Annotated in this window: 57 protein-coding genes and 1 tRNA gene (2 of these 58 cut by a window edge); 19 read left to right on the top strand and 39 right to left on the bottom strand. The window is 69.3% G+C overall.

Translation table 11 applies throughout. From position 1 onward, the window contains the following. Nucleotides 1–761 carry the 5' portion of an ABC transporter substrate-binding protein gene (locus tag QM721_RS13325; protein ID WP_415122781.1) on the bottom strand. 229 nt of this gene lie to the left of the window's left edge, so 761 of the gene's 990 nt are visible here — the first part of the coding sequence; the start codon lies at nucleotides 759–761; its stop codon lies beyond the left edge, outside the window. Nucleotides 762–961: 200 nt separating this feature from the next. Here QM721_RS13325 and QM721_RS13320 point away from each other — a divergent pair, with 200 nt between their 5' ends. Then, a complete protein-coding gene (locus tag QM721_RS13320; RefSeq protein ID WP_415122779.1) occupies nucleotides 962–1,228 on the top strand; it encodes a hypothetical protein in 267 nt (88 codons plus the stop codon). Next, entirely contained in the window at nucleotides 1,222–1,404 is a 183-nt protein-coding gene (locus QM721_RS13315; RefSeq protein ID WP_415122777.1) for a hypothetical protein, read from the top strand. The genes QM721_RS13320 and QM721_RS13315 overlap by 7 nt, the downstream gene beginning before the upstream one ends. A 206-nt stretch (nucleotides 1,405–1,610) precedes the next feature. Here QM721_RS13315 and QM721_RS13310 read toward each other — a convergent pair whose 3' ends face one another. From QM721_RS13310 to QM721_RS13285, 6 genes are all read right to left on the bottom strand, one after another. After that, nucleotides 1,611–3,149 (bottom strand): ABC transporter ATP-binding protein, encoded by a 1,539-nt coding sequence (locus QM721_RS13310; RefSeq protein WP_415122775.1) that lies wholly within the window; start codon nucleotides 3,147–3,149, stop codon nucleotides 1,611–1,613. Then, complete coding sequence (locus tag QM721_RS13305; protein WP_415122773.1) at nucleotides 3,146–3,907, bottom strand: energy-coupling factor transporter transmembrane component T; 762 nt, start codon at nucleotides 3,905–3,907, stop codon at nucleotides 3,146–3,148. The genes QM721_RS13310 and QM721_RS13305 overlap by 4 nt, the downstream gene beginning before the upstream one ends. Nucleotides 3,908–4,154: 247 nt before the next feature. Next, a complete protein-coding gene (locus QM721_RS13300) occupies nucleotides 4,155–4,778 on the bottom strand; it encodes an MptD family putative ECF transporter S component (protein ID WP_415122771.1) in 624 nt (207 codons plus the stop codon). Continuing rightward, entirely contained in the window at nucleotides 4,775–5,521 is a 747-nt protein-coding gene (locus tag QM721_RS13295) for an MptD family putative ECF transporter S component (RefSeq protein ID WP_415122769.1), read from the bottom strand. The genes QM721_RS13300 and QM721_RS13295 overlap by 4 nt, the downstream gene beginning before the upstream one ends. A gap of 28 nt (nucleotides 5,522–5,549) precedes the next feature. After that, complete coding sequence (locus tag QM721_RS13290) at nucleotides 5,550–7,283, bottom strand: ABC transporter ATP-binding protein (RefSeq protein WP_415122767.1); 1,734 nt, start codon at nucleotides 7,281–7,283, stop codon at nucleotides 5,550–5,552. Next, nucleotides 7,280–9,040, bottom strand: coding sequence for an ABC transporter ATP-binding protein (locus QM721_RS13285; protein WP_415122765.1), 1,761 nt, complete (start codon nucleotides 9,038–9,040; stop codon nucleotides 7,280–7,282). The genes QM721_RS13290 and QM721_RS13285 overlap by 4 nt, the downstream gene beginning before the upstream one ends. Nucleotides 9,041–9,330: 290 nt before the next feature. On the opposite strand from QM721_RS13285, the gene QM721_RS13280 reads away from it, so the two are divergent. The 3 genes from QM721_RS13280 to QM721_RS13270 all read left to right on the top strand — a co-directional run bounded on the left by QM721_RS13280 (nucleotide 9,331) and on the right by QM721_RS13270 (nucleotide 12,992). Beyond that, the gene (locus QM721_RS13280; RefSeq protein WP_415122763.1) at nucleotides 9,331–10,035 is read left to right on the top strand and encodes a TetR/AcrR family transcriptional regulator; all 705 of its coding nucleotides are present in this window, start codon (nucleotides 9,331–9,333) and stop codon (nucleotides 10,033–10,035) included. Beyond that, on the top strand, nucleotides 10,032–11,189 hold the full coding sequence (locus QM721_RS13275; protein WP_415122761.1) for an MFS transporter: 1,158 nt from the start codon (nucleotides 10,032–10,034) through the stop codon (nucleotides 11,187–11,189). Before QM721_RS13280 ends, QM721_RS13275 begins: the two co-directional genes overlap by 4 nt. Nucleotides 11,190–11,378: 189 nt before the next feature. After that, complete coding sequence (locus tag QM721_RS13270; RefSeq protein ID WP_415122759.1) at nucleotides 11,379–12,992, top strand: class I SAM-dependent methyltransferase; 1,614 nt, start codon at nucleotides 11,379–11,381, stop codon at nucleotides 12,990–12,992. A gap of 64 nt (nucleotides 12,993–13,056) precedes the next feature. Here QM721_RS13270 and QM721_RS13265 read toward each other — a convergent pair whose 3' ends face one another. Both QM721_RS13265 and QM721_RS13260 read right to left on the bottom strand, forming a co-directional pair. Continuing rightward, nucleotides 13,057–14,862: an ABC transporter ATP-binding protein gene (locus QM721_RS13265; RefSeq protein WP_415122757.1), complete on the bottom strand. Its 1,806-nt coding sequence runs from the start codon at nucleotides 14,860–14,862 to the stop codon at nucleotides 13,057–13,059. Then, entirely contained in the window at nucleotides 14,859–16,640 is a 1,782-nt protein-coding gene (locus QM721_RS13260; RefSeq protein WP_415122755.1) for an ABC transporter ATP-binding protein/permease, read from the bottom strand. Before QM721_RS13260 ends, QM721_RS13265 begins: the two co-directional genes overlap by 4 nt. Nucleotides 16,641–16,802: 162 nt before the next feature. Here QM721_RS13260 and QM721_RS13255 point away from each other — a divergent pair, with 162 nt between their 5' ends. The 5 genes from QM721_RS13255 (at nucleotide 16,803) to QM721_RS13235 (ending at nucleotide 21,863) form a co-directional block, all read left to right on the top strand. Further along, the gene (locus QM721_RS13255; RefSeq protein WP_415122753.1) at nucleotides 16,803–17,666 is read left to right on the top strand and encodes an ABC transporter substrate-binding protein; all 864 of its coding nucleotides are present in this window, start codon (nucleotides 16,803–16,805) and stop codon (nucleotides 17,664–17,666) included. Continuing rightward, on the top strand, nucleotides 17,663–18,664 hold the full coding sequence (locus QM721_RS13250) for a FecCD family ABC transporter permease (RefSeq protein WP_415122751.1): 1,002 nt from the start codon (nucleotides 17,663–17,665) through the stop codon (nucleotides 18,662–18,664). The genes QM721_RS13255 and QM721_RS13250 overlap by 4 nt, the downstream gene beginning before the upstream one ends. After that, nucleotides 18,661–19,722, top strand: a complete 1,062-nt coding sequence (locus QM721_RS13245) for a FecCD family ABC transporter permease (protein ID WP_415122749.1) — start codon at nucleotides 18,661–18,663, stop codon at nucleotides 19,720–19,722. The genes QM721_RS13250 and QM721_RS13245 overlap by 4 nt, the downstream gene beginning before the upstream one ends. After that, nucleotides 19,719–20,522 carry an ABC transporter ATP-binding protein gene (locus QM721_RS13240; protein ID WP_415122747.1) on the top strand — a complete coding sequence of 268 codons (804 nt, stop codon included), beginning with the start codon at nucleotides 19,719–19,721 and terminating at the stop codon, nucleotides 20,520–20,522. Before QM721_RS13245 ends, QM721_RS13240 begins: the two co-directional genes overlap by 4 nt. A 102-nt stretch (nucleotides 20,523–20,624) precedes the next feature. Beyond that, nucleotides 20,625–21,863, top strand: coding sequence for an MATE family efflux transporter (locus tag QM721_RS13235; protein ID WP_415122745.1), 1,239 nt, complete (start codon nucleotides 20,625–20,627; stop codon nucleotides 21,861–21,863). Between the two features lie 195 nt (nucleotides 21,864–22,058). On the opposite strand, the gene QM721_RS13230 is transcribed toward QM721_RS13235, so the two are convergent. From QM721_RS13230 to QM721_RS13220, 3 genes are all read right to left on the bottom strand, one after another. Then, nucleotides 22,059–22,355 carry a hypothetical protein gene (locus QM721_RS13230; protein ID WP_415122743.1) on the bottom strand — a complete coding sequence of 99 codons (297 nt, stop codon included), beginning with the start codon at nucleotides 22,353–22,355 and terminating at the stop codon, nucleotides 22,059–22,061. A 20-nt stretch (nucleotides 22,356–22,375) separates the two neighbouring features. Then, on the bottom strand, nucleotides 22,376–22,687 hold the full coding sequence (locus QM721_RS13225; protein ID WP_415122741.1) for an ArsR/SmtB family transcription factor: 312 nt from the start codon (nucleotides 22,685–22,687) through the stop codon (nucleotides 22,376–22,378). 151 nt (nucleotides 22,688–22,838) lie between these two features. Beyond that, a tRNA-Leu gene (locus QM721_RS13220) sits at nucleotides 22,839–22,920 on the bottom strand. Between the two features lie 213 nt (nucleotides 22,921–23,133). Here QM721_RS13220 and mgrA point away from each other — a divergent pair. Beyond that, nucleotides 23,134–24,174: an L-glyceraldehyde 3-phosphate reductase gene (gene mgrA, locus QM721_RS13215; RefSeq protein ID WP_415122739.1), complete on the top strand. Its 1,041-nt coding sequence runs from the start codon at nucleotides 23,134–23,136 to the stop codon at nucleotides 24,172–24,174. 352 nt (nucleotides 24,175–24,526) lie between these two features. Here mgrA and QM721_RS13210 read toward each other — a convergent pair whose 3' ends face one another. The 9 genes from QM721_RS13210 to QM721_RS13170 all read right to left on the bottom strand — a co-directional run bounded on the left by QM721_RS13210 (nucleotide 24,527) and on the right by QM721_RS13170 (nucleotide 31,403). Beyond that, on the bottom strand, nucleotides 24,527–24,658 hold the full coding sequence (locus QM721_RS13210) for a hypothetical protein (protein ID WP_415122737.1): 132 nt from the start codon (nucleotides 24,656–24,658) through the stop codon (nucleotides 24,527–24,529). Nucleotides 24,659–25,001: 343 nt separating this feature from the next. Further along, nucleotides 25,002–26,468: a DNA polymerase IV gene (locus QM721_RS13205; RefSeq protein ID WP_415122735.1), complete on the bottom strand. Its 1,467-nt coding sequence runs from the start codon at nucleotides 26,466–26,468 to the stop codon at nucleotides 25,002–25,004. Continuing rightward, complete coding sequence (locus QM721_RS13200) at nucleotides 26,468–26,992, bottom strand: dihydrofolate reductase (protein WP_415122733.1); 525 nt, start codon at nucleotides 26,990–26,992, stop codon at nucleotides 26,468–26,470. The genes QM721_RS13205 and QM721_RS13200 overlap by 1 nt, the downstream gene beginning before the upstream one ends. Further along, entirely contained in the window at nucleotides 26,989–27,687 is a 699-nt protein-coding gene (locus tag QM721_RS13195; protein ID WP_415122731.1) for a lipase family alpha/beta hydrolase, read from the bottom strand. Before QM721_RS13195 ends, QM721_RS13200 begins: the two co-directional genes overlap by 4 nt. Continuing rightward, nucleotides 27,684–28,454 carry an alpha/beta fold hydrolase gene (locus tag QM721_RS13190; RefSeq protein WP_415122729.1) on the bottom strand — a complete coding sequence of 257 codons (771 nt, stop codon included), beginning with the start codon at nucleotides 28,452–28,454 and terminating at the stop codon, nucleotides 27,684–27,686. The genes QM721_RS13195 and QM721_RS13190 overlap by 4 nt, the downstream gene beginning before the upstream one ends. 211 nt (nucleotides 28,455–28,665) lie before the next feature. Further along, nucleotides 28,666–29,460, bottom strand: coding sequence for a thymidylate synthase (locus QM721_RS13185; protein ID WP_415122727.1), 795 nt, complete (start codon nucleotides 29,458–29,460; stop codon nucleotides 28,666–28,668). 2 nt (nucleotides 29,461–29,462) lie between these two features. Beyond that, entirely contained in the window at nucleotides 29,463–30,059 is a 597-nt protein-coding gene (gene rdgB, locus QM721_RS13180; RefSeq protein WP_415122725.1) for an RdgB/HAM1 family non-canonical purine NTP pyrophosphatase, read from the bottom strand. Between the two features lie 46 nt (nucleotides 30,060–30,105). Next, a complete protein-coding gene (gene rph, locus QM721_RS13175; protein ID WP_415122723.1) occupies nucleotides 30,106–30,831 on the bottom strand; it encodes a ribonuclease PH in 726 nt (241 codons plus the stop codon). 32 nt (nucleotides 30,832–30,863) lie between these two features. Next, nucleotides 30,864–31,403 (bottom strand): OsmC family protein, encoded by a 540-nt coding sequence (locus QM721_RS13170; protein ID WP_415122721.1) that lies wholly within the window; start codon nucleotides 31,401–31,403, stop codon nucleotides 30,864–30,866. A 180-nt stretch (nucleotides 31,404–31,583) separates the two neighbouring features. On the opposite strand from QM721_RS13170, the gene murI reads away from it, so the two are divergent. Together murI and QM721_RS13160 are read left to right on the top strand one after the other, a co-directional pair. Further along, entirely contained in the window at nucleotides 31,584–32,381 is a 798-nt protein-coding gene (murI, locus tag QM721_RS13165; protein WP_415122719.1) for a glutamate racemase, read from the top strand. Between the two features lie 17 nt (nucleotides 32,382–32,398). Then, nucleotides 32,399–33,241: a PhzF family phenazine biosynthesis protein gene (locus QM721_RS13160; protein ID WP_415122717.1), complete on the top strand. Its 843-nt coding sequence runs from the start codon at nucleotides 32,399–32,401 to the stop codon at nucleotides 33,239–33,241. Here the strand turns inward: QM721_RS13160 and QM721_RS13155 are convergent. From QM721_RS13155 to clpS, 6 genes are all read right to left on the bottom strand, one after another. Further along, nucleotides 33,219–33,434 (bottom strand): hypothetical protein, encoded by a 216-nt coding sequence (locus QM721_RS13155; RefSeq protein WP_415122715.1) that lies wholly within the window; start codon nucleotides 33,432–33,434, stop codon nucleotides 33,219–33,221. The genes QM721_RS13160 and QM721_RS13155 overlap by 23 nt on opposite strands. After that, entirely contained in the window at nucleotides 33,431–35,377 is a 1,947-nt protein-coding gene (gene feoB / locus QM721_RS13150) for a ferrous iron transport protein B (protein ID WP_415122713.1), read from the bottom strand. Before feoB ends, QM721_RS13155 begins: the two co-directional genes overlap by 4 nt. Beyond that, nucleotides 35,377–35,601 carry a FeoA domain-containing protein gene (locus QM721_RS13145; RefSeq protein WP_415122711.1) on the bottom strand — a complete coding sequence of 75 codons (225 nt, stop codon included), beginning with the start codon at nucleotides 35,599–35,601 and terminating at the stop codon, nucleotides 35,377–35,379. Before QM721_RS13145 ends, feoB begins: the two co-directional genes overlap by 1 nt. A 164-nt stretch (nucleotides 35,602–35,765) precedes the next feature. Further along, a complete protein-coding gene (locus QM721_RS13140; protein WP_415123440.1) occupies nucleotides 35,766–36,032 on the bottom strand; it encodes a DUF2017 family protein in 267 nt (88 codons plus the stop codon). Continuing rightward, complete coding sequence (locus tag QM721_RS13135; protein WP_415122709.1) at nucleotides 35,977–36,324, bottom strand: DUF2017 family protein; 348 nt, start codon at nucleotides 36,322–36,324, stop codon at nucleotides 35,977–35,979. The genes QM721_RS13140 and QM721_RS13135 overlap by 56 nt, the downstream gene beginning before the upstream one ends. Continuing rightward, on the bottom strand, nucleotides 36,321–36,635 hold the full coding sequence (gene clpS / locus QM721_RS13130; protein ID WP_415122707.1) for an ATP-dependent Clp protease adapter ClpS: 315 nt from the start codon (nucleotides 36,633–36,635) through the stop codon (nucleotides 36,321–36,323). Before clpS ends, QM721_RS13135 begins: the two co-directional genes overlap by 4 nt. Before the next feature lie 37 nt (nucleotides 36,636–36,672). On the opposite strand from clpS, the gene QM721_RS13125 reads away from it, so the two are divergent. Both QM721_RS13125 and QM721_RS13120 read left to right on the top strand, forming a co-directional pair. After that, on the top strand, nucleotides 36,673–38,019 hold the full coding sequence (locus QM721_RS13125; RefSeq protein WP_415123438.1) for a nicotinate phosphoribosyltransferase: 1,347 nt from the start codon (nucleotides 36,673–36,675) through the stop codon (nucleotides 38,017–38,019). Then, nucleotides 38,016–38,570, top strand: a complete 555-nt coding sequence (locus QM721_RS13120; RefSeq protein WP_415122705.1) for an isochorismatase family protein — start codon at nucleotides 38,016–38,018, stop codon at nucleotides 38,568–38,570. The genes QM721_RS13125 and QM721_RS13120 overlap by 4 nt, the downstream gene beginning before the upstream one ends. 197 nt (nucleotides 38,571–38,767) lie before the next feature. Here the strand turns inward: QM721_RS13120 and QM721_RS13115 are convergent, their stop codons facing one another. The 6 genes from QM721_RS13115 to QM721_RS13090 form a co-directional block, all read right to left on the bottom strand. Next, complete coding sequence (locus tag QM721_RS13115; protein ID WP_415122703.1) at nucleotides 38,768–39,211, bottom strand: iron chaperone; 444 nt, start codon at nucleotides 39,209–39,211, stop codon at nucleotides 38,768–38,770. 343 nt (nucleotides 39,212–39,554) lie between these two features. Continuing rightward, nucleotides 39,555–40,742: an enterochelin esterase domain-containing protein gene (locus QM721_RS13110; protein WP_415122701.1), complete on the bottom strand. Its 1,188-nt coding sequence runs from the start codon at nucleotides 40,740–40,742 to the stop codon at nucleotides 39,555–39,557. A 144-nt stretch (nucleotides 40,743–40,886) separates the two neighbouring features. Further along, nucleotides 40,887–41,807, bottom strand: coding sequence for a sucrase ferredoxin (locus QM721_RS13105; RefSeq protein ID WP_415122699.1), 921 nt, complete (start codon nucleotides 41,805–41,807; stop codon nucleotides 40,887–40,889). Beyond that, a complete protein-coding gene (locus QM721_RS13100; RefSeq protein ID WP_415122697.1) occupies nucleotides 41,804–42,538 on the bottom strand; it encodes an SDR family NAD(P)-dependent oxidoreductase in 735 nt (244 codons plus the stop codon). Before QM721_RS13100 ends, QM721_RS13105 begins: the two co-directional genes overlap by 4 nt. Nucleotides 42,539–42,551: 13 nt before the next feature. Further along, nucleotides 42,552–43,943 carry a glutamate--tRNA ligase gene (gene gltX, locus QM721_RS13095; RefSeq protein WP_415123436.1) on the bottom strand — a complete coding sequence of 464 codons (1,392 nt, stop codon included), beginning with the start codon at nucleotides 43,941–43,943 and terminating at the stop codon, nucleotides 42,552–42,554. Between the two features lie 276 nt (nucleotides 43,944–44,219). Then, nucleotides 44,220–44,609, bottom strand: a complete 390-nt coding sequence (locus tag QM721_RS13090) for a hypothetical protein (protein ID WP_415122695.1) — start codon at nucleotides 44,607–44,609, stop codon at nucleotides 44,220–44,222. A gap of 170 nt (nucleotides 44,610–44,779) precedes the next feature. Here QM721_RS13090 and QM721_RS13085 point away from each other — a divergent pair, with 170 nt between their 5' ends. Continuing rightward, nucleotides 44,780–45,433 (top strand): response regulator, encoded by a 654-nt coding sequence (locus QM721_RS13085; protein WP_415122693.1) that lies wholly within the window; start codon nucleotides 44,780–44,782, stop codon nucleotides 45,431–45,433. Further along, on the top strand, nucleotides 45,430–47,172 hold the full coding sequence (locus QM721_RS13080; protein ID WP_415122691.1) for a sensor histidine kinase: 1,743 nt from the start codon (nucleotides 45,430–45,432) through the stop codon (nucleotides 47,170–47,172). Before QM721_RS13085 ends, QM721_RS13080 begins: the two co-directional genes overlap by 4 nt. 13 nt (nucleotides 47,173–47,185) lie before the next feature. Here the strand turns inward: QM721_RS13080 and QM721_RS13075 are convergent, their stop codons facing one another. Together QM721_RS13075 and QM721_RS13070 are read right to left on the bottom strand one after the other, a co-directional pair. Then, nucleotides 47,186–47,707 carry a hypothetical protein gene (locus QM721_RS13075; RefSeq protein ID WP_415122689.1) on the bottom strand — a complete coding sequence of 174 codons (522 nt, stop codon included), beginning with the start codon at nucleotides 47,705–47,707 and terminating at the stop codon, nucleotides 47,186–47,188. Between the two features lie 314 nt (nucleotides 47,708–48,021). Next, nucleotides 48,022–48,297 carry a hypothetical protein gene (locus QM721_RS13070; protein ID WP_415122687.1) on the bottom strand — a complete coding sequence of 92 codons (276 nt, stop codon included), beginning with the start codon at nucleotides 48,295–48,297 and terminating at the stop codon, nucleotides 48,022–48,024. A gap of 200 nt (nucleotides 48,298–48,497) precedes the next feature. Here QM721_RS13070 and QM721_RS13065 point away from each other — a divergent pair, with 200 nt between their 5' ends. Continuing rightward, on the top strand, nucleotides 48,498–50,174 hold the full coding sequence (locus QM721_RS13065; RefSeq protein WP_415122685.1) for a glutamine--tRNA ligase/YqeY domain fusion protein: 1,677 nt from the start codon (nucleotides 48,498–48,500) through the stop codon (nucleotides 50,172–50,174). A gap of 186 nt (nucleotides 50,175–50,360) precedes the next feature. Next, entirely contained in the window at nucleotides 50,361–51,272 is a 912-nt protein-coding gene (locus QM721_RS13060; protein WP_415122683.1) for an SDR family NAD(P)-dependent oxidoreductase, read from the top strand. A 33-nt stretch (nucleotides 51,273–51,305) separates the two neighbouring features. Here the strand turns inward: QM721_RS13060 and QM721_RS13055 are convergent, their stop codons facing one another. The 4 genes from QM721_RS13055 to rpsG form a co-directional block, all read right to left on the bottom strand. Further along, nucleotides 51,306–51,809 (bottom strand): aromatic ring-opening dioxygenase LigA, encoded by a 504-nt coding sequence (locus QM721_RS13055; RefSeq protein WP_415122681.1) that lies wholly within the window; start codon nucleotides 51,807–51,809, stop codon nucleotides 51,306–51,308. A 199-nt stretch (nucleotides 51,810–52,008) separates the two neighbouring features. Further along, on the bottom strand, nucleotides 52,009–53,202 hold the full coding sequence (tuf, locus tag QM721_RS13050) for an elongation factor Tu (RefSeq protein WP_415122678.1): 1,194 nt from the start codon (nucleotides 53,200–53,202) through the stop codon (nucleotides 52,009–52,011). A 136-nt stretch (nucleotides 53,203–53,338) separates the two neighbouring features. Further along, nucleotides 53,339–55,450 carry an elongation factor G gene (gene fusA / locus QM721_RS13045; protein WP_415122676.1) on the bottom strand — a complete coding sequence of 704 codons (2,112 nt, stop codon included), beginning with the start codon at nucleotides 55,448–55,450 and terminating at the stop codon, nucleotides 53,339–53,341. A gap of 90 nt (nucleotides 55,451–55,540) precedes the next feature. Next, a protein-coding gene (gene rpsG, locus QM721_RS13040) for a 30S ribosomal protein S7 (protein WP_415122674.1) crosses the window boundary here: on the bottom strand, nucleotides 55,541–55,739 show its end. 272 nt of this gene lie beyond the right edge of the window; only the last 199 of its 471 coding nucleotides appear in the window; its start codon lies beyond the right edge, outside the window; the stop codon is at nucleotides 55,541–55,543.

Genomic DNA, 55,739 nt, shown 5'->3' with positions numbered 1-55,739 from the left:
TCGGCGAACGTGGTGGGCAGGTCTGCGAACTGGTTAGTCAGCCCGAGGGCATCCAGAGTTGCCGATACCGGGTAGCCCCCGATCGCGTAGACCTTACCTCCGACCACCTTGAGGAACGCCACGGTCGCGGCGCGGCCGTCCAGCGAGGCCTTCGCCTTGGCCACCCGGTCCTTGAGCTGTCGATTCAGCTGCTCGGCGCGTTCGGCCACGCCGAAGATCCGGCCCAGATTGGTGATGTCGGCATAGACGGTGTCGATCGACCGGTTGACCGGCGAGGCCATGCAGTAGTCGCCCATCACGTAGGCATTGGCGCCGATGCCGGCCAGGTCGTCGTAGGAGAGCTTGCCCTGGCCGACGAGCTGCGCCTCGGTGAACGACAAGAACAGGTCGGGTGCGGCGGCGATCACCGGCTCGCGGGCTGGGACTGTGTCGGGAGAAACCATCACCAGGTCTTTCGACAGGCTGCCGGGGGCGACGCCACGGTCGTCCGGGCCGAGCAGGTAGCCGTGTACGGCATCGGCCACCCCGAGGCGGTCCAGGGTCTTCAGCGTGCGGTAGTTGCCGAGCAGCACCCGGGTGGGCGCTTTGGCGTAGCTGAAATCGCGACCGCAGGAAGCGACCGTCGCCGGGTAGCCGGCCGTCGCGGTCACGGGCAGCGTACTGCCGGCCGGAGTGGCCGGGGCCGTGGTCGAACAACCGGCGAGCACCAGGCCGGCCAACACCAGCGCCGGCCGCCACCGACCAGTTCGGGAAGTCCCCATCGCGCACCTTTCGGACACCACCGGGCTCATGCCCGGTAAGTGACAACCGTTCTCAATAGACAGCTCCTACGGTACGAGACCAGAGCGGGCGGGTGAAAATCTTCATGCCAAATCGGCAAGAGAGATGCTCCCTAGATCGGGGGTCCGTCCGGTAGTCGCAATGGGGCCCGTCCGAGGTGGCGGCTTGACACAATGAGGCGGTGACGAAGCTCGGTGCGGCGGCCGTCGCGGTGCTGCTGGCGCTCGGCGCGACCGGGTGCGGCACACCCACGCCGTCACCGACGCCGCTGACCGCGAGCGAGCACAGTCATGACAGCGAGACGGGTGAGCACATCACCCCGCTGGTCGGCGATAGCACCCGCGCGACTGAGTTCGGCTACACGATGGAGAAGGTCTCACTGCCCCGCAGCGTGGGCGTGGCTGGCCGGGTGAGTTTCCGGATCTGGAATTCACACCCGAGGTGGTAGAGCTTCTCATCGAAGCCGAAACCGATCTGCCGACCCTCACCAATCACCGCTTCGTGCAGCAACCCGACGCCCTACGAGCCAATAGCTGGGCCGAGATGAACGACAAGCTGCCCACGTTCCTCGACCACCTAGCAGACGCCTACTCAAAGACCCGCCGCCCGGACGCAACGAGCTGACACTGGCCAACCCACCCGATGTCGCAGCCGCAGCCGCACCCCTATCGGACACACGCGCTCTGCCTGCGCATCATAGGAACCGACAAGATGGTGAGAAGCTGCGGTACCCAGTCGGAGCAGTGTGCCGGCGACAGATCTGACGCGAACTACAGGGAGTCAGGTCGAGCGACCACGTCAGACCCTCGCACGAGGTGAGTCTATCGACATCACGTCCGAGCTGAAGCGGCACAGGGCACCAGCGTCAGCTGCCGATCGGCGGCGAGAGCTAGCAGGTCGTCGTCGTGACTGATCAGCAGCACCACCGCTCCGTCGGCGGCGACCCGGCGGATTTGGTCGGAGATAGATTGCAGGTGGCGGCGGTCGACGCCCGAGCTGGGTTCGTCGAAGACCACGATGCGCCGTCCGGCGACCCGGACGGCGGCGATTACGAGGCGCTGCTGCTGGCCGCCGGAAAGCGCCAGCGGGTGCCGGTCGGCGAGGTGAGCGAGATCGAGAGCATCGAGCACCTCGACGGTGTCGGGCGCGCAGGCGGCGTCCGTGCCGGCCAGGTCGATCTCGGCCTCGACGCTGTCGGTGAACAGCTGGCGTTGGACGTCCTGCATGACGATGGCGCTGGCACGTTGCCGAGCTCGCCGGCTCAGCGTCTTCCCGTCCAGGCGGACGGTGCCGGTGCTGCGCTGCAGGCCGGTGATGATCCGGGCGAGGGTGGTCTTGCCGGCGCCGTTGACGCCGCGGATCGCGGTGACCTCGCCGGCCGGGAAGGCGACGTGTTCGAGGTCGAGGACGAGGCGTCCGCCGAGCCGGCAGCGCACCCCGTCGAGTTCCAGCCCACCACGCACGCCGGGCTCGTCAGGGAGTCGCCAAGTGTCGTCGGTCGAGCTGGTCGAGACCTCTCTGGCAACGGGCTTCGACAGGCTCAACCAGTTGGACGCTGCACTGTTCAGGGTTTCCGCAGAGTCTTCCACGCTGGCACCGACGGCGGGCAGGGTCGGCAACTCGACCGTGCTGACCACGCCGCGGAGGCCTTCGTCGGCGAGTGCCTCGTCCGGGACGGCCCGGAACTGCGCCGCCGTCCACTCGACGTCGATCGCGCCGTCCTTCATGACGATGACCCGGTCGACGTGGTTGCTCAGGTAGCGCAGCCGATGCTCGGCGACCACGATGGTCACCCCTTGTGCCTTGAGCGTGGCGAGGGTGTCGGTCAGGCGCATGACGGCGTCAACGGAGAGGTTCGAGCTGGGTTCATCGAGCAGCAGGATCCGCGGGCGGTGGGTGGACGCCGCGGCGATGGCGACCTGTTGCTGTTGGCCGCCGGACAACTCGCGCAGACGCCGTCCGACCGGGACGTGGTGCGCGAGTTCGGCGAGCACGCCGTCCACCCGGTGCCGGATCTGCTCGGGCGGCACCCCGAAGTTCTCCAGCGCGAAGGCGACCTCCTCGGGGGCGGTGTCGGTGAAGAACTGCCGGCGCGGATGCTGCAGCACGGTCCCGGTGACCAGGCCGATCGCGTCGAGTTCGGCGTCGCTGGTGGCGATGCCGTCGACGGTGACGCTGCCGGTCAGGACGCCGTCGTCGTGGAAGTGCGGAATGAGTCCGTTCATCAGCCGCAGTGCGGTGGATTTGCCGGAGCCGGAGGCGCCGCAGAGGATGACGAACTCGCCCGGCTCGATGTGCAGGTCGAGGTCGCGCAGGCTCGGCTGCGCGGCGTGCGGGTAGGTCCAGGTGACCTGGTCGATGCGGATCATGCCAGCGGCCCCGGAAGGGTGAGCGCGGCGACCGCGAGCGCGGCGACGACCAGGACGAGCAGCCCGTCGGCCGGGCCGAACCGCGACGGATGCATCGCCGTCGGCGTCCGGCGAGAGCCGAGGCCGCGCAGGATCGCGGACGCGGAAAGGTCCTCGCTTGCGCGCAGGCTGGCGGCGATCATCGGGACGGTGAACCGCTCCAGGGTGAGCACCGGGTGCCGCAGCATGCCGGTGGCGCCGGTCAGGCCGCGCAGCCGCATCGCGTCCAGCACCGCGGCGGCTTCGGCGCTGACCACCGGAAAGAAGCGGAGCATCACCGCGAGGGTGACCGAGATCGCCCGCGGCAGCCGCCAAGCCCGCAACGCGGCCGACAGCTGGGTCGGCGACGTGGTCGCGATCAGGTGCGCCCCAACCCCGACCGCAGCCACGAAACGGATCAGGTAACCGCAGGCGATCGCCAGGATCGCGGTGAACCCGTTCGGCCACCACAGCGGCAACTGCCAGCCCACCAGCCACATCGTCACCGCGGTCGCCGCCACCCCGAACGCCCGCCCCCAGGCCCGCTCGGCCATAGCCAGACCGACCGCCAGCACCAGCGCCGCAGGCACGAACCGCAGCCCTCCGGTGCTCATCACCGCGATGCTGCAGGCCAACACCAGCAGGATCTTGGTCCGCGGATCCAGGCCCTTCTCCGGCACCGCCCCGACCCGGACGACCCGGCCGTCCGCGGTACGGGGGGACGGTTCTTTTCGTCCCACTTCTACGACGCGAGCGGTACGAAGGGACGGTTCTTTTCGTCCCACTTCCGGCGTCTGCGCGCCTGAAGTGCCGTCGTCCCCATGGTCCAACTTGGTGACTTCGGTGGGACGAAGAGAACCGTCCCTTCGTTCCACCGCATCGTCCTTGATGGGACGAAAAGAACCGTCCCCGCGTCCCACCGCGACGTCCTCGATGGGACGAAAAGAACCGTCCCCGCGGTCCAACGAAGCGCCCACCGGTCCGCGGTCAGGCGAGGCCGGCGCGGACAAAATGCTTCCTCAACAGGGCTGAACCGAGTAGGGCACCGAGGAATCCGGCGACCACGATGACTGCGCCGAGGGCACCGATCACGCCGGTGCTGAGCAGGGCGTCGGTGGCCTTCACGTAGTCGGGACCCATCTGGGTCCAGCTGAGGCTGGCGAAGTACGCCTGCCGGTCGATGAGCAACGGCAGCAGCGGGGTGAAGAAGCTCAGCGAGTAGAGCGTGTAGGCCCAGATCGCGGCCCACTTCGAGCGGTAGCCGCCAAGCCAGAGCAGCGTCTCGGCGACCAGTCCGAGTACGACGATCGCCAGCGTGCTGACCGGGGTGTTGCCGCTGAGCAGGTAGAACAAGGCGACGACGGCGGCGAACAGGGCGACCATGCCGCCGTGGCGGACGCGGGTGAAGAACAGCATCACCACGATCCCGCCGGCGACGACCTGCAGCGGCACCGCGGCCAGCCAGACCACCGGCGAGACGATGCCGAGCATCCCGATGGCGTAGACGACCACGATGAAGATCACGGCGAAGATCGCCGTGTTGAGCAGGTCGCGGGCGCTGAACCGCAGCGACGGCTTCGGACGGACCGCCGTCCCAGCCTCGGCACTCATGCCAGACCCGCCTTCCGGAAGTGCTTGCTCAACAACGCGGTGCCCAGCAGCGCTCCGAGCAGGCCGCAGATCACAGTGGCGGCGACCATGATCAGCACGGCCGGCACGGTGACCACCTGGGCGAAGTCGTGCATGTAGGACGCGCCCATCGACTCGGTGCCGCGGCCGCGGATGTACTCGGCCGGGTCCAGGAAGAACGGGATCCACGGTCCGGCGAACCAGGCCGAGAACACCACGTAGGTCCAGATCGCCGCCCACTTCGACCGATACCGGCCGGCGGCCAGCACGAACTCGCCGATCAGCCCGAGGACGATGGTGAGCAGCGTGCTCTGCCACGGATGACCGACCATCAGGAACAGCAACGCCAGCACAGTGCCAAACAGGGCGACCATGCCGGCGTGCCGCACCCGGGTGAGGAACAGCAGATACGGAACACCCGCCGCGATCGCGGAGAGCGGCAGGGTGAACAGCATCACCAGCGGGCTGACGATGCCGAGCATGGCAATCGCGAAGACGATCACGAAATAGATCACCGCGAAGATCGCCACGTTCAGCAGGTCACGGGCGGAGAATCGGACGGCGGGCAGCCTCCCTGCGGACAGACCCCGTCCGGTGGACGAACTCCCTTTGTCCTGCTGCTGCGTCGGCGTCCGCACCCCTGAGGGCTGAGCCGTCGACGACTGGCTTGGCGTCGGAGTGGTCGACGGCTGAGTGGTGGCGGAGCGTCGGGTCTCATCTGTCATGGCAGGTCCTTTCCGACCGGCGGGTGAATCAGTCGTGGGCGGCGAGTTGCCAGCCGGCGGCGTCGACGCGTTCCGCCCAGTAGCCGGCGTAGGCGCCGCCGGCGGCGAGCAGTTCGGCATGGGTTCCGGACTCCCGGATGCCGCCATCGCCGTCGAGCATCACGATCTGGTCGGCGGTCATGATCGTCTGCAGCCGGTGGGCGACGACGATCAGCGTCCGGTCCGACCGGATGGCGTCGATAGCCTCACCGATGGCGATCTCGTTGCCGATGTCGAGGGCCGCGGTGGCCTCGTCGAGCAGCACGATCGGGGCGTCCTTGAGCAGCGCGCGGGCGATCGAGACCCGCTGGCGTTCGCCGCCGGACAGGTTGGAGCCGCCCTCGCCGACCCGGGCGTCCCAGCCGCCGGGGAGCCGTCCGGCGATCTCGTCGACCCGGGCCTGGGTAGCGGCGGCGATCACCTGATCGCGCGGCAGGTCGGGGTTGCCGATCCAAACGTTGTTCAGGATCGTGTCGTCGAACAGGTAGACGTCCTGGAAGACCGGCGCGACAGCCGCCTCCACCACGCTGGTGCCGAGCGCGGGCAGCGGCATACCGCCGATCGAGACCGTGCCGGCCTCAGGGTCGTAGAACCGGGCGATCAGCTTGGTGATGGTGGTCTTGCCCGAGCCGGACGGCCCGACGATCGCGGTCATCTTTCTGGACGGAGCGGTGAACGAGAGATCACGCAGCACCGGGTCTCCGCCGTAGCCAAAGGTGACACGGTCGAAAGCGATCCCCCAATCGGCGGGCTTCCCCGGTTCGGCCGGTTCGGGCAGTGCCGCCACCGCGGCGAGCTCGTCGAGCTGGTCGATCGTCGTCCGGGCGACCGCGACGCCGCCGCCCAGATCGCCGGCCTGCACGATCGGCTCGTTGAACCGGACGCCCAACACCAGCAGCCCGATCAGCGTCGCCACGTCGATGCTGCCGCCGAGGGCGAGGAAGGCGCCGAGCACCAGCACGACCGTGAGCGACAGCTGCACGATGCCGGCGAAGGTCGCGATGCCCACCCCGCCGGTGACCAACATGCCGTGGTAGGCGTGGTGCTGACGCTGCAACGCCTGCTCGACCAGCCGGTCCGCGATCGAGTCATCCCCGGCGGTGCGCAGCGCCGGCTGTGCCCGGGCGAACTCAATCACCCGGCTGGACGCGTTCGCGACCGCCTGGGAGTGTGCCGCGTCGCCCTTGCCGATCTGGCGGCTCAGCCAGCGGTAGGCGACGACCAGCACCGGCACCATCAGCGTCATCGCCAGCGCGAGCCGCCAGTCGAAGAACCACATGCCGACCAGCACCACACCGGGCGTGACCAGGCCGGCCAGGATCTGCCGCAGGATCGCGTAGGGCATGTTCGAGACGAACATCGCCCCCTGGGTCGCGATGCCGGTGATCAGACCCGAGCGGTCGGGCCCGAACCAGGCCACCGGCAGCTCGACCAGGCGGTCACCCAGCCGGGTGATCAGCGAGTCGAGCACCGCGCCGCTCGCCTTCATGCCCAGTTGGCTGGCGCACCAGGAGCCGATCACGTAGAGCACCGCCACGATTGCGGTGCCGAGCAGCCATCGTCCGGCCGCCTCGCTGTCGCCCGCGAACAGTGCCCGCAGCAGCGGCACCAGCATCAGGAACGCGATTCCCTGGAACACCGCGGTGGCAAGTACGAACGCCAGTTCGATGATCACCAGCCGCCGCGCCTCGGCCGAGCAGTAGTTCAGCATCCGACGAATCACGATGCGGCTCCTTCGGGAAGGGAACGGGCATGGTTGCGCTGGTAGTCGGCCCACATGCCCGCATACCGGCCGCCGGCGGCGACCAGGTCGGCATGGCTGCCGCGTTCGACGATCCGGCCCTCGTCGAGGACGAGGATCTGGTCGGCCTCGGTGATGGTGTGCAGGCGATGCGCGATCACCAGCACCGTGCGTCCGGCGGCCAGTGTGCTGAGCGCCCGCTGGATGGCGGCCTCGGAGTCCGGGTCGGCGAACGCGGTGGCCTCGTCGAGTACCAGGATCGGGGCGTTCGCGAGCAGCGCCCGGGCGATGGTGACCCGCTGCGCCTCACCGCCGGAGAGGTTGGCGTCGTGACCGACGACGGAGTCGTAGCCACGGTCGAAGCGCAGGATCCGCTCGTGGATCTGGGCTGCCTTTGCCGCCGCTTCGACCTCGGCGTCGGTGGCGTCCGGACGGGTCAGCCGGATGTTGTCGCGCAGGCTGGCCCGCAGCAGTTGGACGTCCTGGAAGACGAAGCCGACCTCGCGGTACAGCTCCGATCCGGCCATCTGACGGACGTCGGCGCCGCCGAGCGCGACCCGTCCGGCGTCGACGTCGTAGAACCGCGGCACCAGCTTGGCCAGCGTCGACTTGCCCGAGCCGGACGCCCCGACCAGCGCGGTCACCGTGCCCGGCGCGCAGGCGGCGCCGATCTCGTGCAGCACCCGGTGGTCGGGGTCGTAACCGAACGACACTCCCTCCAGCGCGATGTCGTGTCCGGCCGGGCTGAGCGGCCGATCGGGTTGGGAGACGGCCGGCAGCGCGAAGAAGGCGGCCAGCGAGGCCTGCGCCTTCCTGGCGTTGCGCAGGAAATGGCCCGACGATCCGAACTTCATCAGCGGCGCGGTCAGGCCCAGGCCGAGCAGCAGCCCGGGCAGCACGTCGATCGGGGTCGCGGCACCGCTGGAGATCAGCCAGTAGCCGGCGGCCAGCAGCCAGACCAGCACCACCACAGGCGAAGTGAGCACCTCGATGATGGTGAAGGCGACCGCGGTCTCGGCCGTCCATTCTCCGACGAAGCGGACGTACCGGGTGGTGGCGTCGCGGTAGCGGCGATGGCTGCGGCCGAGTTGGCCGAAGCGCTTGACCACCGCGATGCCCTGGACGAACTCGACCGTCGCCCCGGCCAGCGCCGCCGTCGCCGCGTCGTACTGCTGGTACTTCTCGCCGCTGCCCCGCATCAGCACCGGGAACAGGATCATGGTGAGCACCAGCGGCACCAGGGCGGCCAGCGCCATCTGCCACTGGACGCCGAACAGATAGACCAGGCCGATCACCGGCACGGCGATCGCGGTCAGCAGATCCTGGATGGTGTGCGCCACCAGCTGATGCAGAGAGGTGACGTCGCTCTCGACGAGCTTGCGCACCGTGCCCGACGAGCGCTGGTCGAACCAGCCCAACGGCAACCGCTGCAGATGCCGGACGATCCGTTGCCGCAGCGACAACTGCAGCCGTCCGTCGGCGAAATGCCCGACGGCGCCGGCCCCGAACGCGGACGCGGCACTGACGAACAGCGCCACCACCGCGACGATCACGATCGTCCAGACCCGGCCGGCGTCGATCGGACCACCGTCGATCGCGGGCAGCAGCGTCCGCGCCAGCTCGACGATCGCGATGAACGGCACGACACTGCTCGCCGCCCCGACCAGGCTCAGCGTGACGATCGCGGCAAGACTCCCCCGCACCGGCGCGAAGAACGACTCCTGCGCTCCTTGGCTCATCCGGGCACCCTCCCATCGACTGAATTGAGAACCATTATCGTCAGGTAGTGTGAACACTGTTCTAATCTGTCCGCGAGACGAGATCAACCCGGCGGCCGAGCTTGTCGAACTCACCCACCGCTGGTCGAGCTTGTCGAGACCACCCCCGCCGTTGGTCGAGCTTGTCGAGACCTCGGTGGGCGGCTGTCGGGGAGTTTCGACAAGCTCAACCAGCGGTGGTCGGGCCAGTTCAACCAGCGGTGGTCGACACGCTCAACCGGCGGTGGTTGAGCCAGCAGGAAGGAGAGCCGATGAGTGACACCGTCACCGCGCCGTTCCACGTCGGCCTGACGCCGGAGCGCGTGGTCGATGCCGCCGTGGAGCTGACCCGCGAGTCACATCTGATGAGCTGGTCGATCCGCGACCTGGCCACCCGGCTCGGGGTTGCGCCCTCGGTGATCTACCATCACGTCGGCGGCAAGGACCTGCTCTGCCGCCGGGTCGTCGAACGCGCTCTCGTCCGGATCGAACTGCCGGACCCCGCGCTGCCGTGGCAGGACTGGTACCGGACGCTCCTCTACTCCATTCAGCCGCTCGCCACCGAGTTTCCCGGGGTGGCGAAGTGGATGCTGATGCACGGCCCGACCATCCCCCCGGTGCTTCCGGTGATCGAAGCCGGGATGGAGATCCTGCGCCGCGCCGGTTTCGGCGAGCGCACCCATCTCGCCTACGCGCTGTTGCTGAACAACGCGATGCTGACCATTTCGATGGGTGACGATCGGCTGCAACACGAGGGGGACGGCCCGCGCGACCACGCCACCATGATGACCGAGTTCGCCCAACTGCCGACCGCCTCGGACGACGTCCGCGCGATGGGCAGCCACTTCATCAGGCCGTTCGCCGAGGGCGGCGACACCGCGACCCGGATGCGCACCGCCTACTACCGGTTCACCGTCGACACCACCATCGCCGGGCTGGCCGCCACTCTCGATCCGACCGGAGACCCCACGACATGACCACAGCAGATCCCACGACCACCGTGCGTCCGCAGATCGGGCTACTGCTCAGCTCCGTGTTCCTGGTCTACCTCGGCCAGATGACGCTCAACCCGATCATCGCGCCGCTGTCCCGCGAGGTCGGCCTGGCCGAGTGGCAGATCGGCGTCACCATCAGCGCCGCCGCGGTGATGCTGGTGCTGACCAGCCAATCCTGGGGATGCCGCTCGCAGGCCTGGGGCCGCAAACCGGTGCTGGTCGCCGCATTCGCGCTTGCCACCGCGACAATGACGGCGTTCGCACTGGTCGCCTGGCTGGGCATGACCGGCGTCTTGACCGGCACCGGACTGTTCGTGCTGTTCGTGCTGCTGCGCGGTGTCGGCTTCGGATCGGCGATCGCCGCCGTCCCACCCACCGCGCAGGCCTACATCGCCGACGTCACCAGCGACGAGCAGACCCGGGTGAAGGGCATGGCCGGCATCGGGGCGGTGCAGGGCGTGGCGATGATCGGCGGATCCGTGGTCGGCGGGCTGCTGGCCGCGTTCGGGCTGATCGTCCCGCTGATCGCCGTCCCAGTGTTACTGGCGATCGGGCTGGTGCTACTCGGCGTCCGGCTTCGTCGCGAGACGCGCACCGAACTCGTCGAGCAGCCGGCCCAGATCAGCCCGCTCGACTCGCGGGTATGGCCGTTCCTGCTGGCCGGTTTCGGCATGTTCACCGCGCTCGGCTTCATTCAGGTGATCACCGGCTTCATCGTTCAGGACCGGCTCGGCCTCGACGCCCAGACCACCGGTCTGGTCACCGGCGGTGCGCTGCTGGCCGCCGGGGTGGGCATGGTCGTGGCGCAGGGGGTGCTCGTCCCGCGCAGCGGCTGGGCACCGCAGAAACTGCTGCGGGTCGGCACGATGGTCGCGCTCGCCGGCTTCGCCACCCTCATTCCGGACGCCGGCGCGGCGGTGCTGTTCGTCGCGATCCTGCTGATCGGGCTGGGGCTCGGCGTCGCCATGCCCGGGTACACCGCCGGCCCGTCGCTGCTGATGCGGCGTGAGGAACAGGGCGGCCTGGCCGGACTGATCGGCGCCACCAACGGGCTCACCTTCGTGATCGCCCCACCCTGGGCACCGCGCTGTACGGAGTCTGGCCGCTGCTGCCAATCATCCTCGGCACGGTCGTGATGGCCATCGTGGCGGCGTTCGTCCTGCTCCACCCGCGATTCCGGAGTGCTGCGGCACCCGCCGTCGGTTGAGCTTGAGCAACACCCCTCGTCAGCCGCATGTCCGGGGTCTCGACAAGCTCGACCGACCGGGTCCCGGGTTGGCCGCCGTCACGATCGCTCAACCTCAGCCCATCGACGAAGGACGCAGATGACCGACCACTACGCCGAGCTCGGCGAGCTGCACGACCTCTTCATGCCGGACGTCTGGGATCCGCTCGTAGGAACGCTGGCAACGACCTTCGGCAACCTCGGACCGGACGCGACCATCCTCGATCTCGGCGCAGGCAGCGGCGTCGGCACCCTCCGGCTGGGTCATGCGACCCGGGCCCAGATCCTGGCCGTCGAGCCGTCGCTGACCATGCGGTCCGTGCTGCTCGCCCGGATTGCCGACGATCCCGAACTGTCCGAGCGGGTCAGCGTCCACGCCGGCGCGGCACCCGCGATCCTCGACCAGATCGACGGGCCCCTCGACGGTTTCGTCTGCGCGCACATGCTGGGCCATCTCAGCACCGACCAGCGCCGGGACACCTTCGAACGGCTGGCCGCCCTGCTCCGTCCGGACGGCATCGGGCTGATCACCGTGCCCCGCCAGGACACCGCCGGAACCGAAGCGATGATCGAGGAGCGCCGGATCGGCCGGCACCGCTACGTCGCGCACCATCTGCCCGGGAACGAGGACGGCGGGTTGGTCTCGGAGTACTCCGTCTTCGACGGCGACCGGCTGATCCGCTCGGCGTCGTTCACCTCGACCTGGGCGATGCCGTCGCAGGACGAGTTGCGCACCGAACTGCGCGCCGCCGGGCTCATCCTCGACCCGACCAGCGGCGGCCTCACCGCCGTGTGGGTCGCGCCGCACACCATCCCGACGCTGGCCGACATCAAGGACGCACTCACCCTGGTGCCGCGCAACGAAGTCATCGCACGGGCGACCTCAGCGAGGCAGATCGGGCCCGCTGCCGCCGACGCCGCGCGGTCGGCCACCTATTCGACCCGGTTGGCGCTGCACGCCCTGGCCTGCGCGGAGCCGCTGCGAGCGTCCGCCGCTCGCGCTGGGGTGGTGGGTGGCCGGGTGCTCGACTTGGCCTGCGGACCGGCCATGGTGAGCCGAGTGTTGCTGGCCACCGGTGCCCGGCGAGTGGACGGCGCGGACGCCGACCCGGCCATGATCGCAGCGGCCCGCGCTCTGCCGATGACGGCGGGACTCACGGTGCGGGTCGCGGATGCCACCGAACCGTTGCCGTTCGCCGATGCGGCCTTTGACGTCGTGTGGGTCGGAGACTTCTGGCGTCCGGAAGTCCTGCCGGAGATCCGCCGGGTGCTGCGCGCCGATGGACGGCTCGTCCTGCGCGCCACCGCCGGACTGGATTGGCTGCCGGACGACCTGCCCGAGGACTTCACCGCACGGGTGCACACCGGGGCCGATCCCGGCATCGACCGATGGGCAGCCTCGCGGGGCGGACCAGTCTTCACCGCGCCACCCACCGACCTGCCCGGCTGGGCCGTCCGGGATCACTGGGAGGAGACCGTCGAGCTGCACTCCCCAATTCCCGAGGTCGCCGAGGAGTACCTGCTGCAGGACTTCGCCTGCTTCCACGGCAACCTCGCCGCACCCGAACTGTCCGAGCCGGATTGGCAACGGCTTTGTGCGCTGGTCGATCCGGCGTCGGCGGAACGCGTGCTGGCCCGTCCCGGTGGACGGCTGGCCTGGCGGTTCAACTACCGCGTGCTGTCGCAGACTGAGGACGCCACCACCGCCGGTTGAGCCTGTCGAAACCCCAGCACGCGCCGAAAAGGGATCTCGACAAGCTCGATCGACGGTCTCTCGCTCAGTGATCTCGCAGCTGGTTGCGAACCAGGTTGCGGTAGTGCGGGGACTCGGCGAGCAGGTTGGGGTGGCGGCCGCGGGCGACCACCCGGCCGGAGTCCAGCACCAGGATCTCCTGGGCGGTGAGCAGCGTGGAGAGGCGGTGCGCGATCACCACCGTGGTGCGGCCGGCTTCACGTCCGGCGACGGCGGCGCTCACCTCGTGCTCGCTCTGCACGTCCAGCTGGCTGACCGCCTCGTCGAGGATCAGCACCCGCGGGTCGCGGACCAGGGCACGAGCCAGCGCCAGCCGCTGGCCCTCGCCGCCGGACAGTCCTGTGCCGCCCTCGCCGACCGGGGCATCCAGGCCGCCGGGCAGGTTGCGCGCCAGGGCGGCCGCGCCGGCGGCGTCCAGTGCCGCCCAGAGCGCGTCGTCAGTGAGCCGGTGACCGGTGGCCAGCTGCAGGTTCTGCCGGATCGATCCGGCGAACACGTAGGCGTCCTGGGGGACGGTGCATACGGCGTCGGCGAAGGCGTCCGGGGCGAGCTGCGGCAGCGGTGCTCCGTCGAGCAGCACCTGCCCCGAGCCGGGTTCGACGAAGTGGGAGAGCAGTCCGGCCAGGGTCGACTTGCCGGCGCCGGAGCGGCCGGCGATGGCGAGCGAGGCGCCGGACGGGATCCGCGCGCTCACCTCGTCCAAGGCGGGCGCGGCCTGCTCACGATCCCAGCGGAAGGTCACGTGGTTGGTGGCCAGCTCCGGCGTCGCCGGCGTCAGCGGCTCCGTGCCGGACCGGTCGACCGGCGACGGGGTGTGCAGCAGTCGCTCGATGCGTCCGGCCGCCTCGCGGACGGTGCCGTAGTGCTTGGTCACCCCGATCCATTGCAGGATCGGTGCCGGGACGGCGCCGGCCAGCGTCATTGCGGGCGCCAGCCAGAGCAGTTGCTCGGGCGAGGACGCCGCCTCGCCGGCCAGCGCGGCGGCGGTGAGCAGCACACAGAGCACCGAGGCGACACCACCCACCGCGGTCTCGATGCCCGCCCGGCGGATGTTGCGCTGCTGCAGCGAGGCGAGCCGGTCGTCGAGGGCACGGACCCGGGCCAGCCGTTCGTCGACCAGTCCGAAGCCGGTGATCTCGCGGATCGCACCGACGCTCTCGCCCACCTCGGAACCCAGCTCTGCGACCACGGCACGGATCGCCGCACCGGTGCGGCGGGCACTGCGGCGCATCGTCAGCGTCACCCCGACGGCCACCGCGAGCACCGGCAGGGTGGCCAGCGCCGCCGCCGGACTCACCCAGGCCAGCCACCCCCACAGCAGCGGCGTGGTGACCACCGCCGAGGCGATGTAGATCGACGAGTGGGCGTAGAAGACCTCGAGCGCTTCGGAATCGGCGAGCGCCGACGTCGCCACGTCCCCCATCCGGCGCCGGCCCAGCCCGAACGGCGCCAGCCGGGCGATGGCGGCGAAGATCCGGCCGCGCAGCGTGCTCATCATCCGGAAGCTCAGGTCGTGGCCGAACCACGACTCCAGCCAGGAGAACAGGCTGCGCAACGCCAGCGCGACCAGGGCGAGGATCGCCGGAACCCCCAGGTCGGACGCCGGACGTCCGAGCAGAGCGGCCGACACTGCCCAGGCTGAGGCGACGGCGGCGCCCGCCGCGGCCAGCTGGGCGAGCACGTTGCAGGCGATCACGAACAGGTAGAGCGGCAGGTCGGCACCGAGGGCGGCCCGCAGCCCGGAGGCGCTGAGCAGGCGCTCGGGCAGTGAAGGGTCGGCGTGGGCGGCGCGCCCGGCCTGGCGGGGTAGGCGTTCGGACGGTGCGGTCACGAGCGGACCCCTTCCAGGTCGCGGCGGTGGGCGGCGAGCAACCGCGCCCACGGCCCGTCGGCCGCGGCCAATTCGCCGGGCGGCCCGAACTCGACCACCCGCCCATCCTCCAGCACCAGCACCAGGTCGGCGTCCAGCACCGTGGACAGCCGGTGCGCGATCACCAGCACCGTGCGGCGGCCGCGCAGATTCGCCAGCGACTCGGTGATGATCGCCTCGTTCTCGGCGTCCAGGGCCGAGGTGGCCTCGTCCAGCACCAGGACGGGGGTGTCGGCCAGCAACGCCCGCGCCAGCGCGATCCGCTGCCGCTGGCCGCCCGACAGCAGGTTGCCGCGCTCCCCGACCGGGGCGTCCAAACAGCCCGGCAGCGCGGTGGCGAATTCGTCCACCCGGGCCGCGGCGACCGCCTCGGACAGCCGGGCTTCAGTGGCGTCCGGGGCTGCGGCGGCGATGTTGTCGCGGATCGATCCGGCCAGCAACACGATCTGCTGGGCGACCAGGGCGGTGCCGCGGCGCAGTTCGGCCAGCGGGTAGTGCCGGACGTCGCGGTCGCCGAGCAGCACCCGCCCGGCCTCGGCGTCCAGATCGCGCAGCAGCAGCCGGGCCAGGGTCGATTTGCCCGAACCGGACGGCCCGACGATCGCCAGCGTGGCTCCCGCCGGCACCTGGAACGACACCTCGGAAACCGCCGGCGACGTCGCGCCCGGGTAGCGGTAGCTGACGTCCCGGAACTCGATCGCGGCCTCGGCCGGGACACGCAAACCAGGATCGGCCAGCTCGTCGGTGACCGTGGCCGGGGTGTCCAGCAGCGCCACGATGCCGCGGGACGCGGCCTGGCCGTAGAAGCCCTCATGCCAATAGGTCTGCAGCTCCTGCAGCGGCCGGAAGCACTCCACGGCCAGGAACAGCACCAGCAGCACATCGCCCGGTGCGAGCGTCCCGGCGGCGGCATGGCAGGCGGCCAGCAGGGTGGCGCCGGCGGTGCCCAGCCCCATCGCCGCGGTAGTCACCGCGGACACCGCGAGTGACGCGCTCAGGCTCGCACTGGTCGCCCGGCGGAGCTCTTCGGCGTCCGTGCGCAGTGCGGTCGCCTGCCGGTTCGCGGCACCGAGGGCGACCAGGGTAGTGATGCCGCGCAGGGTGTCGGCGAGCCGCGCCGCGTAGCCCTCGTAGGCGCCCCAGTGACTGTCCGCCCGATCGCCGAGTAGCCGTGACCAGAGCCGTTGTGCGGTGGGCACCACTGCGATCCCGACGGTGACCACGGCAGCCACCCCGAGGTCCTTGGTGGCCAGTACTACGACCAGCGCAGCCGGCACCAGCAGCGTGGTGACCAGCTGCGGAAGGTAGTGCCCGACCCAGGCCTGCAGGTGTTCCACGCCGTCCACCAGGGTCGCCTGCACCCCGCCCTGGCCGCGGCGCCAGCGATGCGCCGGCCCCAGCTCGAGGGCGTGCCGCAGCAGCCGGGCGCGCAGCGTGCTTTTCACCCGGTTCGCGGCGGTCACCGCCGAGACGTCCCGCAGCCAGAGCAGCGCTCCCCGCGCCGCCACGGCCAGCGCCGCGATCGCCAAGGCAGCCACCGGTGCTGCCGCGCCGCCCGTGGTCATGAAGCCCTGCACCACTGCGGCAAGGGCAAACGCGGTCACCACCGAGGCTCCGGCGGCGGCCACACCGGCCGCGATGGTGAGCAGCACCCGCACGCCGGCCAGCCGCGCCAGAGACAACAGATACGGGTCGACGAACACCACGGACTCCTGAGTGTTATTGAGAATCGTTCCCATATACTGACGCGACCGATCCTAGAAAGGCCACCATGACCACGTTCCGAACCACCCTGCGCGCCACGATCGCGGCCGGCACTGCTGCTGTCGCTGGGCGCCTGCTCACCCGCTGCCGGCACCCCGACCAGTACCGGCGCGGCAAGCACCGGGCAGGGCGTGACGGTGACCGACCTGACCGGGCGCGAGGTGAGCGTGCCGAAGCCGGCCACCCGGGTGGTGTGCCTGGACGGCAGCTGCATCGACGCGCTCGCCGAACTCGGACTGCAGCCGGTGGCGTCCGTGCAGTGGGACCAGGTGACCTCGCCGCTGTTCTTCGGGCCGGACGTCAGCACGACCAAGCTCGGCGGCACCTTTTTCGAACCCGACATCGAGGGGGTGGTCGCCGCGAATCCCGAGCTGGTGATCGGCTCCGGTGGCGTACACGTCGAGCTGGGCAAAGCGCTGGGCGGCGTCCCGCTCTACCTCAACAGGATCGCGACCGACGAGGCCGCCGTCGACAACCTGCGTAACATCGCCGAGCTGACCGGACGCCGCGAGCAGGCCGACGCGGCCATCGAGAAGTACCGGGCCACCCTGGCCGCCTACAAGCCCGGATCGCGGCCGACCAGCGCACTGTCGATGTACGGCGGCGCAACCGACGACATCGGGGTGGACGCGCTGGACTCCGCCACCGGACGGCTGCTGGCCCGCTACACCAACTACCCGTGGCCGAACGCGGGCGAGGGACAGAGCGGCTTCCTGGAGATCGGGTTGGAGAGCATCCTCAAGCAGGATCCCGCCTACATCTGGGTGCTCGACTTCGGCTTCGACCCGAAGAAGAAGCCGCTGCTGGAGCAGTTGGCCGCCCAGCCGCTGTGGAAGCGGTTGAGCGCGGTGAAGAACGGCCAGGTGTACGCCGCCGACAGCGCCTGGTGGGGCACCACATCCGGCACCCGCGGACAGCAGGCGGTGCTCGACACCGTGCTCCCGGTGATGTACCCCGACGAGTTCCCCAAGCCGCTGAGCGGCTTGCCGCTGGGTAGGTGAGCAGCCCCGGCGCAGGGACAGCACTGATCGGCCTGGCCGGCATCGCCGCCGGTGCCGCGCTGGTGCTGCTGCATCTGACCAGCGGGACGCCGGCGCTGTCGCCGGCCGAGGTCGGGCAGGCCTTCGGCGCGGATCCGGACGACCCGACCCGGCTGATCGTGGTCGACATCCGGCTCACCCGGGTGATCGTCGGGGTGTTGGCCGGCGCCGCCCTCGGCACCGTCGGAGCACTGCTCCAGGACGGCCTGCGCAACCCGCTGGCCACGCCCGAACTACTCGGGGTGAGCGGCGGCGCGGCGCTGATCGTGGCGATCATCACCGTGCTGCACGCCCCGGTTCCGCGGGTGGCGATGCCGCTGCTGGCGACCGTGGGCGGCATCGCGATCGGACTGGCCGTGGTGGCGGCGTCCGCGCGGGCCCGCGAGCCGGCCACCCTGCTGCTGGTCGGGGTGGCGTCCTCGACCTTCCTCAGCGGCTGCGTGATCGCGATCGTCACCCTGGGACGACCCAGCGACGTCGGGTTGTTCTACCAGTTCCTGCTCGGCAGCCTGGCCAACCGCAGCTGGGACTCGGTGTGGACCGTGCTGCCGCTGGTGGTGGTCGGCTTCCCGCTGGCGCTCGCGCTGACGCCGTCGCTGAACACGATGCGGCTGGGAGACGCGGTCGCCTCTGGGCTGGGGGTGCGGGTCGGACTGGTCCGCAACGCCGTCCTGGCCCTGGGCGGGCTGCTGACCGCCGGGGTGGTGGCGGTGGCCGGACCTATCGGATTCGTCGCGCTGCTGGCGCCGCACCTGACCCGGCTGCTGCTGGGCACGGTCGATGCCCGCTGGGTGGTGCCGTTGTCGGGTGTGGTGGGCGCCGTCCTGTTGCTCGCCGCCGACACCCTCGGACGCGCCGCGGTGCAACCCCGTGAGGTGGCGGTCGGGGTCTGGACGGTGCTGGTCGGCGCACCGGCCCTGCTGCTGTTGCTGCGCCTCCCGCGACGGGCGCTGCCATGACGGCCGCTCCGGTGCGGATCGAGACCGACCTGCCGCCGCTCGCCCGCCGTCCGGTTCTGGTGGCGGCGACCGGTGCTGTGGTGGTCGTCGTACTCGCGGTGGTGTCGATCGGGGTGGGCAGCGTCTGGATCCCCCCGACCGAGGTGTGGGCGGCGCTCAGCGGCGCCGGCCCCGCCACCGCGCAGACCCACATCGTGGTCGGCCTGCGACTCCCCCGCACCCTGATCGCGGTGCTCGCCGGCGGCATGCTGGCTCTGGCCGGCACGGTGCTGCAGAGCGCCACCCGCAACGACCTGGCCGACCCGTCCCTGGTCGGGGTGAGCGGCGGCGCCGTCCTGGCCGTGGTGGCGACGCTGTTCTTCACCGGCTGGGACGTCGTGCCGGCGCCCTGGTCAACACTGCTGGCCTTCGCCGGCGGCATCGGGGCGAGCGTCCTGATCTGGCTGCTGTCCTGGTCGGAGGGCTCCCCCCGCTCGGCCCGGCTGGTGTTGGACGGGGCGCTGATCAGCGCGGTGCTGTCGGCCCTGGTGTCGGTGCTGCTGATCCTGGACGGCGCCCTGTTCGGCACCGTGCTGCGCTGGGTGGTCGGCTCGCTCAACGGCCGGGTCTGGCAGGACTGGGCGGCGCTGTGGCCGGTGGCGGTGGTCGCCGTCCCATTGGGGTTGCTGATCGCCCGGCTGCTGGACGCGCTGTGGCTCGGCGACGAGATCGCGGCAGCGACCGGCGTCCCCCCGGTGACGGCGCGCGGCGCGGCGCTGGCGGTGGCGACGCTGCTCACCGCGGGCGCGGTGAGCGTGGTCGGCTCGATCGGTTTCATCGGGCTGGTCGCCCCGCACATCGCCCGGATGCTGGTCGGCGAGCGGCCGGCCCGGGTGCTGCTGCCCGCGGTGCTGGTGGGCGGCGCGTTGCTGGTCGGCGCCGACCTGCTGGCCCAGACGTTGTCGCTGCTGATACCCGCCTCTGAGGTGGGCGGCCGGACGGCGCTGCCGGCCGGTGCGATCACGGCGATCGTCGGCGGCCCGTTGTTGTTCGCATTACTGGCGAGGAGGACGCGATGACGGGACTGGCGATCGAGGCACACTCGGTCAGCGCCGGCTACCGGGACCGCCGGGTACTGCACGAGGTGAGCCTCGAGGTGCCGCGGGGCACCTGGCTCGGCCTGATCGGCCCGAACGGTTCGGGCAAGTCGACGCTGCTCGGTGCGCTGTCCGGGCAGGTGCGTCTGACCGGCGGCGACGTCCGGATCGCCGGGCGGTCGCTCACCGAGCAGGCACCGCGGGAGCTGGCCCGGGTGCTGGCCCTGCTGCCGCAGAGCCCGCCGCCGCCGGCCGGGATCACGGTGCGCGAACTGGTCACCCAGGGCCGCTACCCGCATCGCGGGGCGCTGCAGTTCTCGGACCGGGCCGATCGCGGCGCGGTCGCGGACGCCATCCGCCTGGTCGGGCTGGGCGGTTTCGAGGACCGGTATGTGGCGCAGCTCTCCGGCGGGGAGCGGCAGCGGGCCTGGATGGCGCTGACCATCGCGCAGGCCGCACCGATCGTGCTGCTCGACGAGCCCACCACGTTCCTCGACCTGGGCCACCAGTTCGAGCTGCTCGAGTTGGTCCAGGAGCTGCGCCAGAGCCGGGACTGGACGGTGGTGACGGTGCTGCACGACATCAATCAGGCGGCGGCCTTCGCCGATCAGCTGGTGGTGCTCGACCGCGGCACGGTGGTGGCCGAGGGGACGCCCGAGCAGGTGGTTACCGAGGAACTCCTGCGCCGCCGGTTCGGCGTCACCGCGTCCGTGAGCCTCGACCCAGGCACCGGACGCCCGCACTGCACACCGCGGGCGTCGACGTCCCGCCGGGCCTCGTGAGCGTCATCGCACCGGCCGGCTTCCGGGCGACCTGCGGGCGGCTGGCCCGGATGGCCGCGCCACTGACCCTGTACGGGTTGGTGCAGGTGTTCGTCACGGCCAATGACGCGTTGCTGCTCGGCACGGCCGGCGCCACCGCGATCACCTCGGCGGCTCGCCGCCGGCAGTCTGACCATGGTCGCGGTGATGTTCTTCGCCGGCTTGGGCGGCACCGCAGGACAGATCCTGGTGGCGCGGGCCTGGGGTGCCGGCGATCCGGGCGGCACGCGGCTGGTCGCCGAGCGGGCGCTTCGGCTGATCCTGGCGATCGCGCTGCCGCTGTTGATCGGCATCGGCCTCGCCGCGCCCTGGCTGCTGCGGTTGATCGGGGGCGCCGCCATCGACACCGACCTGGCTACTGCGATGCTGTGGATCTGCCTGCCGGGGGTGCTGTTCTCGGCGCTCGGCGGGGTGCTGCGCGGCTACGCCACCGGCATCGGTGAGACCCGGGTGGTGATGATCGCCTCGATCGTCTCGGCCACGGTCGACATCGCCGGATCGGTGGCCCTGCTGGCCGCCGGGGTCGGTCCGCTCGGGGTGAGCATCGGCAGCGCGGCGGGGATGGCGTCCGCCACGCTGACCCTGGCGTGCTGGTTGGCGCTGAGGCATCGATCGGGCGAGCAGACTCCTCGCTGGCGGGCGCTGCTGGTGCGGGTCGACGAGACGTCCGCCGAGGTGTGGCGGATCGGCTGGCCCGAGGCGCTGCTGGGGGTGTTCAGTGCCGGCGCCGCGGTGGTGGTCACCGTGCTGCTGTCGGAGAGTTCGCCGTCCGAGCTGGCCGCGGCACGGGTGGTGGAGGCGACCACCGCGCTCGCCTGGACGGCGCTCAACGGCATCGGATCGGCCGGCTTGTCGCTGCTGGCCCGGGCGTTGGGCGCCGGACGGCGCAAGGAGTTCCGGCAAGGCATCCTGGCCATGATCGCGCTCGGCTCAGCCGTCGCGCTGGTGCTGCTGATCGCCGGGCCGAGCTTGACCGGCTGGTACCTGACGACCACCTTCGAGCCGGACGTGGTGGGCACCGCCCAGCCGATCCTGCTGCTGGCCTGGGTGCAGGTCGCCTGGATTCTGTGCTCGATCGTGCTGCTCGGCATCTGCCGTTCGCACAAGGACACCCGGGCGTCGCTGCGGGCCAGCATGATCGCCGAGTACCTGGTCTTCCTACCGGTCGGCTGGCTGTTGTGCCGACACTGGGCCTTCGGCGTCCAGGGCCTGTTCCTCACCCATCACGCCTTCTGGCTGGCCTTCTGCGCGATCCTGGCGATCTCCGCCGTCCGGCACCTGCGCTCCGGCGAACTCAGCTGACTGATCGCCGGTCAAGCTCGAACCCTTGAGACCCACGTCATCCCGGCGAACGCCGGGATCTCATCCAGCACCGACTGTCATCCGCCGAGATCCCGGGGCAAGCCCGGGATGACGATCAGGTCAGTTGGTCGAGCTTGTCGAGACCCATCCCGGCCAGGAGGGGTTTCGACAAGCTCGACCGACGAGGATGACTACTCAGTGCTCGTCGTAGTGATCGCCATGGACGGCATGGCGATGCCCGTCGTGGACGTAGTCGAGATGATCGCCATGCTGAACGGCCTCGTGACCGCAGTCGTCGCCATGGGCGTGGTCGGCCGGGGCGTGCTCGGCCTTGGCCTCATGCTCGTCGTAGTGATCCTCATGCGCAGCGTGCCGGTGGCCGTCGTGCAGGTAGTCGACGTGGTCACCGTGCTGCACCTCCTGATGGCCGCAGTCGGCGCCGTGGGCGTGGTCGGCCTGGGTATGCTCGGCCGTGTCGTGCTGGGTGGTCATGAAGGCTCCCTTCCTGGAGTTCAGTCGTCCGCCTCGGGTTCGAGAACGGGCTCCTGGACGTGAGCGAGGGCGTCCGCGACGACGTGGAAGACATGTCGGTCGGCAAGGCGATACGTGACCTCCTTGCCGGAACGACCGGCGGCCACCAGGCCGCCCTGACGCAGCGTGCGCAGATGCTGGGAAACCAGCGGCTGCGAAAGTCCCGTTGCTGCGGTCAGCGCCCCCACGGTTCGCGGTTCCTCACCGATCAGCCTGAGCAACAACAACCGCGACTCGTTACCGAGCACCTTGAACAGTTGCGCCGCCGCAGCCAGACCGGCTTCCGCGTCCATGGCTCCATGTCACCACAGTTATTAGAAGATTGCAATATGTCTATATTTGAGACCGGTTCTCATCAGTCCACTATTGCAGCGTACATTGCACGAAACAGCCCAGGCGGGGCCGATCGGAAGTGTTTATCCTAGTCACGCGTATATTCAGAGGTGCCGGAGAAGGGACTTGAACCCTCACGCCCGAAGGCACAGGAACCTAAATCCTGCGTGTCTGCCAATTTCACCACTCCGGCTGCAAGCGTCAGTGTAGGGGGGTCGACGGCTGCGCAGCGGCCAAGACACTGGGCCGCAACCCACTCCAGGGAAGCACTGACCAATGCCACCAGCGCTGGTTGAGCTTGTCGAAACCCCTTGCCGCAGCGGCACATCCGAGGTCTCGACAAGCGTCTCGACCAACGATTGCTCGGCTTTCCCTAGAATCGAGGCGACGACCGAAGGAGTTCATGGTGCCGCTTCAGCCCACCTACCTGGCCGACCCTGCCCGCTACGACGGCCGGATGCCCTACCGCCGCACCGGACGCAGTGGCCTGCTGCTGCCCGCCATCTCGCTGGGGCTGTGGCACAACTTCGGCGACGACGTACCGTTCGCCAACCAGCGGGCCACCCTGCGCCGCGCCTTCGACCTGGGCATCACGCACTTCGACCTGGCCAACAACTACGGCCCGCCCTACGGCTCGGCCGAGACCAACTTCGGCCGGCACCTGCGCGAGGACTTCAAGCACTACCGCGACGAACTGGTGATCTCGTCGAAGGCCGGGTGGGACTTCTGGCCCGGCCCGTACGGCGATTTCGGCTCGCGCAAGTACCTGATCGGGTCGCTCGACGCGTCGTTGCAGCGCATGGGCCTCGACTACGTCGACATCTTCTACCACCACCGCTTCGACCCCGACACCCCGCTCGAAGAGACGATGGGGGCCCTTGATTACGCCGTTCGCTCCGGACGCGCACGCTACGTCGGTGTCTCGTCGTACTCGGGCACGCGCACCGGCGAGGCCGTCGCGATGCTGCGCGACCTGGGCACGCCGCTGCTGATTCATCAGCCGTCGTACTCGATGCTGAACCGCTGGGTCGAGGAGGATCTGCTCGACGTGCTCGGCGACGAGGGTGTCGGTTGCATCGCGTTCTCACCGCTGGCCCAGGGCATGCTCACCGACAAGTACCTCGACGGCGTGCCCGACGGCTCCCGCGCCGCGCAGGGCAAGTCGCTGTCGCCCGAGCTGCTCACCGAGCAGAACCTCACCCATATCAGGGCGCTCAACGAGCTGGCGAAGGGCCGTGGCCAAAGCCTGGCGCAACTGGCTCTGGCCTGGGTGCTGCGCGACCAGCGGGTGACGTCGGCACTGATCGGCGCCTCGAGCGTCCACCAGCTCGAGAACAGCGTGGGAGCTCTGGCCAATCTGAGCTTCACCGACGCCGAGTTGGCCGCGATCGACGCGCACGCCGTCGAGGGCGGCATCAACCTGTGGGCGGGGCCGAGCAGGGCCTGAATAGCGCTGGCCGAGACGCTCGCCTTTGACGGTGCACTCTGGCAGATGGGCTTCGACAGGCTCAGCCGGCGGCTGCTGCGTCGATCAGCGCTTCCACCACCGGCGCGGCCTCCATGCACGCGGCGATATGTGCGTATTCACCGTGACCCGTTCCCACCACGGACCCCACCGCGCCGAAACAAGCGTTATGCCGGCCACCGTGACCGGGCATAACGCTCATCTCTGCGCGGCGCGAGCGAAGCGCGGCGAGAGCACAGGTCAGAACGCACATTTCTCGGCGTGCTCGCCCAGGTAAGAGGTTCCGCAGGCAAGCGAAGTCGGTTGACCGCCGCTGCGCACCACAAACAGTGGGTCAGCGCTGTGCGCCCGACATCGGCCAGCCGCGGGTGAACGTCACATCGCCTTGAGTGCCATCGAGACGGGCGGCAATTCCGTTGCCGGTCAGCCAGGCGGGCGCCTCGTCACCCAGGATGATGGCTGCCATGGCGGGCGTGTCTGGCACGAGCCCGACGATGAGCCTGCCAAAGCGCTTGTGCCGAAGCCGAAGCCATGCAACCGGCTCAGGGTCGCGGTGGTGGTCTCGGCCGCACTGGCCGACTGTGCCGCCAGAACACCGGAGACGAGCGTCAACCCGTGAGTCGGCTGTAGATCGGTCAGCTGCGCGATCAGCACTCGCTGTGAGCGTGCTGTGCAATTTCGGCGGCACCCAACGGGCGTCGCCACGCCGGTTGCTTCGCAGGCCGGGCGTGCTCAGCCGGTCACGTCGCTGCCTCTGCGGCAAGTAGCTGCCCGCAGACAGGCAGCTAAGCCGCACACGTGCGGCGGTGTCACTCGCCGAGCGGGTGCAGGGCGGGGTCGTCCGCCGCGAAGGTGCGCACCGGCCCCGGCGGCGTCTGCGCCGTCTCGAACCGGACGGTCACCCGGCCCAGCCCTGCCCCCCACACCCAGCCCGGCCCGTGCTCGTCGTGCACCACGTCGGCGCCCGGACGGTAGGGGTCGGCCCAGCGGTGACCCCAGGCCTGCGACTCGAATTGCTCGGTCGTCACGATCGGGGCGACCCCGCTGGTCGAGCGTGTCGAGACCCTGCCACCACCACCACCGATCGAACTCGTCGAGACCTCCAGCGCACCACCGCTGGTCGAGCTTGTCGAAACTCCGTCACGCGCCGGCTCGTCCGCCTGAGCCACTTGGATCGGCTCGGTCTCGACAAGCTCGACCAGCGGAGTCGGCTCGAACAGCGCCTCCTGGGCCGACTCGGTCAGTCCCGCCACCCCCACCCCCAGCAGCCGGACGCCCCGCAGCAGCTCCACCTGATCGAGCAGTGCCCGCGCCAACAGGGCGATCACCGCGGCGTCGTCGGTGGCGCCGTCCAGTGTGCGTGAGCGGGTGAGTGTGGTGAAGTCGGGGTGGCGCGCCTTCAGGGTGATCGTGCGGGCGAACAGGTGCGCCGCCGACAGCCGCCGGGCCACCGTTGCCGAGTCGCGCTCGATCACCGCCTCGAGCGCGGCACGGTCGGTGACGTCGGTCTCGAAGGTGTCTTCCACCGAGATCGACTTGGTCTCGCGGTCGGGCTCGACGGCGCGGTCGTCGCGAGCGAACGCCAGCGCCCCGATCCACTCCCCCTGCGACCGCCCCAGTTCGCGCACCAGTTCCCGCGGCGACAGCCGCTGCAGGTCGGCCACCGTGTCGACCCCCAGCCGGGCCAGCTTCTGCATGGTGACCGGGCCGATGCCCGGAATCGCCCGGGCGGGCAGCGGTGCGATCGTCTCGACCTCGGCGCCGGGGCTGACCAGCCGCACCCCGTTGGGCTTGGCCAGTTCGCTGGCCACCTTCGCCATGAATTTCGACGACCCCACACCCACCGAGGCGGTCAACCCGCCGGTTACCTCGGCCAGCCGGGCCCGCAGCGAGGTCACCTCGGCCAGCACCGCCTCGGGCGCCAGCGAACGCTCCCCCACGGCCAGGTCGACGAACGCCTCGTCGAGGCTGAGCGGTTCGACCAGCGGCGACAGCTCCCGCAACAAACCCATCACGATCGCGCTGGCAGCCCGATAGGCCCCGAACCGGCCAGACAGGACGGCCGCGTGCGGGCAGCGCCGCCGAGCCTCGTGCATCGGCATCGCCGAGCGCACCCCGAACACCCGCGCCTCGTACGACGCCGTCGCCACCACCCCGCGCGGGCCGATTCCGCCGACGATCACCGGCTTACCGCGCAGCGAGGGCTTGTCGCGCTGCTCGACCGCGGCGAAGAAGGCGTCCAGGTCGAGGTGCAACACCGAGGCGTGCGGACGCATCAGCCCTGGTCTGCAACCCGGCGGTGGTACCGCACGAATGCGTAGCCGTCGCGTTGGTCGCGCTCGACCTCGTGCCACACCGCGGGCTCGATCGCCGGAAAGAAGGCGTCGGCCTCGGGGCTCTGATCAACCTCGCAGATGTCGAGCTCTTCGGTGAGCGGCCAGGCGGCGCGGTAGATCTGGGCGCCGCCGCCGATCCAGACCGTGCGGGTGTGATCGGCCGCGGCCAGTGCGGCGGCGATCGAGTCGACGAACAGCACCGTGGTGTGCTCCGCCAGCGGTTTGCCGCCCGGCCCCGACTCCAGCCACTTGCGGCCCGCATCGGGGTCGCGGCTGACCACGATGGAACCCCGGCCGGGCAGCGGCCGTCCGATCGCCTCGAAGGTGGCCCGGCCCATGATCAGCGAACACCCAGTGGTGACCCGCTTGAACCGCTGCCAGTCCGCGGGAATGTGCCACGGCACGTCACCCTGCCGGCCGATCGCACCGTTGCGTCCGACCGCCGCGATCGCCACCACGCTCATGGCTGCTCCTTGTCGAGTTCGTGAAGTTGTTGGTGAATCGCGCGATGCACCTGGGCGTTGCGCAGCGGGCGAAAGTGCCCGCCCACCTCGAGAGTCACATTACGGGCCCCGTCGAGCCGGCTACCCTCGGGGATCACCTGGTCGTGGGTGGGCAACAACGAGACGATCCGGGCGTTCACCGCACGCTGCGCCGAGAGGTCGATGATCGTGCGGTTCCTGGGCGAGAAGACGCCCAGCGGAGAGCCGCGAAAGATCGGCCGGGCCAGCGACGACCCGGCGAACGGCGTGCTCAGCGCGACCAGGCCGCGCACCCGCCGTCCGGCTTCGGGGTCGAGCATCACCAGCTTGCCGATCAGGCCGCCCTTGGAGTGCGCCACCAGCAGCACGCCGGTCAGCTCGCGCTCGGCCAGGAATGCCGCGACGGTCTTCGCGGCAACCTCCAACGGCGATCCGTTCGACCCGAGCGAGGCGATCAGGTGCACCGGGTGACCCTCGGCGTGCAGCGCGCGGGCCAGCGGTTCGAGGTACGGCCAGCGTTCCCAGATGCCGGGCAGCAGCACCACGGGAGTGTGGTGCGCGGGGTCGGGGCCCGGCTCGGTGAACGCGTCGGGGGTGCCGCCGCGGGTGAGCGCCTGCAGCCACCAGCCGACGCCGATGCCCCAGTCGATCAGCCCGTAAAGCCCTCGGCGAATCATCCGGTGCCGATGCCGGCAAGAGCGAGCAACTCATCGCGCAGCTCGAACTGATGGTCGTAGACCACCCCGTGCGCCGCGCCCGGAATGGTCACTACCCAGGCACCGGGCAACTGTGCCGCCAGCCGCTCGCGCCACTGAAGCGGGCTGACCCGGTCGTACTCACCAGACACCAGCACCACCGGACGAGCGCGCACCAGCGCCAGCCTCCGCTCGATCGGGTAGGCGATCACCTTCGGGGCTGTGTCACAGATCCAGCGCAGGCCCGCCCGCAGGTACGAGCCGGTCGCGGCCAGCGAGTTACCCAAAGGCTCGTGCCGGGACGCGGCCAGAAACCGTCGCGCCACCGTGGGCAGCCTTCGCTCACCGGCCACCACGACCGGGCCGACCAGCATCGCCGCGCTGCTGTACCGCGGGTACTGGGCCAGCACCTCGGTGACCACCTGGGCACCCATCGAATGACCCACCAGCAGCGGATCAACCACATCGAGCTCGTCCAGTGCCCGTTTCACGATGTCGGCGAAGTCGACGATCGACAGCTTGCGCGTCGGCCTGGGCAAGTCGTTAAAGCCGGGCAGGTCGAACAGCAGCACCCGCCCGTACGGCGCCAACGCATCGGCCAGCGGCACGAAAAATCGCGACGACACCCCCAGCCCGTGCACCAGCGCGAAGGTGGTCAGGTCAGGCCGCTCGGCCTCTTCGGGCCGCATCGTCCACAACTCGTAGACCCGCACCCGGGCGTCGGCGAACTGGAACTCATGCACGGTCATCCGCTCCAACGGTGACTTTCGCCTGAGCAACGGCAGCCGCAACCGCGCGAGGGGTTTCGATGAGCGCACCCAGCTGCTCATTTGTTGATCAGCGCCTTCGAAGGGACGAGCTGCTCTTCGCTGGCCAAGCTCGTCGGAACCTCAGCTATACCGCTGCGACAAGGTGTTTCGATGAACTCAGCCGGCGGTGGTTGCATTGATCAGCATCTTCCTAGATCGCGATCGGAGCCCTGATGCCGGGGTGCGGGTCGTAGTTCAGCACCTCAATGTCGGCCAATTCGAAAGCGTCGATGCCGGTCACGGCCGGGTTCAGCCGCAGAGTCGGCAGCGGGCGGGGTTCGCGGGCCAGTTGAATATCGGCCTGGTCGAGGTGGTTCAGGTACAGGTGCGCGTCGCCCAGCGTGTGCACGAAGTCACCCACGCCCAGTCCGGTCACCTGGGCCACCATGTGGGTGAGCAGGGCGTAGGAGGCGATATTGAACGGCACACCCAAGAAGATGTCGGCCGAGCGTTGGTAGAGCTGACACGACAGCCGTCCGTCGGCCACGTAGAACTGAAAGAGGGCATGGCACGGCGGCAGCGCCATCTCGCCCAGATCGGCCACGTTCCAGGCCGACACGATGTGCCGACGCGAGTCGGGGTTGGTCCGGATCGCGTCGATCACGGCGGCCAACTGGTCGATGTGCCGGCCTTCCGGCGCCGGCCACGAGCGCCACTGGTAGCCGTAGATCGGGCCGAGTTCGCCGGCGGCATCGGCCCACTCGTCCCAGATCGTGATTCCGTTGTCGTGCAGCCAGCCGACATTGGTCTGGCCGCGCAGAAACCAGAGCAACTCGCCGAAGACGCTGCGGGTGTGCACCTTCTTGGTGGTCACCAGCGGGAAGCCCTGGCGCAGGTCGAACCGCATCTGGTGGCCGAACACGCTGCGGGTGCCGGTGCCGGTGCGGTCACCCTTCTCGACGCCGGTGTCGCGCACCAGCCGTAACAGGTTGAGGTACTGCTGCACGACTAGCCCCTTCTGACCAACCACTGCAGCATGGCCCGGACGGCCCTGCCCCGGTGACTGATCGCGTCCTTCTCGGCCGGGGTGAGTTCGGCGTTGGTGCGCGTGTTTCCCTCGGCCACGAAGATCGGATCGTACCCGAACCCGTTGGCTCCTCTGGGGGTCGACACGAGGTGGCCCTCCATCGTGGCGCGCAGCACGTGCTCGGTGCCGTCGGGGTGGGTGTAGGCGACGGCACAGACGAACCGCGCGGTGCGGTCGGCTTCGGCGGTGTCGGCCAGTTGGGCGATCAGCAGGTCGAGATTGGCCTGGTCGGACGCCCCGGGGCCGGCCCAGCGGGCCGAGCGCACCCCGGGCATGTTGTTCAGCAGGTCGACCTCGATGCCGGAATCGTCGGCCAGTGCGGGCAACCCGGTAGCTGCGGCGCAGGCTCGCGACTTGATCAGCGCATTGCCCTCGAAGGTGCGCTCGTTCTCGGCCGGTTCGGGGTAGGCGGGCAGCTCGTCGAGGCCCAGCACCTCGTAGGGCAGTTGCTGATCGGTGACCACCCGGCGCAGCTCGCCGAGCTTCTTGGCGTTGTGCGTTGCCAGCAGCAGTTTCATCGGGTCAGCCTCGGCACACCGCACCCGGGGCCGTCCGCGCGGGTGTTCATCGGGCGAGTGCTTCGGCCTGCAGCCTGGTCAGCTCGGCGGTGCCGGCCACCCCCAGGTCGAGCAGGGCGTTGAGCATCGTCCGGTCGAACGGCTGGCCCTCGGCCGTGCCCTGCACCTCGATGAACCGGCCGGTGCCGTCGGTGACGATGTTCAGGTCGACCTCGGCGGCGGAGTCCTCCACGTAGGGCAGGTCGAGCAGCGCCGTGCCGTCGATCACCCCCACCGAGACCGCGGCCACCGAACCAGTCAGCGGCTCGCCGGCCAGTGCTTTGCGCTGACGCAGCCAGTCGACGGCGTCGGCCAGCGCGACGTAGGCGCCGGTGATCGAGGCCGTGCGGGTGCCGCCGTCGGCCTGCAGCACGTCGCAGTCGAGCACGATGGTGTTCTCGCCCAGCGCCCGGTAGTCGATCACGGCCCGCAACGAGCGTCCGATCAGCCGCGAGATCTCGTGGGTGCGGCCACCGATCCGGCCCTTCACCGACTCGCGGTCGCTGCGGCTGTTCGTGGCCCGCGGCAGCATGGCGTACTCGCTGGTCACCCAGCCGAGCCCCGAACCCTTGCGCCACCGGGGCACACCCTGGGTGACCGATGCGGCGACCAGCACCCGGGTGCGTCCGAACTCGACCAGCACCGACCCCTCGGCGTGGTCGAGCCAGTTGCGGGTGATCGAGACGGGGCGCAGTTGGTCGGCGGCACGGCCGTCGACGCGGGTGTAGGTCATGGCACCCATCCCACCCGCCGATCGAGGCGGTGTCAAAGCCGGCCTGGTCGGCCGCTCGACCCGATCCCCCCTCCCCCGTGCCCCCAGCCGTCCGGACCACCGTCCGGTGCGCTGACGTTGCGCAGGGTATGGCTCATTGCGCAGGTTGCACCCTGCGCAATGAGCCACAAGCTGCGCAATGTCGGACGGTGTCCGTCGGCCGGATCGACCATGGACGCCTCGGCGACGGTGACCCACGGACGAAGTACGACCTCGCGAAACCGGCCGCCGTTGCCCTGCACCGCCATCACCCCGGACGCCTGGTCGGCGTAGTCGGTCACCACCACCCCGCGCAGCACGCAGGCATGCAGGTACGAGAGCAGGTGGCACTGCGAGAGTGCCGCCAGCAGCAGGTCCTCGGGGTTCCAGCGGCCCGGATCGCCGCGAAAGGGCTTGTCGGCCGACCCGAGCAGCACCGGTTTGCCGGCCACCTCGACCTCGACCGCCCGGTCGTAGTCGCGGTACCCGGACGTTCCGCTGCCGCGGTTGCCCCGCCATGTGGTGCTCACCCGGTAAAGACGGTCGTCGCTCACCCCACCCAGCCTGGCACACCTCCCATGCGCTGACGTTGCGCAGGGTACGGCTCATTGCGCATGGTCCACCCCGCGCAATGAGCCACAAGCTGCGCAATGTCGGACGGTGTCCGTCGGACGGCGGACGGCGGGGACGGCGGACGGCGGACGGCGGGGACGGCGGCCACTAGAGTCGGGAGGGTGAGCGACACCTCCGGGCCGATCGGCATCTTTGACTCGGGGTTCGGCGGCCTCACTGTGGCCCGCTCGGTGGTCGACCAGATGCCCAACGAGGATGTCGTCTACCTGGGCGACACAGCCCGCGCGCCCTACGGCACCAAGAGCCTGCCCGAGGTGCGCGAGTTCGCCCTGGAATGCCTCGACCGGCTGGTCGAGCGCGACGTGAAAGCCCTGGTGATCGCCTGCAATTCGGCGTCGTCGGCGGTGCTGCGCGACGCCCGCGAACGCTACTCGGTGCCGATCGTCGACGTGATTCTGCCCGCCGCCCGGCGGGCCGTGCGGGTCAGTCGCAACGGACGCATCGGCGTGATCTGCACCACGGCCACCGCGTACTCCCGCTCCTACGACGACGCGCTGGCGGCGGTGCCCGACGTGGAGTTGTTCACCTCACCATGCCCGATGTTCGTCGACTTCGTCGAGGCCGGGGTCACCGGCGGGCCCGACCTGGAGGCGCTCGCCCACGACTACCTGGAGCCACTGCGGCTGGCCGGCGTCGACACCCTGATTCTAGGCTGCACCCACTACCCGCTGCTCACCGGGGTGATCAACTACGTGCTCGGTGACTCGGTCACGCTGGTGTCGTCGGCCGAGGAATGCGCCAAATCGACCTGGACCACCCTTAACGAACTCGGCCTGCTGCACCACGCGCCCCGGCAGGCCACGCGGGAGTTTCTGACCACGGGCAACCCCGAGCGGTTCCAGGGCATCGGCAGCCGGCTGATGGGCGGCTTCGTCAACGAGGTCGGGGCCATCTGGTGAAGGCACAGGAGGACCACATGGCACGACCCTTCCGACAGATCGACGTCTTCGGCTCCGGCCCGTACAGCGGCAATCCCGTCGCGGTGGTACTGGACGCCGAAGGGCTCGACACCGCCACGCTCAAAAGGTTCTCAGTCTGGTCGAACCTGTCGGAGTGCACCTTCGTGCTGCCGCCGGTCGCGCCTGGGGCCGACTATCGGGTGCGCATCTTCAGCCTCAGCACCGAACTTCCGTTCGCCGGACACCCCACCCTGGGCACCGCCCGGGCCTGGCTCGACGCCGGCGGCGTTCCGGCCCAGCCGGGCCTGGTCGTGCAGGAGTGCGGCGCCGGCCTGGTGCCGGTGCGGATCGATGACCAACTGCTCTCGTTCGCCGCTCCCGACCTGCTGCGCTCCGGCCCGGTGGATGCCGCCTACCTGGCCGAGGTGATCGACATTCTGGGCGTCGACCCCGCACGGGTGGTGGACGCCGAATGGCTCGACAACGGGCCCGGCTGGGTCGGGGTTCTGCTCGACCATGCCGAGACGGTGCTCGCCCTCCGGCCGGACGCCGCCGCGCACCCCGGACGCTGGGACATCGGCGTGATCGGGCCGAGCCCGGCCGGCGCGGAGACGAGCTTCGAACTGCGCGCGTTCTTTCGCGGCGACGACGGCCCCTTGCGGGAAGACCCGGTGACCGGCAGCCTGAACGCCGCCGCCGCACAATGGCTGCTCGGCACCGGACGGGCCGAGGCTCCCTACCTGGCCAGCCAGGGCACCGCGCTCGGCCGGCACGGCCGCGTCCAGATCAGCCAAGACCCCGAAGGCGTCTGGGTCGGAGGGCGCACCCGGGTCGCCATCACCGGCACGATCGACCTTTGAGCGAACACCCTCCACAGCCGTCAGGTGGGCAGCCCAGGGCAAGCGGGCACTGCTGTACACGCCCGGTTCGCACCAGGTGGTCGGCCGCGGCCCGCACCACGTCGGCCCGCAGGCCGGTCCGGCGCCGCACCTCGGCCAGTGAGCCGGCGCCGTCGTTCAGGGCGTCCAGCACGGCCGTCACCGGCCCGGTCACCACCACAGGCTCCCGACCTGGAAGACCAGCACGGCCAGGCCCCAGGCCGCGGCCAGTTGGATCGCGATGCCAAAGACCGTCCAGCGTCCACCGATCTCGCGCCATTGGGCAGCCAGGGTCGCCACGCAGGGCGTGTAGGCCAGCAAGAAGATCATGAAAGCCAGCGCGGCCGGAATCGGGTGACCACCCGACGACTCGGTGAAGTCGGCCATGATCCGCTCCCCCAGCGAACCCGGATCGGCGCCCTCTTCGGGCTCCTCCAGCGCGTAGGTCTGCGCCCAGGACGAGATCACCGCCTCCTTGGCGACGAAACCGACCACCAGCGCCGAGGTGGTCTGCCACTGGGCGAAGCCGGCCGGGGCGAACACCGGGGTGATGGCCTGGGCCGCCGCCCCGTAGACCGAATCCTCCACCGCGACCTCACCGAAGGCGGCAGTGCCGTGCGCCGGCACCGACTGCAGCAGCCACACCGCGCAGACGGTCACCACGATGATCCCGGACGCCGTGCGCAGGAAGCCGGCCAGCCGCGTCCAGGCGACGCTGGCGGTGAGCCGCAGGGTCGGCAGCTGATAGGGCGGCAGGTCGATCACCAGCGGTTCGGCACCCATCGCGCGCCACAGGGTGCGGCGCAGCAGCAGCCCGACGCCGACCACCAGCAGAATCGAGGCGACGTACATGGCGAACACGACGGTGCCCGCCCACTGCCCGAAGAACACCGTTCCGAGCAGCACGAATACCGTCAGCCGCGCGGTGCAGGAGGTGAAGGGCACCAACAGCGCGGTGAGCAGTCGCTGCCGGCTGTCGCTCAGAATGCGGGTGGCACTAATCGCCGGAACGTTGCAGCCGAAGCCCACCACCAGGGGCAGGAATGCCTTGCCAGGCAGCCCGATGGCCCGCATCAACCGGTCGGTCACCACCGCGGCCCGCGCCAGATAGCCCGAGTCTTCGAGTATCGCCAGCAACACGAACATCAGCGCCATCAGCGGAACGAAGGTCAACACCATGCCGACACCCGCGATCAGCCCGTTGACCACCAGGCCCTCGACCCAGGAGCCCTGCAGCCCGACCGCCGTGAACCCAGCCAATGCGGCGTCGGTGACCGGGCCCGAGAACAGCGAGTCGAAGAAGTCCTGCATCGGGGCGGCGACTGTGGTGGTGATCTGAAAGACCAGCCACATCACGCCCAGAAACAGCAGCGGGCCAAGCACCCGTGCGGTGGCAACCCGGTCGATCCGATCCGACAGGGTCTGCCGCTCCTGGCCCGAATCGTCGGAGCCGGCCTGCACCGCGTCGGCCACCCAGGTGAAGCGCTCATCGGCCTTGGCCAGTTCATCGGCGCAGCAGTCGTGCCTGCGCCGCCTGGGCTCAGGCTCACCCAAAGCCGCCGCAACCGCGGCATCCAGTTGTGGCAGGCCAGCCCGGCGGCGCGGATCGAGAGCCAGCACGGGGCAACCCAGCGAAGCACTCAGCGCCACGGCATCGATGGCGATTCCATGCCGGGCCGCCACGTCGAGCATGGTCAGCGCAACGATCACCCGCTGCCGGTTCTCGCGCACCTGGCTGACCAGATACAAGCTGCGGGCCAGGTGGGCGGCGTCGGCCAACACGATCACCAGGTCGGGCCGGTCGTCCGGATCAGCAATCAGCAGGTCGCGGGTCAGTTCCTCGTCCGGCGAGAGCGGATCGAGCGAATAGGCACCGGGCAGGTCGAGCAGAGTGCGCCCCGACCACGCGCCACGAGAAACCTCGACCGTGGTGCCGGGCCAATTGCCGACGGTGATCCGGGCTCCGGTCAACGCATTGAACAGAGTCGACTTGCCCGAATTCGGTGCGCCGATCAACGCCACCACCGGCGCCCCGGCCCCAGCGCTGGTGTTGGCGACAGCACAGTGGCAGGTGACCAGCCCGGCGGGCTTATTCGCGGTGGGCGCGTCGGTTGCCATCAGACCACCTCTGCCTCGAGCCGGGCGAGCACCGGCCGGCCGATCGCCACCCGGGCGCCGGACACCGAGACGATCCGGCCACCCCCCGTGCTGCGCCGGACGACGGCGAACCCGGCCCCCGGGCGCAGGCCGAGGCGGCTGAGTTGGTGGCGCAGTTCGGTGGGAACCGCACACAGCGTGAGTGGTGTCGCCAAGGGGGCATTCGCCAGCGTGACGGTTCGCATAACTGACCTCGCTTCGAGTGAGCTATGCCTAGCCTAAGAAGCCATCGAGGCGCCCGCCGGCGAACCGGCAAATCCTCCCGATGGCTAACACGCCAACGATCACATCGTGGACTTCATCTCAAACTCGCCCGGTCGCACGAGCGCTGCACATTCGAGCCGTCGACTCAATGCGCCTTGTCAATGAGGCTTTCGAGAAAGTACCCCAGCCACTCGTACATGCCGTACAACACAGCCCGCGGCTCGTGTTTGTCGAGTCGCTCGAGGGCGTCGATGTCGTCGGCGGTCTCGATGCCGAGGCGCACAGACAGGGTCAGCCTGATCGCGGCGATGGTTTTGAGCCACGCCTCCAAATCGACGCTGCGCACCACCACCGGGTCACGGCCGGCATTGGTCTCGATCAGAGCGCTGAGCACGACCTGCGCCTGTTCGATCTTGGTGCGGCGCTGCGCGGTCTCGGTGAACCTGCGGAAACTCCTGCTCGGCCCCTGGGTCGTTGCGGTAGGCGGACGGAAACAACCGGGCGATCACCGGATCGCTGGTATCGAGGCCGTCCGGCTCGGCCATCTCGGCCTCCCAACGGGCGAACTGATCATCGGGGGCGCTTCGCACATCTTCACCCTCGAGCAGGCCGATCAACTGCTCGACCAGCGATTCGAGCACGGCTTCTTCATAGTCGGCCAGGGTGATCAGTAGTTGGCTGCCCGACTTCTTGAACCGGCTCATTCGGCGCGCTCCAGGCTGGCCCACAGGCCGTAGGAGTGCATGGCGTTCACGTCGGTCTCCATCGCCTCGCGAGTGCCGGACGAGACCACGGCCTTGCCCTCGTTGTGCACCAGCAGCATCAGCTTATTGGCCTTCGACTTCGAATAGCCGAAGTAGGTCACGAAGACGTGGGTGACGTAGCTCATCAGGTTCACCGGGTCGTCCCACACGATGGTGACCCAGGTGACCAGCTCGATCGGTGCCTGCTGCGGCCGCTCCGCCAACACCGTCCCGCCCTCGGGTGTGGCCGGCTGACCGGTGGTGAACGACATGAACGGCATTGTGGCAGACGGCGTTACGCTGACGCCCATGCTCAACTCCACCGCGTTGTTGACCGACCATTACGAGCTGACCATGGTTCGCGCGGCGATGGGTTCGGGTACGGCGTTTCGTCGCTCGGTGTTCGAACTGTTCCCGCGCCGGCTGCCCACCGGACGCCGCTATGGCGTGGTCGCCGGCGTGGGCCGGGCGTTGGAGGCGATCGAGGCGTTCACCTTCGACGAGCCGACCGTCGACTGGCTGCTGCGGCACGACGTGGTCGACCAGCCGCTGGCCGACTGGCTGGCCGGCTATCGGTTCGGCGGCAGCATCTGGGGCTACCCCGAAGGCGAGGTGTATTTTCCGGGGTCGCCGCTGATGATCGTCGAGGGGTCGTTCGCCGAGGCGGTAATTCTCGAAACGGTACTGCTGAGCATCTACAACTACGACTCAGCGGTGGCGTCGGCCGCCTCCCGCATGACGGCGATGGCCGGCGATCGTTCGTGCATCGAGATGGGCTCGCGCCGCACCAACGAGATCGCTGCCGTCGCCGCCGCCCGGGCCGCCTATGTGGCGGGCTTCTCGGCCACCTCGAACCTTGAGGCCGGACGCCGCTACGGCGTGCCCACCCGAGGCACCGCCGCGCACAGCTTCACTCTGTTGCACTCCTGTGAGCGGGCGGCGTTCGAGGCGCAACTTGCCGCGCTGGGCGAGTCGACAACCCTGCTGGTCGACACCTACGACATCGAGACCGCGGTGCGCACCGGTGTGGAGCTGACCCAGGGCACACTCGGGGCGATCCGGCTCGACTCGGGTGACCTGGCCGAATTGGCCGGCGAGGTGCGGGCGCTGCTCGATTCACTTGGCGCGACCAAGACCCGCATCATGGTCACCTCCGACCTCGACGAGTGGCAGATCGCCGCCCTGCGCGGCGCCCCCGTGGACGGCTTCGGCGTGGGCACCTCACTGGTCACCGGGTCGGGCGCCCCCACCTGCGGCTTCGTCTACAAGCTCGTGGCGCGCTCCGACACCGACGAGCCGGACGCCCCGCTGCTGCCGGTGGCAAAGAAGAGCCTGAACAAGACCAGCATCGGCGGCCGAAAGTACGCGCTGCGCCGGCTGGACGCCCGAGGCAAGGCCGAAGCCGAGGTGATCGGCATCGGCGCGCCGCCCAATGGCGACCCCAACGACCGTCCGCTCCTGGTCGAACTCGTGCGCAACGGAGCGATCGTGGGCGCCGAGCCGCTCAGTGTGGCCCAGCAGCGGCACGCCCGGTCGCGCGCCGAGTTGCCGCTGTCGGCGCTGAAGATGTCGAAGGGCGAGGCGGCGATTCCCACCCTGCTGCTCGACGAGCACGGAGCCACCACCGACAACCCCTACGCCAGGAGCGAGGCATGAGCCGGGTCTTGATCGTCGTCGACGTGCAGAACGACTTCTGCGAGGGCGGGTCGCTGGCCGTGGCCGGCGGTGCCGCGACGGCGTCGGCGATCTCGGCGGCGGTCGAGACCGGCGGGTACGACCACGTGGTGGCGACCCGCGACCATCACATCGACCCGGGCGCGCACTTCTCGGCCGCCCCCGACTACGTGGACTCGTGGCCGCCGCACTGTGTGGCGGGGACGTCCGGCGCTGACTTTCACCCCGACCTGATCGTGGCGCCGCGCTTCGAGGCGGTCTTCGACAAGGGCGAATACGCCGCTGCCTATTCGGGCTTCGAGGGCGCCGACGCTACCGGCGACACCCTGGCCGGCTGGTTGCGCGAGCATGGGGCGTCCGAGGTCGAGGTGTGCGGCATCGCCACCGACTACTGCGTCAAGGCCACAGCCCTGGACGCCGCGCATGAGGGCTTCGCCGTCACGGTGCTGCTCGACCTGACCGCCGCGGTGGCGCCGGCGAACGTGCCGGCAGTGGTGAGCGACTTGAGAGCGGCCGGCGTCCAGGTCGTGTGATTCAGGGGACGGTTCCACCCAGTTCAAGGGACGGTTCCGTTTGGTTCAAGGGACGGTTCCGGTTTGGTTCAAGGGACGGTTCCGTTTGGTTCAGGGAACGGTTCCAACCAGTTCAAGCGACGGTTCCACCCAGTTCAAGGGCGGTTTTGTGAACCAAACAGAACCGTCCCCTGAACCAACGAGACCCGTCGCCGATCTCAACTCACAGCACGCCGGACGAGCTCGGTCAGCTTCGCCACGTCGTCGTCGGTCAGCGCCATGATCGCCCACGACGCCGGCCACATGGTGCCCTCGTCAATGTTGGCGCCGTCGTTGAAGCCAAACGTTGCGTAACGGGCGTTGAACTTGCTCGCGGGCTGGAAGAAGCACAGCACCTTTCCGTCGCGAGAATAGGCAGGCATGCCGTACCACGTCTTCGGATCGAGCTCGGGGGCTGCCTCGGTGACGATCCGGTGAATCCGTTCGGCAATCACCCGATCGGGGTCGGGAAGTGCGGCGATCTTGTCGAGGCAGTCCTGCAGCTCGCCCGCCTTCTTGTTGCCGCCGCGCTGCTGGGTGCGCCGGCGTTCGGCGACGGTCTCTTTCAGGGCCGCCTGCTCTTCGGCCGAAAGGCCGGCTCCGTCGTTGCCAGATCTGCTCATAGGTGAATCCTTTCGTTGGTTGACGCGGTCGTGACCACCCGGCCTAGCCGGACGGTGAACAGGTGCCGGACGCTCTGCGGCTGGTCTGCGGGCGCCAGGCCGCCACCCCGGCCGCGCCGACAGCCCAGCCAGGCACACCGCTCAGCCCTAGGGAAGCGCTGATCTTTCGCTGGTCGAGCTTGTCGAGACCTCGAACGAAGTGCTCTCACTAGGGGTTTCGACAAGCTCAACCAACCGGTAGGCGCATTGATCAGCGTTTCCCTCGCTGAATTGCGGCAGTACTGCGGTCATGGCGGCGACTCTATAACCGGAGCCCCGGACGCCACTTCTCCGCTTGATAACTTCAACCCAGCAGCACATCAAGGCCCTCGGCGAGGGCCGGGAACCACCAGGCGTAGTCATGCCCGCCGCGGTACTCGCGGTAGTCGACGCGATGCCCGGCCGCCCGGGCAGCCTCGGTGAACCACCGTGCCTGTTGCCGCAAATCTGCCTCTTCACTGCCCACCTGCAGCGCCAGCCGGGTCAGCGCGCCAGGCGAACGCGCCAGCGACTCGGTGAGCTCACCGGGTTCGGCGAAGCCCCACGGCACCCCTTTGCGATACCAGAACGAACCCGACTGCACGATCGCTGCACCCACCAGATCAGGGCGCCACACAGCCACTCCCGCGGCTGCAAGACCACCGAACGACTGGCCCGCGACGATCACCCGCTCCGCCCTCAGCGCCTGATCCGACTCGGGTCGCCGCCGGGCCAGCACGGACAGAGCGGCACCCACCAGCTCTGCCGCCCGGCCGATGTCGGTGAGGTCGGCTGAGCGCTGCTCACTTTGCCCCGCCGGAATCAGAATCAGGTTCACCCTGCCCAGCCCCGGCAAGACCCGCGGATCATGATGTTCCCAGCGCTCCCCGTCGAACAGCACCAGGGTGTGCTCGGCGCCGGGTTCGTGATGCCAGGCGACCCGGCGCCCGTCCGGCAGGTCGTCGTGCCACCACTGCGGCTCCGCCACGATCGGAGGAAACGCCGGAGCCTCGCACCCCACCCACACCGAGGAGTCCGGACGCTGCCCGCCCCCGGGTAGCAGCACCGGGTTCAGCGGGTCGGCCCGTCCGTCAAGATGCACACCCAACCAGTCGGAACGCTCTCGGCCCAGGTCGTGCGGCAGGTACCGGCGCCGCAGCAACCGGTAGGAGTAGCGCCCAGACACCGGCAGCAGGTAGCTGAGCACCCGCAGCGCCGACCCGGCCACTGGTTGCAGCAGCGCCGGCCTGATGTCGGTGCGGTGTGCATCGGTGAAACCGTTCAGGTGCAGCAGCACCTGATCCTCAGCCGACCAGGCGCAGAACGAGACCTGCTGCAGCCGCACTCCCGCCACCTCGACCAGGTCGCCCACGACCGGCATGGTGCGCTGCTGCCGCCACCAGCGTCCGGCCTTGTCGGAATCGGTCAGACCGGCCAGCCAGGACGGCTCGAATTGCAGCGGGCCCAGCTCCGCCAGCGGAGTCGCCGGCAACCGCAGATCCCCCTCACGCATAGGCATTACGCTAGCCACCCATTCCCTCCCCGGTCTGGCCCGTCGACGTTTCCGCGTTTTCGCGTCCTTGCCAAGGTTCAAACCACTGAAACGACGTTGAAACCCGGAAGTCTGAAGCCGACACCAGCAGAATCAGGTTGGCCTCTAGGGGCCGGTCTCGACCCGTTCGACTGTCCAGGGGCGGGCGGTCAGGGCGGCCTTGCCGCACGACTCGGGCAGGTGCTCGGGGTGCTCCTGCTGGGCGAGCCACAAGCGCCAAGCTCGGCCGTCGCGGTGGGTCACCTCAACGTCGTTCGATCCGGCCTCCTCGACGAGCAGCGCCGACGGGTCGGCCTCGCCGATGAGTTCCCGGACGTACGCCTCGGCGACCGCGCAGACCGGCTCCAGGTGGCCGCGCCCACGGTCGTGCCACGGCCCGAACGTCTCGGACGCCAGCAGCCCGGCGTCTGCGGCACGCAGCGCGGCGAGTGCGACATCGGGTGTCAGCCGGGCCAGCGACTGCCCTGACGGCAGCACCAGCCCCGTGGGTGCGAACCGGTGCCCGCCGGTGTGGGTGCACTCCCAAACCCGGCCGGGCGCCGCCCGATCCGCCTCCAGGGCGATCGGACGCCCGCGCACCGCGCAGCACAGGTCGCGCTTGGCGTTGGCGCAGACCAGCAGCACTCCCTCGTCGAGCCTTTCCAACCAGTCGATCGCGCCGGCCAACGCGTCCGGGTCGGCCTCGGCGAGCTGATCGAACGGCAGCGCGAGCACCACTTCGGGCTCGGCAACCGACCCGGTCAGCAGCCAGGGCGTCCCGGCCAGTCCGCCGGCGACGTACACCCGCCGCCGTGGGTGATCGGCGTGATCGGCATGGCTGGCCGGACGCCGAATCAGCAGCGGGCGACCGCCGGCGGCCAGCACCTCGGCCTCAATCGCCGCGCCGGTCGCCTGGTCGAGTCGCGATTGGGTGAACGCCCGGGCACCCCAGGGGCCGTTCTGTTCGACCGCCACCCAGAAGTCCGACCGGGGTGCGGTGCCCCAGGCGGGCAGCCCGGCGTCGTCCCAGGCGACCGAGCAGGTCATCGAGGCATCCGCCGCCAGATTGCGCGGGGCACGAACCGAGCAACGAAGAACATTGCCCGCAGTTGCCAGGGAATCCACAGTTCCACCGGCCCGCCGTCGGTGATGCGGCGCACGACCGCTTCGGCCACCTGCCCCGGGGTCGATGAGAACGGCGCGGGTGACATACCTTCGGTCATCCGCCCGATCACGAAGCCGGGACGGGCGATCACCAGATCGACGCCCGAGCCGTGCAGGGCGTCCGCCAGTCCCGAGGCGAAGCCGTCCAGACCAGCCTTGGCCGAGCCGTAGACGTAGTTGGGACGCCGCACCCGCTGCCCGGCGACCGACGAGAAGGCCACCAGGGTGCCGGTTCGACGCTCGCGCATCTGATTGGCCAGCACGGTCAGTAGGGACGCCTGGGCGGTGAAGTCGGTGTGCACGATGCGCACCACCTCGGCCGGATCGGCCTCGGCCAGCCTCTGGTTGCCGAGGACGCCGAAGGTGAGCACGGCGATGTCGATCGGCCCGGCGTCGGCCTCGATCGCCTTGACTACCGCGGCATGGCTGCCGACATCGTCGGCGTCGAAGTCGACGTGCAACACCTTCTCGGCGTCCGGAACGTCGGGCAGCTCGCCGCCTGGACGGGAGGCCAGCACCACCACATTCCCGGCGGCCAGTCGGGTGGCAATCTCCAGACCGATCTCGGATCGTCCCCCGAAGATCGCGACCACGCTCGTCGGTGAACCGGTCATCGAGCCGCACCCCTCACAGCGTCGACCGCAGGTCTCGAAGGCGGCTCAGGGTGGACTCGCGGCCGAGCAGTTCCATCGACTCGAACAGCGGCGGCGACACTCGTGAACCGGTGACGCCCACCCGCACCGGGCCGAACGCGAATCGTGGCTTGATCCCCAGACCGTCGACCAGCGCGGCCCGCAGCGCCGCCTGAATCTGATCGGCAGAGAAAGGCTCCACGATTGCCAGGGCGGCGATGGACGCGTCCAGCACCGGGCCGGCGTCGTCGCCGAGCTGGGCCCGGGCGTCGTCGGCAACCACCAGGTCGACGTCACCGGTGAACAGGAACGCCAGCTTGGGCAGCGCCTCGGAGAGCACCGTGAGCCGCTCCTGAATCAGCGGGGTGGCTCGGCGCAACAACTCCACGTCCGCCGGGTTTGCGGTCGCCCACTCGCCGGTGAATTCCAGATGTTCGACGATCCGGTCGGCCAGCGCGTCCGGGGTCAGCGCACGGATGTATTCGCCGTTCAGCCAGTTCAGCTTGGTCAGGTCGAAGATCGGGCCGACGGCACTCACCTTGGCCCAGTCGAACGCCGCCACGAACTCGTCGAAGGTGGCCACCTCCGACTCCCCCACCGGCGGGTAGGCGAGTAGCTGCAGGAAGTTGCGCAACGCCTCCGGCAGGTAGCCCTGCTCGCGGAACCAGACCAGCCGCGCCGCCGGGTTCTTCCGCTTGGAAATCTTCGACTTGTCGGTGTTGCGCAGCAGCGGCATGTGCGCGAAGGCCGGCGGGGTCAGCCCCAGGAATCGGTACAGCAGGATGTGCTTCGGGGTGGAGCTGATCCACTCCTCGCCGCGCACCACATGGGTGATGCCCATCAGGTGATCGTCGACGACCACGGCCAGGTGGTAAGTCGGGAACCCGTCGGCCTTGAGGATTACCTGGTCGTCCGGACGCGGCGCGTTCACCTCGCCGCGGATCACGTCGGTGAAGCTCAGTGGCGCATCGTCCGGGATCAGCATCCGCACCACCGGGGTGTCGCTGAAGCCGGGCAGCGCGGCCCGCTCGTCGCGGGTCTTGCCCAGGCAGAGCCGGTCGTACCCGGTCACTGACGCCTTGGCCGCCTGCTGCTGCTCCCGCAGCCCGGCCAGCCGCTCGGTGGAGCACCAGCAGTGGTAGGCGTGACCCGAGGCCAGCAACTGCTCGACGAACGGACGGTAGCTGTCCAGCCGCTCCGACTGCCGGTAGGGCGCGTACGGGCCGCCGACGTCCGGGCCCTCGTCCCAGTCGAAGCCGAGCCAGCGCAGCGTGTCGAAGATCTGCTGCTCGGAATCGGCGACGTAGCGCGCGCGGTCGGTGTCTTCGATGCGCAGCACGAAGGCGCCGCCGGTGGCTTGCGCGTAGGCCTTGTTGAACAGGGACATGTAGGCGGTGCCGACGTGTGGGTCGCCGGTGGGCGAGGGCGCGACACGCAGGCGGGCAGGAGTCTGGGTCATAACCGGTTCAGCCTATCGTGACCGGTTCGCCGCACCGTCGGTGCAGCCTGTGAGACCCGCAGGAGTGGATTCCGACCCGCTCAATCACCGCCGGTCGCGACGCTTGTCGAGACCCAACTGAGCAGATTTCGACGAAGTCAATCACCACGGAACGGCGGACGGGCCGTTGCCGCCGACGTGCCGGCAACGGCCCGCCCACACCGCTCACGCCTTCCGCTTGGCCGGCGCCAGCATCAGCCCGCAGGCCAGCACGGTGACCAGGGTGATCGCACCGACCAGCGCCTTGATCGCGGGCGGAACGTCCACGAAGAAGGCCGGCATCGCCGAGATCGCGATCAGGATCACACAGCCCGCGGCGATTCTCGCTGCGAGCCGGCTGCCGCGCACCCAGGCGACGATCACCGCGATCACGACCACAGCGGCCAGCACGGTGTCCGCGAAAAGCACCTCGAACGGCGGACCAACCTCGCCGTCCGGGGTCGGAAAGAAGACGCTGGTGACATTACCCAAGCCCAGGATCAGGGTCAGCACGAGGCCGACCCGGTTAGCCATCGACCAAGTGGCCCGGCTGCGGGTAGTGGTGGTTGTGGACATTTCGGAACCTCCGCTGTGAGCTGCCGGCCCGATTGCCGGCACCTCGATCATTCGGCCGACACGCCTCCCGGGGGATCGGTCGTCCCTCCCTATCGTGGACGACGATCCTCCCGGCCGATATGGGAGGTTCTTCCCTCTTCATCTGGTGCGGACGATGCCAGAATTCCGCTGTGGAGCCGATCCGTGTGGTGCTGGTCGACGACCATCCGGTTGTCCGGCGCGGGTTGCGCTCGCTGCTTGAGTCGCTGCCCGGCTTCACCGTGGTCGGCGAAGCCGCGGACGGCATCGCGGGGGTCCGCGAAGTGCAGTTGACCAGGCCGGACGTGGTGCTGATGGACATCCGGATGCCCAGCCTGGACGGTCTCGAGGCCACCCGGGCCATCCGGTCCGCCGCCCCGTCGGTGGCCGTGCTGATGCTGACCATGCTCGACGAGGACGACGCCGTGTTCGCCGCGATGCGCGCTGGCGCCCGGGGCTACTTGCTCAAAGGCGCTGAACAGCAGGAGATCGACCGGGCGATTCGTGCCGTCGCCGCGGGCGAGGCGATCTTCAGCCCCGGTGTCGCGCTGCGGGTGATCAACCACTTCAGTGGGGCCGCCTCCGCCTCGGCACAGCCCGAACCGTTCCCGGAACTGACCGCGAGGGAACGCGAGATCCTCGACCTGGTGGCCGCCGGGTTGCGCAACGCCGCGATCGCCGAGCGGCTCTTCCTGTCCCAGAAGACGGTCGCCAACCACCTGTCGTCGATCTTCGCCAAGTTGTCGGTGGACGGCCGGCACCAGGCGATCATCCGGGCCCGCGACGAGGGTCTCGGACGGCCATGACAATCGCCGTCCACGTCGCCGCCGCGCTCTGTGCGGTCACCTGCCTGGCCGCGGGCTGGGTGCTTTGGCGGGTTGGCGCAGGTCGCCTGACGAGTGTCTCGACCGCCGCGTCCGGAGTGGCGCTGCTCGCCGATCTGGCATTGCGCTCGACGGGCGGTCCGGTCGATCTGACGGCTGTTGCCGGGCTGGCGATCGGCCCGATCGCGCTGGCCGGCTATCCACGGTTGGCTGCCGGCAGGTCACGGGTGGTGGCGGGGGCGGTCCTGGTCGTCGTCACCGGCTGCGCGGCCGTCGCGCTCGCGCGTCCCGAGTCGGCCGACGGACTCGGCATCGCGATCGCGTTCGTATTGATCGGTCACGCCTGGTGGGTGATCGAGCGGGCGTCGTCCGCCGACCGCTCGGCCACCCAGTGGATGATTGCCGCGGTCGTCTTCGCGCTGCTCGCCGGCGGGCTGTTCGGCTTCGGCTACGGCGCGGTCGCCCCGTCCGGCGACGGGGTGATCGTCGAGGTGGTCGGCTACCTGCTGGCTGTGCTGGTCCCGGTGGCGATGACCATCGGCGTGCTCCGGCCGGAGTTGGTCGACGTGCGCTGGCTGGTCACCACGATCACCGTCACCCTCGCCGTGGTGCTGTGCTTCCTGGCCGCGGCCTCGACCCTGGTGTTCGGAGTCGAGGCGCTCACCGGGCAGGCCCTGGGGACGTCCACGGTGGTCACGGTCTGCGCCCTGCTGGCGCTGGGCGTGGCCCCCACTCGCCGCTGGCTGTACGGCACTTTCAAGCGGATGCTGTTCGGCGGCCGTCCCGACCCGATCAGTGCGCTGGCGTCATTCGCCGGGCTGGTCGGCAACGACCTGACGGACGCGCTGCACCTCGTCCGGGAGGGTTTGGCGCTGCCCTATCTGCGGCTGGAGGTGGCCGGCCGGCCCCCGCTGACCAGCGGAAACGAAGTCGCCCACCGCACGGAAATGACGCTCGACGTCGAACCGGACCGGACGGCCAGCCTGATCGTCGGGCTGCGTCCCGGCGAACGCACCTGGACCAAGGCCGACCGGGACGCGATCGGGCTGGTGGCGCCGCTGGTGGCCAGCACCGTCCGCGCCCAGTTGCTCGCCGAGCAGGTCACCCAGTCGCGCGGCGAAGCGGTGGCGGCCATCGAGGACGAGCGGCGCAGGTTGCGCAGGGACCTGCACGACGGCGTGGGACCGCTGCTGTCCGGGGTGGTCTTCACCGCCGATGCCGCCGGCAATCTGCTGGCCCGCGACCCGGCGGCCGCCGCCCGGCTGCTGGCCGACCTGCGGGCGGACGCCGCGGCCGCGATCGCCGAGGTCCGGCAACTCGTGGACGGGCTGCGCCCGCCTGCGCTGGACGAACTGGGCCTGGTCGGGGCGCTGCGCACCTGGTCGAACGGCTTGCGCGCCGCCGGCGGGGCACCGATCGCCGTCCGGTTCGAGGGCGAGAGCGAGGTCGCTGGCCTGACTGCGGCCGGCGAGGCCGCCGCCTACCGGATCGCGGTCGAGGCCCTGACCAACGTGGCCCGGCACTCGGGTGCCGACCAGGCGACGGTCCGGTTCACCCACGCGAGCCGCACTTGGCGCATGGAGATCCGCGACCCCGGGGTCGGTGGAGCCTGGGTGCCCGGGGCCGGTATGAACTCCATGCGGGAGCGGGCCGAAGCCGCCGGCGGAGAACTGGCGGCTGGCGATGGCCTGGTCAGGCTGACGCTGCCGTCGGATCGCTGATCCGATCAGGCCGTCAGGGGCCCCCAGGCCCGCCTCCCCCGCCCGGGCCACCCATACCGCCGAAGCCGTGCCCGCCCATCGGCGGCCCGCCAAAGCCGTGCCCGCCCATCGGCGGCCCACCCCAACCGGGCCCGAACAGGCCCCCGCCAAACAGCCCGCGACCGAAGCCGAACAGGCCACCGGGGCGATCGAACAAAAGATTGAACACGGCCGAACCCGCGAAGCCGGCGGCAAGCGAGGTCCAGATGGTGCGACTCTGACTGCCCTGCGCCCCGAAGATGCGCTCCATTGCCCCCGGCTGCCGCAGTTCGAGCCGGGTCGCCGAGCGGGCTAACGCGGCTGGGGAATCGTCCGTGGGCACCTCGTCGGTTCGAGCCAGCGCAGCCAGTACCTCGCGACGTTCCTGTGCCGACAACTGGGCGAACGCCTCGGCATGCGCCTGCTCCAACTGTTCGGGCGGGGCCGTCCGCAGCAAGTAGCGGTAACGGTCAACGGCGTCCGAACCGGCGGGCGGGTAGTTCTGGTAGCTGGTCATGGGTGCCTCCTGTGACCAGAGAACCTGTTGGGCCTGTGCAATCCCTGTGGCTCGGTCCCGGCGCGCACTGTGAATCTGTTCCGCTTCGGGGAACCACCCAACCGGGATGCGACAGGGGGCGACACTGCGAAAGTGTCGCCCCCTGTCGGAGCCGGCTTCAGCAAACGCTGATCAATCCTCGGCCGAGCTTGTCGAGACCTCAAACGAGGTGCTCTCACTAGGGATTTCGAGAAACTCAAGCAGCGGTGGGCTCATTGCTCAGCGCATCTCTAGGCCGAATGCGGCAGCGCCCGGCTGGCGGGCACCGCGCTGGGTCAGTGGCGGTCCCGCTCGGCGAGCGCCGGGGCGAGCCAGACCAACGCTCCGAGCAGAACGACCGACGCCAGCCCTCCGCCGATCAACTGGAGCGAGGACTGAGCGGTGACGCCGACAACGGTGATCGCTGCGGACACGAAGACCAGCATCCACAAGGCGACGAGGACGGCCACGGTGGCGGCCGGGTCAGCGACCAGGCCGGCGCGAACATCGGACAAGGCGAAGGGACGCGACCCGGCGTCGGAGGTACGGATCTTGGTGTGCAGGGCAGACATCGTCTGTGCTCCTCATTCTCATCTGGATGCAGAGCACAAACCGTGCTCTACACGGCTATGTGGGGTTCCCCGGAAGGAACAATCTTTATATTAGTCCCTGAGACTACTAAATGCAAGCGGGCGCTTCAGCACGGCCATGCCCGGTCTCGGCCGACCCCATCGCCCCGTCGCACACCGGCAGCGTTGATAGGTTTACGCCCATGACCGACGCGCCCGCCGCCAACGACTTCATTCGCGACATCGTCCGGCGCGACAACGAGCAGGGCCGCTTCGGCGGACGCGTCCAGACCCGCTTCCCACCCGAGCCCAACGGCTACCTGCACATCGGCCACGCCAAGGCGATCGTGGTCGACTTCGGCATCGCCGAGGACTTCGGCGGCGTCTGCAACCTTCGGCTGGACGACACCAACCCCGACACCGAAGAGACCGAGTACGTCGACTCGATCGTGGCCGACATCGAATGGCTCGGCTACGCCCCGGCGAACGTGCTGTATGCCTCGGACTACTTCGAGCAGTTGTACGCGTGGGCCGAGTTGCTGGTGCAGGACGGCAAGGCCTACGTCGACGACTCGCCGATCGAGTTGATCTCGGCGCAACGCGGCGGCTTCGGCAAGCCGGGCATCGAGAGCGAATACCGCAACCGCAGCATCGAGCAGAACCTCGACCTGCTGCGCCGGATGCGCGCCGGCGAGTTCCCGGACGGCTCCCGCGTGCTGCGCGCCAAGATCGACATGCAGCACGAGAACATGCAGCTGCGCGACCCGGTGATGTACCGCATCCGGCACGCCGACCACCACCGCACCGGCGACGCCTGGGACATCTACCCCACCTACGACTGGGCGCACGGCCAGTCCGATGCCATCGAGGGCGTCACGCATTCGATCTGCACCCTGGAGTTCGACACGCACCGGGCGCTCTACGACTGGTACCTGGAGCAGCTGCCGCTACCCGCCGACCAGCCGAAGCAGATCGAATTCGCCAGGCTGGAGTTCACCCACACGGTCACCTCCAAGCGCCGGCTGAAGACGCTGGTCGATACCGGCATGGTCGACGGCTGGGACGACCCGCGGATGCCGACCCTGCGGGCGCTGCGCCGGCGCGGTTACCCGGCTTCGGCGATCCGGGCCTTCTGCCGCGACATCGGCACCACCCGGACCAACAGCCGGCAGTCCATCGAGGCGCTGGAATCGTACGTCCGGCGCGAACTGAACGCGACCGCACAGCGTCGGATGGCGGTGCTCAAACCGCTCAAGCTGGTGCTGACCAACTGGCCCGAGGGGCAGGTCGAGCACTTCGAGGTGGCCAACAACCCGGAGAACCCCGCAGACGGCGTCCGCACGGTGGCATTCAGCGGCGAACTGTGGATCGAGGCCGACGACTTCGCCGAGGTGCCGCCGCCGAAGTTCTTCCGGCTTTCGCCCGGACGCGAGGTGCGGCTGCGCGGCGCCTACCTGATCACCGCCACCGACGTGGTGAGGGACGCCGACGGCAACGTCGTGCAGGTCAACGCGATCTACGATCCGGCCTCCCGAGGCGGCAACGCGCCGGACGGCCGCAAGGTGAAGTCGACCATGCATTGGGTGTCCGCCGCCCACGCCCTGCCCGGCACCGTGGCGCTGTACGACCGGTTGTTCTCGGCCGCGGCGCCTGGCGAGCGCACCGGAGAGCCTCTGGACGATCTCAACCCCGACTCCCGGCAGGTGCTCACCGACTGCCGGTTCGAGCTAGCGCTGGAGCAGACCGAACCGGGCCAGGTTGTCCAGTTCGAACGACTCGGCTACTTCGCCCACGACCCGCGCGAGCCCCTGCTGTTCCACCGCACGGTCGGGCTCCGCGACGAGTGGGCCGCGATCCAGCGCCGGCAGAGCCAGTCGTGACGAGGATCTAGCCGCAGCCGCAGCCGCAAGCCGCAGCCGCTGATCGCCGTCGCGGACGTGGTGGCGAAGTCCGCCTTCTACTGCGAGATGCTCGGGGCCGGCTCCGGCCACGTCCAGAAATCTCGACCGGCTCAATCGCGGCGTGGCAAGGCTCCCCACCGCCGCCACCCCATAGGCTCAGGAATCATGAAGGACCGACTCACCCCACTCACCATCCCCTCCCGCAAGGGACGCCTGGCCATCGTCACCGGGGCCAGCGGCGGCATCGGCAAGGCGACGGCCCGAGCCCTCGGACTAGCCGGTGCCGACGTGGTGCTGGCCGTCCGCAATGTCACCAAGGGCGAGGCCGTCGCCGAGCAATTGCGTGCCGAGCACCCCGAAGGCACCCACACTGTCGCACACCTGGACGTCTCGGATCTGGCCTCGGTGCAACGATTCGCCACCGCCTACACCGACCGCAGGGTCGACATCCTGGTGCTGAACGCGGGCATCGGCCCCACCCGAAAACGCGAGCAGAGCGTCGACGGACACGAGTTGATCATGGCCACCAACTACCTGGGGCACGTTGCACTGACCGCCCATCTGCTGGAACCGCTACGCCGCGCCAGCCGAGCCCGGGTGGTGGCGCTGGGGTCACTGGTGGCCAACAACGGCAAGATCCGGCCCGACGACCTCAACCTGGAGCGGCGCTGGTCGGGTGCGCGAGCGTACGCCAACAGCAAACTGGCCATGGTGATGTTCGCCCGTGAGTTGCAACGGCACAGCACCGCCGGCGAGTGGGGCGTGAATGCCCACGCGGCCCACCCCGGCTGGGCGGCGGGCGGCCCATTACAGGACGCGCCGCACCACGCCCTCGGCGAGTTCTTCGGTCGAGTCACCCGGCAGATCCAGTCGACATCGGACGGCGCCCAGCCGGTGGTGTTCTGTGCCGCCAGCCGGCAGGCGGCCGCCGGCGGCTACTACGGCCCGATCGGCATGTTCGGCACCTCGGGTCCGGTCGGACGGGCGGCCTTGCCGCGCCAGGCTCGCTCTGCTCGCGACCTCACCGCACTATGGCTGGCAACCGAAAAGGCCACCGGGGTGGAATTCCCACGGTGACCTTGTTCGGTGCTGCCACGACCAGCCACTCGCTCAGGTGGTGGCCGGCTCCACAGCCTCACTCGCCGCCTCGGCGGGCTTCACCAACGAGCCGAGGGCCCAACCAAGCAGAATGAACATGACCCCCAGGCCGATCACCAGCAGCGCCACACCGTAGGCAACCACCGAAGTGAACAGTGAAGCGCGCAAGAACGACGCGTTCATCATGGTGGTGCGCAGCGCAGTGAGTTCCTCGACCTTGGCGGTGTCACCGGCGGTCCTGGCCGCCGAGATCTCGGTGCCGAGCTGGGCGAACGTGCGACCCCCGCTCGAGGCGAGCGCGTGGGTATTGATGATTTCGGCCTGAGCATAGGCGCTGATCGGATCCTGCACCCTGGCACCCGGGACGAGCGGCGAGTCCGCAGGTACCGTGATGTTCTCTGCGGCAAGTTGGGTAGACACCGTGGCCCAGGTGGTGATCCCACCGATGATGGCCACCGCGCCGAAGATGATGCTGAGAAGGCCCACCAGCTTCACTGGGCCGGACTTCTTGGACATGAAGCGCTCCTTGTTGACTGTGTACTGCGTCGACGTCATTGCCGAGGTCGGCAGCGTTGGCAACCTCAGCAGATGAGTCCCCTGGGCACCCGATCCCTCCCGATCGTTGACCCCTCATCTACGACACAGTGTAGTACGCAAGTCACTGGATAGCACAAGACCCCCGCCCGAGGGCGGGGGTCTTGAAAAATACTTCAGATCACTTGAGGATCTTGGTCACTCGGCCGGCGCCGACGGTGCGGCCACCCTCACGGATGGCGAACTTCAGGCCGTCCTCCATGGCGATCGGCTTGTTCAGGTGCACAGTCATGTCGGTGTTGTCACCGGGCATCACCATGTCGGTACCCTCGGGTAGCTGAACAACGCCGGTCACGTCCGTGGTGCGGAAGTAGAACTGCGGGCTGTAGTTGCTGAAGAACGGCTTGTGACGGCCGCCCTCCTCCTTGGTCAGCACGTAGACATTCGCCTCAAAGTCGGTGTGCGGGGTGGTCGAACCCGGCTTGATCACGACCATGCCGCGCTCGACGTCGTCCTTCTTGGTGCCACGCAGCAGCAGGCCGACGTTCTCGCCCGCGCGACCCTCGTCGAGGATCTTGCGGAACATCTCCACACCGGTGATGGTGGTGGTCTGCTTCTTGTCGGCGATGCCGATGATGTCGACGGTCTCGCCGGTCTTGACGATGCCGCGCTCGATCCGGCCGGTGACGACGGTGCCACGACCGGTGATCGTGAACACGTCCTCGATCGGCATCAGGAACGGCTTGTCGGTCTCACGCTCGGGCTGCGGGATGTACTCGTCCACGGCGTTCATCAGCTCGAGGATCGACTCGCCCCACTTCTCGTCGCCCTGCATGGCCGGGAAGGCAGCCACGCGCACGACCGGAGCGTTGTCGCCGTCGAACTCCTGGGCGTCCAGCAGCTCGCGGACCTCCATCTCGACCAGCTCAATGAGCTCCTCGTCGTCGACCATGTCGCACTTGTTCAGCGCGACGACGATCGCCGGGACGCCGACCTGACGGGCCAGCAGCACGTGCTCGCGGGTCTGCGGCATCGGGCCGTCGGTGGCGGCCACGACCAGAATCGCGCCGTCCATCTGGGCAGCACCGGTGATCATGTTCTTCACGTAGTCGGCGTGACCCGGGCAGTCCACGTGGGCGTAGTGACGAGCCTCGGTCTGGTACTCGACGTGCGCGATCGAGATGGTGATGCCGCGCTGGCGCTCTTCGGGCGCCTTGTCGATCTGATCGAAGGCCGAAACCGCGTTCAGCTCGGGGTACTTTTCGTGCAGCACCTTGGTGATCGCCGCGGTCAGAGTGGTCTTGCCGTGGTCGATGTGCCCGATGGTGCCGATGTTGCAGTGCGGCTTGGTCCGCTCGAACTTGGCCTTTGCCACTGAGGCTCCTTCATGATGTCGCCACGCGCGGTTCGCGCGGCGTCGTGTGGGTTGGGTTGATGAGTCCCTGGTTGGTGCGCCCCACAACGGGGGCGAACCCTACCAAGTCTTGTCTACGGTTGCGGTGGAGTCAAACTCAGGCCCCGCCGCGACCCTTGGCGATGATCTCTTCGGCGACGCTCTTGGGAGTCTCGCCGTACTGGCTGAACTCCATCGAGTAGGACGCCTGGCCCGAAGTCTTCGACCGCAGGTCACCGACATAGCCGAACATCTCGCTCAGCGGCACCAGAGCGCGCACGACCTGGTTGCCGTGCACCTCCTCCATGCCCTGGACGTGGCCGCGGCGGCTGTTGATGTCGCCGATCACGGTGCCCAGGTAGTCCTCGGGAGTGGTGACCTCGACCGCCATCAGCGGCTCGAGCAGAGCCGGGTCGGCCTTGCGCGCAGCGTCCTTGAAGACCATCGAACCGGCGATCTTGAACGCCAGCTCTGAGGAGTCGACGTCGTGGTACTGGCCGTCGACCAGGGTGACCTTGATGTCTTCGATGGGGTAGCCGGCGAGCGGGCCGAAGGCAATGGCCTCTTGCACGCCCTTGTCGACGGCGGGAATGTATTCCTTGGGGATGCGCCCACCGGTGACGGCGTTCTCGAACGTGTAGCCCGAGCCCGCCTCCATCGGCTCCAGATTGATGATCACCTTGGCGTACTGGCCCGAGCCGCCCGACTGCTTCTTGTGGGTGTACTCGACCTTCTCGACCGGACGACGCAGCGTCTCACGGTAGGCCACCTGCGGCTTGCCGATGTTGGCCTCGACCCGGAACTCGCGCTTCATCCGGTCGATCAGGATCTCCAGGTGAAGCTCGCCCATGCCGGCGATGATGGTCTGGCCGGTCTCCTCGTCGGTGTGGACCTGGAAGGTCGGATCCTCCTCGGCCAGCCGCTGGATGGCCATCGACAGCTTCTCTTGGTCAGACTTCGACTTGGGCTCGATGGCTTGTTCGATGACCGGGCTGGCGAAGTTGATCGATGCGAGCTGCACCGGGTTGGCCGGGTCGCACAGGGTGTCGCCGGTCCTGGTGTTCTTCAGGCCCATCACCGCGACGATCATGCCGGCACCGATCGACTCGATCTCTTCACGCTTGTTGGCGTGCATCTGGTAGATCTTGCCGATCCGCTCCTTGTGGCCGCGGGTGCTGTTCAGCACCGAGGTGCCTGCCTTGAGCACGCCGGAGTAGATCCGAATGAAGGTCAACTTGCCCAGGTGCGGGTCTGCGGCGATCTTGAACGCCAGCACGCTCAGCGGGTCGTCGTTGGACGGGTGCCGCTCGATCACCGTCTCTTCGTCGCCCGGCTTGAAGCCCTCGATGGCCGGAATGTCCAGCGGTGACGGCAGGTAGTCGACGACGGCGTCCAGCATCGGCTGCACGCCCTTGTTCTTGAACGAGGTGCCGCAGATCACCGCGGTGAGCTTGTTGGCCAGCACCGCGCGGCGGATCGCCGCCTTGAGCTGCGCGACGGTCAACTCCTCGCCGGTCTCCTCGGCCTCGAGCCACGCTTCGGCGAACTCGTCGTCGTGGTCGGCCAGCACGTGAACCAGCTCTTCGCGCGCCTCGGCCGCAGCGTCGGCCAGGTCGGCCGGAATCTCCTCGACCTCGTAGTCCTCACCGATCGCGGTCTCGCCGCGCCAGGTCAGGGCCCGCATGCCGACCAGGTCGACGACGCCCAGAAAGTCGCCCTCGGCCCCGATCGGCAACTGCAGCACCGCGGTGGTGGCGTTCAGCCGCTCCTTGATGGTCTTCACGCAGTAGTCGAAGGACGCACCGGTGCGGTCCAGCTTGTTGACGTAGCAGATCCGCGGGACGCCGTACTTGGTGGCCTGCCGCCACACCGTCTGAGACTGCGGTTCGACGCCGGCGACACCGTCGAACACGGCCACCGCTCCGTCCAGCACGCGCAGCGAACGCTCCACCTCGACGGTGAAGTCGACGTGCCCGGGGGTGTCGATGATATTGATCTGGTGCTGCTTCCAGAAGCAGGTCGTCGCGGCCGACGTGATGGTGATGCCGCGCTCCTGCTCCTGCTCCATCCAGTCCATCGTGGCGGCGCCGTCGTGCACCTCACCGATCTTGTAGTTGATGCCGGTGTAGAACAGGATGCGCTCGGTGGTGGTGGTCTTGCCCGCGTCGATGTGCGCCATGATGCCGATGTTGCGCACCTTGGCCAGGTCGGTGTTCACGTTGATAGCCACGGTAAGGGCTCCTCGAAGGTCTGTGTTCCAGTTGTGGGCGGGCAGGCGTGAAGCCCTCCCCCGGGGATCGCCCGGGTGGAGAGCCTCAGATCACCAGCGGTAATGAGCGAAGGCGCGGTTGGCCTCGGCCATCTTGTGCGTGTCTTCGCGACGCTTCACCGAGGCACCCAGGCCGTTGGAAGCGTCCAGCAGCTCGTTCATCAGACGCTCGGTCATGGTCTTCTCGCGACGGGCGCGCGAGAAGCTGACCAGCCAGCGCATGGCGAGAGTGGTGGCGCGGGCCGGCTTG

Origin of the sequence: Micropruina sp. (assembly GCF_047602085.1) — a bacterium.
GTDB lineage: Bacteria > Actinomycetota > Actinomycetes > Propionibacteriales > Propionibacteriaceae > Micropruina.
Note: the sequence above shows the minus strand (reverse complement) of the source record. Positions and strands in the feature narration are given on the sequence as shown.

Bases quoted from the DNA above. Each gene is read 5' to 3' on its own strand.
- QM721_RS13310 (WP_415122775.1), bottom strand. From the start codon at position 3,149: ATGATCCGCATCGACCAGGTCACCTGGACCTACCCGCACGCCGCGCAG.
- QM721_RS13300 (WP_415122771.1), bottom strand. From the start codon at position 4,778: ATGAGTGCCGAGGCTGGGACGGCGGTCCGTCCGAAGCCGTCGCTGCGG.
- QM721_RS13295 (WP_415122769.1), bottom strand. From the start codon at position 5,521: ATGACAGATGAGACCCGACGCTCCGCCACCACTCAGCCGTCGACCACT.
- QM721_RS13285 (WP_415122765.1), bottom strand. From the start codon at position 9,040: ATGAGCCAAGGAGCGCAGGAGTCGTTCTTCGCGCCGGTGCGGGGGAGT.
- QM721_RS13280 (WP_415122763.1), top strand. From the start codon at position 9,331: ATGAGTGACACCGTCACCGCGCCGTTCCACGTCGGCCTGACGCCGGAG.
- QM721_RS13275 (WP_415122761.1), top strand. From the start codon at position 10,032: ATGACCACAGCAGATCCCACGACCACCGTGCGTCCGCAGATCGGGCTA.
- QM721_RS13270 (WP_415122759.1), top strand. From the start codon at position 11,379: ATGACCGACCACTACGCCGAGCTCGGCGAGCTGCACGACCTCTTCATG.
- QM721_RS13260 (WP_415122755.1), bottom strand. From the start codon at position 16,640: ATGGGAACGATTCTCAATAACACTCAGGAGTCCGTGGTGTTCGTCGAC.
- QM721_RS13245 (WP_415122749.1), top strand. From the start codon at position 18,661: ATGACGGCCGCTCCGGTGCGGATCGAGACCGACCTGCCGCCGCTCGCC.
- QM721_RS13240 (WP_415122747.1), top strand. From the start codon at position 19,719: ATGACGGGACTGGCGATCGAGGCACACTCGGTCAGCGCCGGCTACCGG.
- QM721_RS13235 (WP_415122745.1), top strand. From the start codon at position 20,625: ATGACGCGTTGCTGCTCGGCACGGCCGGCGCCACCGCGATCACCTCGG.
- QM721_RS13230 (WP_415122743.1), bottom strand. From the start codon at position 22,355: ATGACCACCCAGCACGACACGGCCGAGCATACCCAGGCCGACCACGCC.
- QM721_RS13225 (WP_415122741.1), bottom strand. From the start codon at position 22,687: ATGGACGCGGAAGCCGGTCTGGCTGCGGCGGCGCAACTGTTCAAGGTG.
- QM721_RS13210 (WP_415122737.1), bottom strand. From the start codon at position 24,658: ATGGCAGCCATCATCCTGGGTGACGAGGCGCCCGCCTGGCTGACCGGC.
- QM721_RS13205 (WP_415122735.1), bottom strand. From the start codon at position 26,468: ATGCGTCCGCACGCCTCGGTGTTGCACCTCGACCTGGACGCCTTCTTC.
- QM721_RS13200 (WP_415122733.1), bottom strand. From the start codon at position 26,992: ATGAGCGTGGTGGCGATCGCGGCGGTCGGACGCAACGGTGCGATCGGC.
- QM721_RS13195 (WP_415122731.1), bottom strand. From the start codon at position 27,687: ATGATTCGCCGAGGGCTTTACGGGCTGATCGACTGGGGCATCGGCGTC.
- QM721_RS13190 (WP_415122729.1), bottom strand. From the start codon at position 28,454: ATGACCGTGCATGAGTTCCAGTTCGCCGACGCCCGGGTGCGGGTCTAC.
- rdgB (WP_415122725.1), bottom strand. From the start codon at position 30,059: ATGAAACTGCTGCTGGCAACGCACAACGCCAAGAAGCTCGGCGAGCTG.
- rph (WP_415122723.1), bottom strand. From the start codon at position 30,831: ATGACCTACACCCGCGTCGACGGCCGTGCCGCCGACCAACTGCGCCCC.
- QM721_RS13160 (WP_415122717.1), top strand. From the start codon at position 32,399: ATGGCACGACCCTTCCGACAGATCGACGTCTTCGGCTCCGGCCCGTAC.
- feoB (WP_415122713.1), bottom strand. From the start codon at position 35,377: ATGGCAACCGACGCGCCCACCGCGAATAAGCCCGCCGGGCTGGTCACC.
- QM721_RS13145 (WP_415122711.1), bottom strand. From the start codon at position 35,601: ATGCGAACCGTCACGCTGGCGAATGCCCCCTTGGCGACACCACTCACG.
- QM721_RS13135 (WP_415122709.1), bottom strand. From the start codon at position 36,324: ATGAGCCGGTTCAAGAAGTCGGGCAGCCAACTACTGATCACCCTGGCC.
- clpS (WP_415122707.1), bottom strand. From the start codon at position 36,635: ATGTCGTTCACCACCGGTCAGCCGGCCACACCCGAGGGCGGGACGGTG.
- QM721_RS13125 (WP_415123438.1), top strand. From the start codon at position 36,673: ATGCTCAACTCCACCGCGTTGTTGACCGACCATTACGAGCTGACCATG.
- QM721_RS13120 (WP_415122705.1), top strand. From the start codon at position 38,016: ATGAGCCGGGTCTTGATCGTCGTCGACGTGCAGAACGACTTCTGCGAG.
- QM721_RS13115 (WP_415122703.1), bottom strand. From the start codon at position 39,211: ATGAGCAGATCTGGCAACGACGGAGCCGGCCTTTCGGCCGAAGAGCAG.
- QM721_RS13110 (WP_415122701.1), bottom strand. From the start codon at position 40,742: ATGCGTGAGGGGGATCTGCGGTTGCCGGCGACTCCGCTGGCGGAGCTG.
- QM721_RS13105 (WP_415122699.1), bottom strand. From the start codon at position 41,807: ATGACCTGCTCGGTCGCCTGGGACGACGCCGGGCTGCCCGCCTGGGGC.
- QM721_RS13100 (WP_415122697.1), bottom strand. From the start codon at position 42,538: ATGACCGGTTCACCGACGAGCGTGGTCGCGATCTTCGGGGGACGATCC.
- gltX (WP_415123436.1), bottom strand. From the start codon at position 43,943: ATGTCCCTGTTCAACAAGGCCTACGCGCAAGCCACCGGCGGCGCCTTC.
- QM721_RS13090 (WP_415122695.1), bottom strand. From the start codon at position 44,609: ATGTCCACAACCACCACTACCCGCAGCCGGGCCACTTGGTCGATGGCT.
- QM721_RS13080 (WP_415122691.1), top strand. From the start codon at position 45,430: ATGACAATCGCCGTCCACGTCGCCGCCGCGCTCTGTGCGGTCACCTGC.
- QM721_RS13075 (WP_415122689.1), bottom strand. From the start codon at position 47,707: ATGACCAGCTACCAGAACTACCCGCCCGCCGGTTCGGACGCCGTTGAC.
- QM721_RS13070 (WP_415122687.1), bottom strand. From the start codon at position 48,297: ATGTCTGCCCTGCACACCAAGATCCGTACCTCCGACGCCGGGTCGCGT.
- QM721_RS13065 (WP_415122685.1), top strand. From the start codon at position 48,498: ATGACCGACGCGCCCGCCGCCAACGACTTCATTCGCGACATCGTCCGG.
- QM721_RS13060 (WP_415122683.1), top strand. From the start codon at position 50,361: ATGAAGGACCGACTCACCCCACTCACCATCCCCTCCCGCAAGGGACGC.
- QM721_RS13055 (WP_415122681.1), bottom strand. From the start codon at position 51,809: ATGTCCAAGAAGTCCGGCCCAGTGAAGCTGGTGGGCCTTCTCAGCATC.